The organism is Maribacter sp. Asnod2-G09, assembly GCF_045063795.1.
Lineage (GTDB): Bacteria > Bacteroidota > Bacteroidia > Flavobacteriales > Flavobacteriaceae > Maribacter.
This window is the reverse complement of sequence record NZ_JBEFOA010000003.1, coordinates 57672-115342: the sequence shown is the minus strand read 5'-3', so window position 1 is coordinate 115342 and position 57671 is coordinate 57672. Positions and strand designations below refer to the sequence as shown.

Below are 57671 nucleotides of genomic sequence, written 5' to 3'. Positions count from 1 at the left end.
AACGTGCATTTGCATGGGTCGTTACCAACGGACCAGAGGTGCAATGGGATAAAGAAGCTCGTTGGAAGGTAGACGAAAATTATTATACCTCTTCAGGTGTAAGTGCAGGTATGGATATGGCTTTAGGATTTTTAGCCGACCGACATGGTTTAGATTTTGCTAGAAATGTAGCTTGGGAAATAGAATACAACTGGATCGAAGATAAAGATAATGATACGTTTACTGCAGAATGATAAACTTCATCAAAAGCAGTTAACGTATCATTTGAACTTATAAAATCTATTTCTGCCTTTTCATTAATTCAGCTTCAATATCTTTAAGTGTAAAGCCTTTTGCCTGTAACAGCATTAAGTAGTGAAATAATAAATCTGCACTCTCGTACAAGAACAACTCATCATTATCATCCATTGCTTCAATAACAGTTTCCACAGCTTCCTCCCCTACTTTTTGGGCAATTTTATTTATTCCTTTTTTAAACAAAGAAGCTACATAAGATTTGCTATCGTCAGCAGTAGTTCTTCTTTCTTTAATAGTATCTTCTAACTCTGAAAAGAATCCGAATTGTGAATTGTTTTCTTCTTTCCAACAGGTATCTGTACCGGTATGACATGTAGGTCCTACAGGATTTACAGTAATTAAAAGTGAATCATCGTCACAGTCATTTTTAATAGAAACTAAATTCAAAAAGTTTCCGCTTTCTTCACCTTTAGTCCATAAACGCTGCTTAGAACGACTAAAAAATGTAACCTTACCACTATCAGTAGTTTTTTTCAAAGCTTCGCCATTCATGTAGCCAAGCATCAATACATTCTTCGTACGTGCGTCTTGTATAATCGCAGGTACTAGTCCGTCACTCATTTTCTCCCAATTAGGTGTATTAAACTCCATATTCTTTTTATTCAATTTCAATTCTATTAATCATATTTTTTAAAAGACGATATACTTATCGTGAACACAAACTTTCGATTGCACCTGCCACGGCAAGATAAACTCCAAATAACATCTCGTTTGACAATTTCAATTCGGTCACTGATCGTAGTCGAAGTGACATTTCGCTTATCAAATCTGCAAACTGAACAGTGATACTGTTTACTAAAAACTGTAAACTATAATCGAACAGGAATACCGTTATTCTTCAAGTCAGTCTTCAATTCTTGAATACCTATTTCCTTAAAGTGAAAAACACTAGCCGCCAAAGCTGCATCTGCTTTACCTTCAACAAAAGTATCAGTAAAATGCTGTTTGTTACCTGCACCACCTGAAGCAATTATTGGAATATTTAACTCCGTTGACAATTTTGCCAATGCTTCATTTGCGAATCCGTCTTTAGTGCCATCATTATCCATTGAGGTAAAGAGAATTTCTCCTGCACCTCGTTCTTCTACTTCTTTTGCCCATTCAAATAATTTTCTGTCGGTCGGTACTTTACCTCCAACCAAATGCACTATCCACTCTCCATCAATCTGTTTAGCATCTATAGCAACAACAATACATTGTGACCCAAATTTGGCAACCAAATCGTTAATCAACTGCGGATTCTTTACGGCAGATGAATTTATTGAAACCTTATCCGCTCCGTTATGCAGCAAAATATCTACATCTTCAACAGAAGAAATTCCGCCACCAACAGTAAACGGAATATTAACTTTTTCTGCAACGCGATACACTAAATCTGCCAATGTTTTTCTTTTCTGTTCCGTTGCCGAAATATCTAAGAACACCAATTCATCTGCCCCTTCGCGACTATAAATTTCAGCCAACTCAACAGGGTCACCCGCATCACGTAAGTCAACGAAATTGACACCTTTTACAGTTCTACCATCTTTGATATCTAAACAAGGTATTATTCTCTTAGCAAGCATATTTTTTTAGTATTAAGCACTAATTACTCATTTTTAATATTCAAATCTACTCCGTCATAAAATCCCAAATCTTTTTCTTTAATCAGTTTCACATAAAAAGCAATTTGACCGGTATGGTATGAATAATGTTCAACGGCATGCATAATTGCACCAACCCCCGAAAAAGACATTCCTTGTACAGATCTCACTTTTATCAACTTATCGGCTGTAGAATCAAATATGACACGTTTTACGGAATCTACCGTATCTTCCAACTTATGTAATAACTCTACTTTTGTTAGACCTGAATTAACAGAAAACTCGGCATCTCTATTTCTATTATCATCGATCTCGCCTATAGAAGAAATTACATATTGTGTCATATTACCACACAGATGTAAAATAAGATTAGCTATACTGTTTAAAGAAGCATTAGGTTTCTGCCAAATTTCTTCTTCCGATATTTCAGAAAGACTTTTCTTGATCATACGTGTACTTTCATCCATACGGTACATCGCATTTTCAACAATTTCTTCAACTAAGCGTTCTTCTTTATCCATTACCTAAAATATATGTTTCTAATTGCTTTAAGCTTATTCTATTTTCATAAATAGCTTTACCGATAATGGTGCCTTCACAACCCATTTCTGCTAATTTAGGTAATTCATCAAAAGTTGATATTCCGCCACTGGCAATTAATTTTATTTGTAACACAGATTGGTCTTCAACTGCGCTCAGACTGACATCTGTTTGTGCAATTATCTTCTTGTATAAATCAAAAGACGGACCTTCTAACATACCATCCTTACTAATATCAGTGCAAATTACATATTGAATTCCTTTTTGTTGATATGATTGTATAAATGGAATCAATTCTTCCTTTGACTCTTCTAGCCAACCAGAAACAGCTACCTTTTCATCCATAGCATCTGCACCTAATATTATTTTATCAGCACCATGCTTTTCTATCCAACCAAGAAAAGTTTTAGGGTCTTTTACTGCAATACTACCACCAGTAATTTGTCTAGCACCACTTTCAAAAGCAATACGTAAATCGTCATCAGTTTTTAATCCACCTCCAAAATCAATTTTTAAACCTGTTTGCGAGGCAATCTGCTCTAAAACTTTATGGTTGACGATATGTTTAGATTTTGCACCATCTAAATCCACTAAATGCAGATGCTTAATACCGTGTGCCTCAAATTCTTTAGCTACCTCTAACGGGTTCTCATTATATATTTTTTTGGTATCGTAGTCTCCCTTAGAAAGGCGGACACATTTACCATCAATGATATCTATAGCAGGAATAATTCTCATTCTTTAATCTAAAATTTGTTTATCAACAGACATCCACAATGGTGAATCTCCTATTTTATTAAATCCGAAACGCTCATATAACAAATGGGCATCTTTAGTTTTTAATGCTAATGTTTTAAGTTTTTTAATGGTAGTATCTTCTAACATCGCTTTCACTAAAATCTTACCATAACCCTTACCTTGAAATATATCTAGAATAATCACATCCATAAAATATCCGAAATAAATATAATCGGTGACTACTCTGGCAAAGCCAATTTGATCATTTTCTTTAGTGTATATTCCAAAACAGTAAGAGTTTTCAATCGTTGTTTTTACTTCTTCTAATGTTCTATTGTCACCCCAATATGAATTAGCAATAAACTGTTGAATTGCATCTACATTGACAAGGTTTTTATCAGTTGAAATAAAATAATCTTGCTTCATTACATTTTTAAAAAATTCTCTAAAATCTTCTCCCCTACGTCACTAGATTTCTCTGGGTGAAACTGAGTACCGTAAAAATTATCTTTTCTCAATGCAGCACTATAATCTAAACCATAAGTACATTCAGCAATTGTTTCAGAACACAATGGCGCATAAAAACTATGCACTAGATAAATATGCTCTTTTTCTTCAATACCATTAAATAATTCAGATTTCAAATTTGTAATCTGATTCCATCCAATCTGTGGAACCTTTACTGTATTTTCAAACTTTACGACATCAACATCAAAAATTCCTAGTCCAGTAGTATTACCTTCCTCAGACGAATGACACATTAATTGCATACCTAAACAAATACCTAAAACAGGTTGCTTCAATGTGGGAATTAATTTATCCAATCCGCTATCACGAAGTTTGTGCATAGCGCTACTCGCCTCACCTACTCCTGGGAATATTACCTTATCGGCTTTTATGATTTCCTCAACATCATTAGTCAAAACTGCATCATAGCCTAACCTTTTAATGGCGAACTTAATACTTTGAATATTTCCTGCCCCGTAATTTATTATTACTATGCCCCCCCCGCCCCCAAAAGGGGTGCTTAAAGGTGACTTCTTACTTTCTAAACTCATAATACATTATTTGAAAATTCCCCCTTTGGGGGTTAGGGGGCATTTAAAGGACTCCCTTCGTACTTGGTAACACCATCTTCTCAACATCTCTCTTCACAGACATTTTTATGCTCTTTGCAAAAGCTTTAAAAATGGCTTCAATCTTATGATGTTCGTTGGTACCTTCTGCCTTAATATTTAGGTTTGCTTTTGCTCCGTCAGTGAATGATTTAAAGAAATGATGAAACATTTCTGTAGGCATATCACCCACCATTTCACGCTTAAAGTCTGCATCCCAGACTAACCAATTTCTGCCACCAAAATCTATTGCAGATTGCGCTAAACAATCATCCATAGGTAAACAGAAACCGTATCGTTCAATACCTAATTTATTTCCTAAGGCCATATGAAATACTTCACCAAGTGCAATACCTGTATCTTCTATAGTATGGTGTTCATCAACTTCTAGATCACCATCTACCTTTATCATTAGATCCATTTGCCCATGACGAGCCAATTGATCTAGCATATGGTCAAAAAATGCCAATCCGGTTTTAATATCACTTTTACCAGTACCATCCAGGTTCAGTTTTATGGCAATATCAGTTTCATTAGTTTTTCTATGAATTTCAGCCGTTCTGTCATTCAATTTCAAGAACTCATAAATCTTCTCCCAATCATTGCTTTCAATAGCAATATGGCTATCTAGTTCATCACGTTTTACCGTAATTTCACCCGTACCCAAGTTGGTCTCATCATTTATGAAAATACCTTTAGAGCCTAAGTTCTTAGCCAATTCCATATCGGTTAATCTATCACCTATTACATAAGAATTTTCTAAATCATATTCATCAGAAAAATACTCGGTCAGTAAACCAGTACCAGGTTTTCTAGTATCAGCATTTTCATGTGGAAAAGTTCTATCTAAAAACACCTTATCAAAAACGACGCCTTCATTTTCAAAAGATTTAAGAATGAAATTGTGCACCGGCCAAAAGGTATCTTCAGGAAACACATCTGTTCCTAATCCGTCTTGATTGGTAATCATCACCAACTCATAATCAAGTTCTTTGGCAATTTTACCAAGAAAAGTGAATGACTTTGGATAGAATATCATTTTCTCAAATGCATCTATTTGCTCATCTACGGTTTCTTTGATTATGGTTCCATCACGATCTATAAATAGTACTCTTTTTTTCATTGCTTTTTCATATAATGGTAAATAACCTCGGGACAAGTCCGCGAGGCATTGAATTGAAAATAAAATTAATACTTCGACGCAAGCGTCCGAGCATTTAAATCTCGATTATCGAGTAAATACTAAGACAATTTAGAATCATCTTTAGGACCTTCAATTGCTGTTTGTTCTTTAGATCCAAAAAAGAATTTCTTTGCTCCTGCAAATAACGCTACTCCGCCTATTGCTATAAACTTCCAAAATTTAAGTATTAAAGCAAAGAATCCGGCTTTAGCCAAAATTTTACCAGCGATTAAACCTCCTATTCCGTAAGCAGCAACATCATCAAAATCAGGATCAAATTCAGAATACTTGTAACCTGTATTAAACGATACACTTCCTAAAATTGGATCTAAGTTATTCTCAACATCTTCAAGCGTGTCCATGTCACCAATAACATTTAGGTTCATGTAGCCCTTACGACCTAAAACTCTAATATTGTAATTTAAAGTACTGGTTTCCTCTTCTTCAAAAAGTAATTCTTTTGCCCAGTATAATTTCTTGTTTTCTGAATCATAATAAGGCTTTGTTGCCCAACCTATCAAATCTACAGTCGGGTATCCCATACTAGATCTTTGCGGATTTGCTTCTTTAACATCATCTTGCATTTCACTTAACAAGTCATCATAATCCATGTCTTGTGCATCGTCATCCTCAATATATCCATCTTCTGAATACGATATTTCAATAGCGTAAGTTGTTTCTACTGGAGTTTCATCTTCTTTAAGCAAAAGCCCCATAACAGACTCATCTCTTGGGTTTCCCCAAATATCAGAAAGTACACGCTGCGCTTGTTCACTATCTAAAAACTTATAGCCTTCTGGCACCATTATTTTGGCAACATCACCATTAAGCATAGACCTATCATAAATATAGGTAAAGGTATTTTCTAGGCTATCAGAATACATTTTATAACTGATCAACGCCTCTGTTTCTTCATCACTTAGATTAAGACTGTCGGCTATAAATTCTAGTCTTTCAATATCTTGAGCACGAGCTATACTAACAGTAACTAATAATGTAATAAAATAAATGAACTTGCTTTTCATTGGTTTTGGTTTAAAGGTTATATCATTTTTAACGCCTCAGCAAGTGTTTTATTCTCTACAGCACTACCTACAGTAAAACGGAGGGTATTCTCACATAATGGTTGTGTAGTACGATTTCTAACTACAACCCCTTTAGCTAATAATTGTTTATACCTAAGCGTAGCATCATCAACTTTTGCCAAAATAAAGTTTGCATCTGTAGGATAAATTTTTTCTACAAATGAAACTGTTTTTAAAGCCTCTTCTAATTTTGTCCTTTCAGCTAAAATTTCATTTACCTCGTTCTTAACAGAATTTAAATCTAACACACGAGTAGTTGCTTTCTCTTGTGTTAACTGATTCACATTATATGGAGGTTTAATTTTGTTCACCACCGCAATAATCTCCGCTGATGCAATACAAATACCTAAACGTATACCAGCCATACCATATGCCTTTGATAAGGTCTGAGTAATAATTAGATTCGGAAACTCTGCAAGTTTTGATGTCCAGCTTTCTTCGGATGAAAAATCGATATATGCCTCATCAATAACAACTAGACCATTGAAAAAATTTAAAAGCTCACTGATACTTTTTGTGGAAAAACTATTTCCCGTAGGATTGTTGGGAGAGCAAATGAACAACAGTTTCGTATGCTCATTAATTGCCTTTTTGATTTCAGAAACATTAGGCTGAAAATCATTAGTCAATAATACCTCTCTATTTTCTACTAGATTAATCCCTGAAAGCACCTTATACATTCCGTATGTAGGTGGAAGCGTTATTATATTATCTTGTTTAGGCTCACAGAAAGCCCTGAACAACAAATCTAAAACTTCATCGCTACCATTGCCTAAAAGTATATTTTCTTCCTTTATACGCTTCTGTTCAGCCAATGTAGCTTTCAAGCCTCTCTGTTGAGGATCTGGGTATCTATTAACTCCATTTTCAAACGGATTCTCATTTGCATCTAAGAAAACCATAGTCGAACCATCGGATACATATTCGTCCCGTGCAGAAGAATACGGACTCAAGCCCTTTACGTTTTCTCTTGTTATATTATCTAAATTGAAACTCATCAGTTCAATATGGTGTTGGTCATTGAGCGTAGCTGAAATGACATTATTTTAAACTATTTAATCTTAATGTTACTGCATTTTTATGTGCTTCTAAACCTTCTGCTTCTGCCATCAGTTCAATAGCATTACCAATTGTTTGAATACCATCTTTTGTAATTTTCTGAAAAGTCATACTCTTCATAAAACTATCAAGGTTTACACCACTGTATTGCTTAGCATATCCATTTGTTGGTAAAGTATGATTCGTGCCAGAAGCATAATCACCGGCACTCTCAGGAGTATAATTACCAATAAAAACAGAACCCGCATTCAGCGTATTATCGATATAGAAATCTTCATTATCTACACAAACAATGTAGTGCTCTGGTCCGTACTCATTTATTAAATCAATAGCATCTTGATCATTATCAACGTAAATCAATTTACTATTTGCAATTGCTTGTCTGGCAATTTCTTTACGCGGTAAATCTTCTAATTGAAGCGCAACCTCTTTCTCCACTGCATCAATCATTTCTTTAGAAGTAGAAACCAAAATCACTTGACTATCGACCCCATGTTCTGCCTGACTCAATAAATCGGAAGCTACAAAAACCGCATTTGCAGTATCATCGGCAACAACCAATAATTCAGAAGGACCTGCAGGCATATCTATAGCGACACCGTGCTTTGTTGCAATTTGCTTTGCTACGGTTACATATTGATTTCCTGGTCCGAAAACTTTATATACTTGCGGTATGGTTTCAGTACCAAAAGTCATACCGGCGATAGCTTGAATTCCCCCTACTTTTACAATTTTGGTTACTCCACATAAATCTGCCGTATACAAAATAGCAGGATTCAATTTCCCTTCCTTATCTGGAGGAGAACATAATACTATCTCATTACAACCTGCAATTGTAGCCGGTACCGCCAACATTAAAATAGTAGAAAACAAAGGAGCCGTTCCCCCAGGAATATACAATCCCACTTTCTGTATCGGTCTTTTTTCTTGCCAACAAGAAACTCCCGCTGTGGTTTCCACTTCAACCCTACCCGTTTTCTGAGCAGTATGAAAAACTTCGATATTCGATTTCGCTAGTTGAATAGCGGTTTTAAGGTCTTCTGAAACCAATGTTTTGGCTTCTTTAATTTCATTTTCTGAAATCAAAAGACCATCTAAATTTACCTTATCAAACTCCGTTGTATACTTTTTTAAGATACTATCACCACCAAGCTTAACTTCCTCAAAAATAGTGTTGACCAATCCTTCAATATCGGCAACAGTTTGGGTCGGACGCAAAAGAACATCTTTCCAATCTTGTCTTTTAGGATTATATATTTTGTTCATTTCTTTAACTAGCTATTAGCCTTAAGCTGTTCGCTCTTGGCAAAAAATAATTGTTTACAATAGCTAATAGCCAAAGGCTAATAGCTTAATTACAATACCATTTTCTCAATTGGGCAAACAAGAATACCTTCTGCACCTGCTTTCTTTAACTCATCGATTACTTCCCAGAATTTATCTTTATTGATTACAGTGTGTACTGAGCTCCAACCTTCATCTGCCAAAGGCAATACTGTCGGACTTCTCATTCCTGGTAAAAGTTTTAGAATGCCATCTAATTTATCATTTGGTGCATTAAGCAATACATACTTAGAACCTCTAGCTCTTAAAACAGACTGAATTCTAAATTGTAATTTTTCAAGCAATTCTTTTCGCTCCTCGGTAATTTTTGGAGAAACAGCGAGTACAGCCTCACTTGTCAACATTACTTCAACCTCTTTTAGGTTGTTTTTAAATAATGTACTACCACTAGAAACGATATCGCAAATAGCATCTGCCAGTCCAATATTAGGTGCAATTTCAACAGAACCACTAATAATGTGCAAATCAGCTTTAACACCTTTATCTTTCAAATAGTTCAATACTGTATTTGGGTAAGATGTTGCAATACGTTTACCTTCAAAATCTTTAACTGAATTGTACTTAACTGACTTTGGTACCGCCAAGGATACTTTGCATTTAGAAAAGCCTAGTTTTTCGGCAATTGAAATATCTTCGCCTTTTTCGATTAATACGTTTTCACCAATGATAGCAATATCTACCACTCCGTCTCTTAAGTATTGAGGTATATCTCCATTTCTTAAATAAAACACTTCCATTGGGAAGTTTCTTGAGGAAGCTTTAAGCTGATCTTTACCATTATCAATGGAAATTCCGCAGTCTTTTAAAATTTGAAGGGACTCCTCATTAAGTCTTCCCGATTTTTGAATAGCAATTCTAATTTTAGTCATTTTCTTTATTTAATGCTTGGCAACCAAAAGAGATTTAAATACAAAACCCGTTTGATTGCTCAAACGGGTTTTTAAAATATGTTGTTCTACTACAATACATTCCTACCTCGCCTGAGCGTGAATATGGAAATGATGATGTGTAGTTCTATTTTTCATTATACTGTAAAAGTAAAAGGTATTTTTCATTTCACAAAACAAAAGTTTAAAATGAAACAAAAATAAATAAGTCCGTGTTTTAGTTATTCCCTAAAATTAAAGGTAATCCTGAGTCTCCACCACCAACTACAATTACTTTAGAATTAGGTGATTCTGACAATTTTAATGTCGCATCGATACCTTTATCTTGAAGAATTTTATCTGTTAACGAAGCACTTAAAATTCTGTTCGCATCTGCTTTACCTTGTGCTTCAATAGTTACTTTTTCAGCTTCTTTCTTAGCGGTAACCAAACGAAACTCATATTCTAATGACTCTTGCTCTTGCTTTAATTTTCTTTCAATTGCATCTTTAATAGTCGGTGGCAAGGTAACATCTCTTACCAAAATCTCGTTCAATTGAATATATTGACCTGAAACTATTTTTTGAGTCTCATCAAATATTTCTTGCTGAATGGCATCTCTTTTACTTGAATACAATTGCTCTGGTGTATAACGACCAACTACTGAACGTGCCGCAGAACGTATGGTTGGTAAAAGAACTCTAGAAATATAGTCTTCACCTTTTTCTTGATGTAGTTTTCCTAAATCATTTCTAATTGGCTCGAACCAAGCAGATGCTTCCAATTTTATATCAAGACCATTACTAGAAAGTACATTCATTTTTTCAAGAACCTCTTGTTGACGTACTTCATAAACGGTAACCCTATTCCAAGGTGCTACTAAATGAAAACCTTCACCCATAGGTGGCTCATCAGTCACTACACCCCCACCAAAAGTTTTATACAAAACCCCTGCTTGACCAGAGTCTATTGTAACTGTTGATTTTGAAATTGCAATAATTACTACAATAAAAATAAATATTGCGGGTAACGCAATCTTTGGTAACTTATCCATTAATGTTTATTTAAATTAATCCGTTATATTTTCTGATAAACCATTCTGCTGCAAAGGCAAATACTATAATTGCCAAAAGCATTCTGAAATCAATCAAAGATACGATATTTTCAGTGCTTTTCTCGGTTGGCACATAAGCATCATTTTCTTTCAAATCTGCGAGTAGTTCTTCAATTTGAGAAGGATAAAATTGTTTTCCACCAGAGTTAATAGCCAGCTTTTCTAACTTTACATTATCGCTTGATACAAATTGATTCTCCATATCAAACTCAGAAATTACAAAATTACCAGTTTCAGTTTTTGACTCATTCGCTACAGAAACTACAAATTCATATGACCCAGCGATTAAATTAGATAGGTCTGCTTCGAAATATCCATTTTTAAAAACCATTGGGTTCGTTTGGACCTTTTTAGTATCTGTATTCGTTACTTTAATTTTCACTTTGGCATTTGGATCAAATAAAAATGCTTCATCAAAATATGTCGCCGTGATTACGGTATTACTACTACCCTCGTACACCTTTTCATAATCAACATTCAATCTCGACTTGTTCTTTGAACTAGTGAGATATCTAATTAGATTACCTATAAACTCATCGAAATTGACAAATTCATTTGTATTCCTAAAAGTCTGTACTCTCCATTTCCAAAGGTTCTCCCCCATTAATAGTGCAATTTTCTGAGAATTCTTCTCCATTACCGACAACAATGGTTGCTGAATATTCAGACCTTTTATTTGAGTGCCCAATAAAGATTCGTAGGGCAAAGTAATAAGTATTGGTCCAGCATCACTAACTAAAGGCGGAAAATCTGTTATATCAAAATTTGAAATATCATATTTTGTAAAAGCATTATTCAATAAACCGAACACCTCTTGCGGCGGATAACCATTCTCTATTTCAAAAGGTACATTGGCGTTATTCAAAAATGAGTAATCTGTTTGAGTACCGGTTATAATAAAGGTATTCGCGTTTTTACTCTTAGCGTATTCAAAAGAATTCTTGAATCTAGCTGTAGGCTGATAAAAAATAAACAAGTCTATATCTTCTAAAATACTATTTGCTACATTAGATTTTAAAATTGAAATTTCTCGTTGCTCATTACTTTCAATAGCCTTTTTAAGCGCACCCAAGTCCGGATGCAGAATATCTGAAATTAAAGCAATCTTAGTTTTCTCATCGATTACTTCGATACTCGTAGTTCTTCGATTATTCTTAATATTTCGTTCTTCTGCCAGCTGTGAAACTTCAACAACCAAATTTTTAATTCCCACTGAATTCGCCTCTACCTCAATAGAAATGGGTTTGTAATTATTCTGAGAATTTAATTTTACAATCTCTTTATGAACAACTTTTGAATTCATTTTAATAGCTACCGTAGCTGAAACAGCACTGTTACCTTGATAAGATACAAAGGTTTCTAACGGAAATTTATTCTTTAAAAAGGCGTATTTGTTGGTTTGAATAGTCCCAACCGAAATGTCTTTGTACTTAGTTGTGTCGCCTAAAACAACCGTGTAAATACTATTATTTTGATCGGATTTAAAATAGCTGTAATCTTGCCCAATAGTTTGATTTCCATCAGACAATAGAATAGTAACTGTCTGTTCACGTGCGTACACTTCTTTTAAAGCAGATAGCGATTTGTAGATATTGGTGTTTTTCTCTTGAAAAGAAAGACTATCAAAAATTTGTAGGTCAGCCCCAAAACTATAATCGGCAATTTTAAATCTATCTGCAATATCTTTTGATGACTTTATTTCAGATAATATTTCATTTAGTTGTGCTGCACTCTCAGTAATAGAGGTAGAATTATCAGCCAATATCACCAGATTAGGCTTCTCTAAAGTGTATGATTTTTGAGAGAACTGCGGATTGATGAGTAAAAGCAATAACCCGAAAATAGCTATAAAACGCAAAAAGGCTAAAAGCCAATGAATTTTGCTTTTAGCCTTCTGCTTATATATATATTGAAAAGCAACGATACCCAATGCTACAATAGCAGCAAGAATAATATACAATACCGTTATGCTTTCCATGTATAAACTAAAGTTATTCTTAAAAAGGAATCAAAAAAATAACATTCCTCCTGAGTTTGTTTTTGACTTAGGTTAACATACCTCCATCAACATTCAATACTTGACCAGTAACGTAACCAGACAAATCTGATGCAAAGAAAAGACAAGCATTTGCTATATCTTCAGTAGAACCACCACGTTTTAGAGGTATCCCATCTCTCCAACCTTGAACGGTTTTCTCATCTAACTTATCGGTCATCTCAGTTTCAATAAAACCAGGGGCGATAGCGTTACATCTAATATTTCTAGAACCTAATTCAAGAGCCACAGACTTTGTGAAGCCAATCATACCGGCTTTAGAAGCAGCATAATTTGTTTGACCAGCGTTACCTTTTACCCCAACAACACTACTCATGTTGATGATAGAACCACTACGTTGCTTTAATAAGGTTCTTTGTACTGCTTTCGTCATATTAAAAACAGATTTTAAATTGATATCGATAACTGCATCAAAATCAGCTTCTGACATACGCATAAGAAGATTATCTTTTGTGATACCAGCGTTATTGATCAATACGTCAATTCTTCCACCAAAATCTTCTAAAACCTTAGCTACTAATTCTTCAGCTTCTTTAAAACTAGCCGCATTACTTTTGTATGCCTTGGCATTAACGCCTTTTGCTTTCAATTCTTTCTCCAATTCTAAAGCCGGAGCTTCACTAGAGCTATAAGTAAATGCAACATTTGCACCGTAATCGGCAAAAACCTTGGCAATACCCATACCAATTCCTCTACTTGCTCCTGTAATGATGACGTTTTTATCTTGTAATAATTTCATAAGTCCGTTATTTAAAACCGAAGTTTACCAAATATACCTTTTGTTTAATTTATAGGCTAAAAAAAATCCCGCTATAAACGGGATTTTATATGAAAAATATGAGTTCTTAACCCATTACCTCTTTTACTTTTAAGCCAATTTCAGCAGGAGAATCCACAACGTGAATTCCACATTCTCTCATAATACGTTTTTTAGCTTGAGCAGTATCATCGCTACCACCAACAATTGCGCCAGCATGGCCCATTGTTCTACCAGCAGGTGCAGTTTCACCAGCAATAAAACCAACAACTGGTTTTTTACTTCCACTTGCTTTATACCACTGAGCAGCATCTGCTTCTAACTGACCACCAATTTCACCGATCATAACCACACATTTAGTTTCTGGGTCATTGATCAAAAGCTCAACAGCTTCTTTAGTAGTTGTTCCTATAATTGGATCACCACCAATACCGATTGCAGTTGTAATACCTAAACCTTGACGTACTACTTGATCAGCAGCTTCATAAGTTAATGTACCTGATTTAGATACGATACCAACATTACCCTCTTTGAAAACAAAACCTGGCATAATACCAACTTTAGCCTCACCCGGAGTAATAACACCAGGACAGTTAGGGCCGATTAAACGACAATCTCTATTTTTAATATAGTTGGCAACCTTAACCATATCGGCAACAGGAATACCTTCTGTAATTGTAATAATAACTTTAATACCTGCTTCTGCAGCTTCCATAATCGCATCTGCAGCAAAAGCTGGTGGAACAAATATGATAGTAGTATCTGCACCTACTTTCTCAACAGCTTCAGAAACCGTGTTGAAAACAGGTTTGCCTAAATGCTCTTGTCCTCCTTTACCGGGAGTAACACCACCTACGATATTAGTACCGTACTCAATCATCTGACCGGCGTGGAAAGTACCTTCACTACCAGTGAAACCTTGTACGATTATTTTGGAATCCTTATTTACTAATACGCTCATACTACTGTAGTTTTATTTTTGATTAGAACAAAAATATAAGTTGTTAATGACTTTTATAGCATTTACACCCTTATTTCTTATCCATTTTTTTAATTATTTCTGGAATCTTCTTGATATATGCCAATTGTTTCAACTTTTCACGTGATTCTTCGATAGGAGTACCGAAATAACTCTTACTACCTTTCACTGATTTTGTAACTCCGGTTTGACCCATTATTACCGCTTTTGCACCAATTGTTATTCCGCTATTGGTTCCCACTTGTCCCCAAATCGTAACTTCATCTTCTATAATAACACAACCAGCTATACCGGTTTGCGAAGCAATTAAACACTTCTCACCTATTACAGTATCATGACCCACATGAACTTGATTATCTAGTTTTGTACCAAAACCGATTGTTGTATCACCAGTAACACCTTTATCGATTGTACAAAGAGCACCAATATCTACATTATCTTTTAAAACGACTCTTCCACCAGATATTAGTTTATCGAATCCTTCGGGTCGTTTTTTATAATAAAATGCATCAGCACCTAAAACACTACCTGCATGTATGGTAACATTATTACCTACAATACAATTATCATAAATAGTAACGTTTGAGTGTATAAGGCAATTATCACCTATATCAACATTATTACCTATAAAGCAATTGGGTTGAATAACGGTATCTTTCCCGATTTTCGCAGTAGCAGCAATTGTTTGACTACTTGGCACAAACGGCTGAAAGAATGTAGTTAATTTATTAAAATCTCTAAATGGATCATCTGAAATTAACAATGCTTTACCTTTAGGGCATTCTACATTTTTATTGATTAAAATCACCGTAGCCTTAGACTGCAGTGCTTTATCATAGTACTTTGGATGATCTACAAAGACAATATCTCCGTTTACTACAACATGAATTTCATTCATGCCTAAAACCGGAAAATCATCATGCCCAACATATTCGCTAGATATAATATCTGCAATCTGTTTTAATGAAAAAGTAGTCGGAAATTTCAATTAATTCGCTTAATTCTAATTAATTAATATATTCTATTCTTTTACACGTTCCATATAAGAACCTGAAGAAGTATCTATCTTAACTTTATCACCTTCGTTAATGAATAACGGAACATTCACCTCTGCACCTGTCTCAACTGTAGCAGGCTTAGTAGCATTAGTAGCTGTATTTCCTTTAACACCAGGTTCAGTATATGTAATTTCTAAAACTACACTTGCAGGCATTTCTACAGATAAAGGCATACTATCTTCTGTATTGAACATAATTTTAACCACTTCACCTTCTTTTAATAGTCCCGGTGCATCAAGAGAACTCTCTTGCAATGTAATTTGGTTGTAATCATCGGTATTCATAAAGTGATATGTTTCACCTTCTGGATATAGATATTGGTAAGAACGTGTTTCTACACGTACATCTTCTATTTTATGACCAGCTGAAAAAGTATTGTCCAATACTTTACCAGACGTAACACTTTTTAATTTGGTACGAACAAAAGCAGGACCTTTACCCGGTTTTACGTGTAAAAATTCAATAATCTTATAGATATCGTTATTATATCTTATGCAAAGTCCTTTTCGTATATCTGATGTAGATGCCATTCGTAATGTGTATTAATATTGTTAACTTAAGTTTAAAGTAATTCTTTAATTATTGCTGAAATAACCTTTCATGATTCCACGTTGAGAATCACGAATAAATTGCAAAATCTCGTCACGTTCAGGTGTTGCTTCCATCTCCGCTTCAATTATTTGAACAGCTTGAGTGTTGTTATAATTCTTTTGATATAGAATTCTGTAGATATTCTGAATTTCCCTAATTTTATCAGATACAAATCCTCTTCTTCTTAATCCCACAGAATTGATTCCCACATAAGATAAAGGCTCTCTTGCTGCTTTTACATAAGGCGGAACATCTTTTCTTACCAAGGAACCTCCAGTTACAAAAGCATGTTGACCAACAGATACAAATTGATGTACTGCTACCAAACCAGCCAATATAACATTGTCACCAATAGTAACGTGACCTGCTAATGTAGAGTTATTTGAGAAAATACAGTTATCGCCAACCAAGCAATCATGTGCCACGTGGCAATATGCCATTATCAGACAATTTTTACCGATAACAGTTTTCATACGATCAGAGGTGCCTTTGTGTATGGTAGCACATTCTCTAATAGTAGTGTTATCGCCGATTTCAACGGTAGTCTCTTCACCATCGTATTTTAAATCTTGTGGAGAAGCAGATATTACGGCACCAGGAAAAATATTACAATTCTTACCAATACGAGCACCTTCCATTATGGTCACATTTGACCCGATCCAAGTGCCATCGCCAATGATAACGTTATTATGGATAGTTGTAAACGGTTCAACTACTACGTTTTTAGCAATTTTAGCTCCCGGATGTATATAGGCTAAAGGTTGATTCATTCTATGTTCTTTTAACTATTTGCGCCATTAATTCAGCTTCACTCACCAATTTGTCATTTGCGTATGCATAAGCTTGCATATGACAAATACCTCTTCTAATCGGTGTAATTAAACTACAGTGAAATATTAATGTATCGCCTGGCAATACTTGCCTTTTAAATTTCACCTTATCTATTTTCATAAATAAAGTCAAATAATTTTCTGGATCCGGCACAGTACTTAAAACTAAAATACCACCTGTTTGTGCCATCGCTTCTACTTGAAGCACACCTGGCATTACAGGAGCACCTGGAAAGTGACCAACGAAGAAAGGTTCGTTCATCGTCACATTTTTCATACCCACAACATGCTTATCTGATAGTTCGATTATACGATCTATTAATAAGAAAGGTGGTCTGTGAGGTAACATATCCATTATTTTATGGATATCCATTAAAGGAGGTAGACTTAAGTCGTACTTCGGAACTTTATTTCGTTTTTCTAATTTGATAATTTGTGAAAGCTTCTTCGCAAATTGATTGTTTACGTAATGACCAGGCTTGTTAGCAATTACCTTACCACGTATACGTGTACCAATTAATGCTAAATCACCAATAACATCTAATAATTTATGTCTTGCTGCTTCGTTAGGCTGGTGTAATGTTAGGTTATCTAAAATACCATTTGCCTTAACAGAAAGCTTCTTTTTATCAAAAGCCTTCTCTAATTTCGTCATGGTAGCTTGAGAAATTTCCTTGTCTACATAAACAATAGCATTGTTTAGATCACCACCTTTTATTAGTCCGTTTTCCAAAAGCATTTCTAACTCGTGTAGAAAACTAAAGGTACGGGCATTTGAAATTTCAGATTTAAAATCAGAAAGTTTTTCTAATGTAGCGTTTTGGGTTCCTAAAACTTTAGTTCCAAAATCAACCATTGTCATCAACTGATATTCGTCTGATGGTATAATTGTTATTTCACTACCTGTCTCTTCATCCTTAAAAGAAATTACATCTTTAACAATATATTCTTCACGTTCAGCTTCTTGCTCAACGATACCAGCATTCTCTAAAACTTCTACAAAGAATTTAGAAGAACCATCCATAATAGGTGGCTCTGCAGCGTTCAACTCAATTAGTACATTATCTATTTCAAGCCCTACCAAAGCTGCCAAAACATGCTCTGAAGTCTGAATTTTAACACCATTCTTCTCTAAGTTGGTGCCTCTTTGTGTGTTTATAACTAGGTTAGCATCAGCTGGTATAATTGGTTCTCCTTCTAAATCTACCCTTTTAAATGCATAACCGTGGTTTTCATCTGCAGGTAAAAATTTAATGGTAACATTGCTTCCAGTATGTAAACCAACTCCCGTTAGGCTTACTTCTTTACTAATTGTTCTTTGTTTGTTGTTTATTGTACTCATCGTCAATCTTTCTTTTCTAAGGTGTCGATTCTACTTATTATTCTCGGTAAATTCTTAAAATGAACATATGATTTGTTGTAATCACCATAATTTAATGCAGGTGATCCTTGCAGCACTTCATTATCCTTAACATTTCTTCCTATACCCGATTGTGCCTGTATTTTTACATTGTCACCAATAACGATATGACCTACGATACCTACTTGCCCACCGATCATACAATGCTTGCCTATTTTTGTAGAACCCGCAATACCAGTTTGTGCAGCAATAACCGTATGCTCGCCAATTTCAACGTTATGTGCAATCTGTATTTGATTGTCTAGCTTCACTCCTTTTCTTAAAATTGTAGAACCTAAAGTTGCCCTATCAATTGTAGTACCGGCACCTATATCAACATTATCTTCTAAAATAACATTACCGGTTTGTGGCACTTTTACAAACTCACCATCTTCATTTGGCGCGAAACCAAATCCGTCAGCACCTAACACAGAACCACTATTAACGACACAGTTATTACCGATAATGGTTTCTGAATAGACTTTAGCGCCTGCAAAAAGTATTACGTTATTACCAATTTTTACATTATCACCAATGTAAACATTAGGGTATACTTTCACATTATCTCCCAATGTTACGTTATTTCCTAAATATGCAAAAGCACCAATGTAAACATCGGCACCATAGGTTGCAGTATCCGACTTAAAAATCGGTTCTTCAATACCTACCTTATTGTTTTTGACCTGGTTATAGTATTCTAGTAATTTAGAAAACGATTTATACGCATCTTCAACCTTTATTAAAGTGGTAAATAAATCTTGTTCTGGAACAAAACTCTTATTGACTATCGTAACCGATGCCTTTGTCTTGTAAATGAATGAAGTATATTTCGGATTAGCTAAAAAAGTAAGGGAGCCTTCTTCGCCTTCCTCGATTTTAGCAAGTTTATGTACGGCTATTTCTGGATTTCCATGCACTTCTCCTTCTAAGATACCTGCAATCTGACCTGCTGTAAATTTCATGAGCGTAAAAGTAAGAAAAATTGTTAAACCCCTTCTTTAGGATAACACATATAATATTTGGTTACCGTTTTTGAAAGTGCATTTAAATTAAGGTGATCAGATAATTTGGCTACGTCGGTTATCTTTCCGTTTTTTCTTAAAATGTTGATAGTCTGATGTTGCCTGTCGTATGCTTTATTTTTCAGCTCGCCTCTGAAGACAAAATAAGACGTTTCTTCATCGGTAAGATTATAGTGTGTTTTTACCTTATTAAACTGAGATAAAAACTTACTTTCTGTTACCGGTTCTTTCTTGACCTTAATATGTAGCAGTTTTCTATCGATAATCATTTCACAGAGTGATGATAATACAAAATCATCTGAAAATTGCCATTCTTTTAGGGCTGCGAGAATATCAACATCATCTAGTTTTGCGAATTTTGCTAATATTTCGCTGTTAAAATTATTGATATCAATATGATTAGATAAGAAATACTTTAATGCATCACTACAATTTAAAGACTCCCCTTTTTCGATAAGAAAGCGTGCTCTTTTCAATATACTAATTAGCACACGTTCGGCTACTACAGCGGTTTTATGCAAATAAACTTGCCAATACATAAATCGACGCGCCATTAAAAATTTCTCAACAGAGTAGATGCCTTTCTCTTCAATAACCAAATTACCATCAACTACATTTAGCATAGTAATTAGTCTTTCGGCATTTGTATTACCCTCGGCAACGCCTGTATAGAAACTATCTCTTTTTAAATAGTCTAATCGGTCCATATCTAACTGACTAGACACCAACTGATTTAAGAATTTTTTTGAATGATTACCCGTAAATATGGATATTGCCTCCGTTAAACTTCCGTTAAATCGCTGATTGAGTTCTTCCATAAATTGAAGCGAAATAAACTCATGGCTTACACCTTCAACAATACTATGCTCCATAGCATGAGAAAAAGGACCATGCCCAATATCATGTAAAAGAATAGCTATTAACAGTCCGTCTTCTTCACCTTGCGTTATCTCAACCCCTTTAAAACGAAGTACTTGAATAGATTTCTGCATTAAATACATACAACCTAATGCATGATGAAACCTGGTATGGTGTGCCCCAGGATAAACTAAATACGATAACCCCATTTGAGAAATTCTACGAAGCCTTTGAAAGTAAGGATCTGCAATCAGGTCAAAAACGAGCGTACTAGGTATTCTTATAAAACCGTAAATTGGGTCATTAAAGATTTTCAGTTTGTTTGATGTCTTCAATATTGTATTGTCTTTTCTAAAATTAACATTTCAAAGTTATACAAAAGCAATAGGATAGAAATTGATTATCAGTAAAATAATAATACAATGAACAAGATAAAAATACTTTGGGTAGATGATGAAATTGATTTACTCAAGCCACATATAATCTTTTTAGAATCAAAAAACTACAGTGTTATCACCTGCCAAAGCGGACAAGAAGCATTGGAGGAATTAGCCGAGACCAGAGTAGATATCGTTTTTTTAGATGAAAATATGCCTGGTATATCTGGTTTGGAGACACTTTCAGAAATTAAAATAATAGATAATTCTTTACCGGTTGTAATGATTACAAAGAGTGAAGAAGAATCTATAATGGAAGATGCTATCGGTTCTAAAATTGCCGATTATCTTATAAAACCAGTAAATCCGAATCAGATTCTGCTTTCCTTGAAAAAGAATTTAGACCACTCAAGGTTGGTTTCTGAGAAGACCACTAGTAATTATCAGCAAGAATTTAGAAAGATTGCGATGGATTTATCTATGGTAAATTCATATCAAGAATGGGCAGATTTATATAAAAAATTGATTTATTGGGAATTACAGTTAGAAGAAATTGAGGACAGCGGAATGTTTGAAATTCTAGAATCTCAAAAAACGGAAGCAAATCAACAATTCGGCAAGTTTGTAGAGCGTAATTACGAAGATTGGTTTACTGATGCCGATGCCCCTATAATGTCTCATACTCTATTCAAGGAATGGATAGCACCTGAAATCAAAGATTCAAAAACATTATTGATAGTTGTCGATAACTTACGTTATGATCAATGGTACGCATTTGAAGATACGGTCAACTCATTTTATAAAAAGAAGAAGGAAGATTCGTATTATAGTATTCTACCAACAGCTACACAATACGCACGTAATGCAATATTCTCTGGTCTAACTCCGCTTGACATGGAGAAAAAATATCCAGAATGGTGGAAAAACGATACCGATGAAGGCGGTAAAAACTTATTTGAAGACAAATTCTTAGGTGCTCAATTAAAAAGACTCGGTTTAGATTTAAAATGGGAATACCATAAAATTAGTAGCCTAAAACAAGGAAAGCATTTAAGTCAGAATTTCAAAACTCAAAAAGATAATGACTTAACGGTAATCGTTTACAATTTTGTAGATATGCTATCCCACTCCAAAACAGAAATGGAGGTAATTAAAGAATTGGCTTCAAATGATAAATCTTATAGATCTCTAACCACCAGCTGGTTTAAAAACTCACCAATGCTAGAGATTATTCAGCAAGCACAGACATTAGGAATGAAATTGATCATAACCACTGATCATGGTACAATAAATGTAAAATCACCATCTAAAGTAGTTGGTGATCGAGATACGAGTTCAAACCTACGTTACAAAACTGGTAGAAGTCTTACCTATGAAAAGAACGATGTACTAGCCGCCAAAGACCCTAAATCTATTTACTTACCTAGTATAAATATGAGCAGCTCTTATATTTTTGCTAAAAATGACTTTTTCTTTGCCTACCCTAATAACTACAATCATTATGTTAGCTACTATAGAAATACCTACCAACATGGCGGTGTCTCATTAGAAGAAATGATAATACCTTTTGTAGTTTTGGAACCTAAATAGATTTACACCCATGGAATTCATTTATACGAAAAGTGACTTAAAAAATATAGCACAGCAAATAATAAAATCAACGAGCAGCATGACTTTGGCATTTTACGCCCCTATGGGTGCGGGCAAAACAACATTAATCAAAGCACTTGTAAAAGAGTTAGGTAGCAATGATAATGTTAGCAGCCCAACATTCGGACTCGTAAACGAATATGCGTTAGATTCTGGTGAATTACTAGGTTATCATTTTGATTTTTATCGTTTAGATGATGAGGAAGAAGCGATGGATATGGGACTAGATGATTACTTGGCTTCTGGTAGTTGGATATTTATAGAATGGCCCGAAAAAATACCAAGCCTAATACCTACTGATGTTCAGTATATAAAAATAGAAATTTTGAATGAAGAAACTAGAAAATTGACGCTTTCATAATATGCCCAAATAACTTTGATGCGACAGTTTTGAACAAAAATTAAATTCACACATCGTTTAGCGTTAATTTTTATTGCATTTTTTCGATGAAAAACCAACAATTCGACAAAACGCTCAATTAATCGGTTAAAAGGCGCAATTTTAACGATAAAGGGAATTTTATCTGTATATTTTTTCTTACGTTTGTAGGAGAACTAAATATTTAGTATAACCAAAAACCCCTTGAAAATGAAAAACAAAAAAACATTCTTAGCATCAATCGCTTTAGGCGTTTTCCTTTTAGCAATGGCTGCACCAGTTATTGATATTGACAATCAACAAGTTGGAATAGATAAAAGAAAATTAAAAGAAAAGATTTAATTTTAAATTTTTTCTTTTAAAAAAGGACGTATTCTAATACGTCCTTTTTTTATACTTTTTCTTGAATATCGTCGTTAAAAGTCTATAGATAATTGTTAATGACGCGCAAAGTAAAGAATAAGGAAGCCCAAAGGAAGATTCTTATGGAATCTATAATGGTTTTTTTTATAGCCATTTCTCCCTTTTTATATAAGCTTTATGAATATATTCCAGAAGCTACAAATAGCTCTATTACCATATTAGGTATAACTATAGATAGTCATGGATTTGCAGATGTCTCTACCTTCATTTGGTTTATGATGGGTAAGATAGTCCCTTTGTATTTATTGATATTCTGGTTTCTTACAGTTAAAAATTGGTGGTACCATATAATTCTTATACCAATTGCTATGTATGCATTTCAAATTTTCGAAGTGCTATATAACTATGATAATGACATTGATACGGAAAATCTACTTTGGCTACTTCCTATTTGTATAATAATTATTCCGTTTGTTTACTTTTTGAGAATTAAACTGTACGACAAATATGTTTTAGGCATTGACTTAGAGGCTATGGATGCTGAACTTGAAGAACTAAAAGCAAAAGGACTTAGCAGTAAAGATGACTACAGTGAAATAAATACATCCGATGAGCAAGACGCTGAAATCCCAACCATAGCTGAAGATATAAATGAAAAATTATCTACAGGAAACTTAGAGCATATTTTTAAGACTGTTCAAAATCGTATTCAAGGCTGGTTACAGTTAAAATCTTAACTATTCAATATCTTTAAAAAAGTACAAATCATTCATTTCTTTAAAAATTGTACATTTGAGTTTCAAGTCATTGATTTGAACAACTCATTATTAAGTTATGAACCAACCCACTTCACCTTTTAGTAAGCACCAATTAATTCCACAAGAGGAAACCCTAGAGGTTTTGCGTCAAAAAGGAGAATTGTACATTGGCATCCCCAAAGAGAATCAATACCAAGAAAAAAGAATTTGCCTTACTCCCGATGCCGTAAATGCAATTACTGCAAATGGTCATCGTGTTTTAATAGAATCTGGCGCTGGTGAAGGCGCTCATTACTCTGATGCTGATTATGTTACTGCTGGTGGAGAAATTACTCGAGACACCAAGAAAGTTTTCGCTTGTCCGTTAATTTTAAAAGTAGAGCCTCCTACCCTAACAGAAATAGAATATATAAATCCGCAAACTACTATTATATCTGCACTTCAGATTAAGACACAGTATAAAGAATATTTTGAAGAATTAGCAAGAAAGCGAATTACCGCTATTGCATTTGAATACATTCGTGATGAAGAAGGTAAATATCCTGCAGTTCGTTCACTTAGTGAAATTGCCGGTATTTCTTCAGTACTAATCGCGGCAGAACTAATGGCTGCCAACAATAATGGTAACGGACTAATGTTTGGTAATATTAGTGGTGTACCACCTGTAGAAGTCGTTATTATTGGCGCAGGAACAGTCGGTGAATTCGCAGCACGCTCTGCAATAGGTATTGGTGCAAATGTCAAGGTTTTTGATAATTCTATTACCAAACTTAGAAACATACAGACCAACTTAAAACAAACAGTCTATACATCTACTATTCAGCCTAAAAACCTATTAAAAGCCTTAAAACGTTGCGATGTGGCTATTGGAGCAACAAGAGGTAAAGATAGATCTCCTGTTGTGGTAACCAGCACAATGGTCGAGCACATGAAAAAAGGAGCTGTTATTATTGATGTAAGTATTGATACTGGAGGATGTTTCGAAACTAGCGAAATAACTGACCACAACAAGCCCACTAGAAAGAAATTTGACGTCATTCACTATGGCGTACCAAATATTCCGTCTAGATATCCAAAAACAGCATCCGTTAGTATAAGCAACATATTCACTCCTTATTTATTAAAAATTGGAGAAGATGGCGGATTAGAAAATTCTCTTCGTTTTGACAAAGGTTTGCGTAACGGACTTTACATGTACCACGGAATATTGACTAATAAATCTGTAGGAGAATGGTTCGATTTACAATACAGTGATATAAATTTCCTTATTTTTTAGAATACTAAGTGCATTCCTTTTCCTATCCATTTTAAAAGGCATAATTTTGCGATCCTAAAAGTATGGAAGCATGAATATGGATTTTATCAAAAGGTTAGGTTTTTTCTTGGTTGGCTTATCTATAGGCATCGTATTTCTGACCTTTTTTCTAAAAAAGAAATCTCAAGAAACGGGAGTATATTTCTGTTACCTACCAGACTGTAGAACATTAAAAGACATTAGATCTAAATCTATGTATTACAGTGACGAAGCAACACAAAAGCTAAAAGAGTTTGAATTAGATTCTATTGGTGTTACCTATATTTTAACAGAAGGAGATGTTGATTTCAGTAAAAGTGATACAAAATCCGTTCCTTGCAAAACCTACATTGTAGAGTCTGAGTACAAGGAACGAGATTATATATTTACAGTAAGAAATTGCAGAGAAAAAGCTTCTATTGATAAAGTAGAACGAAAATAATCTCAATTAAATTTTTCTGCGTTTTCTTTCTGCTTTCAACAATGAAAGCTCTCTACTTGTTTGTCCGGCAACCGATGTATTTTCATCTGCCCTTCTAATTAAATAAGGCATCACATCACGTACTGGTCCGAATGGTAAGTATTTAGCAACATTATATCCATTTGAAGCCAAATTATAGGAGATATGATCACTCATACCATATAATTGTCCGAACCAAATATGGGTATTATTTTTTTCGATACCTCTTTCCTCCATTAACTCCATTAAACGATAACAACTATCTTCATTGTGTGTACCAGAAAATATAGATAACGAATCTAGATTATCTATCATATATTCAATAGTTGCATTAAAGTTATCGTCTGTTTCTTTTTTGGTTTTACAAATAGGAGAAGTATACCCCTTTTCTTTTGCACGATCATTTTCCTTTTCCATATAAGCACCTCGAACCACTTTCATACCAACTAAGAATCCATCTTTCTTTGCTCGTTCTTGTAGTGATTTTAAATAAGGCAGGCGATCCCACCTGTAAGTCTGTAACGTATTAAATACAATCCTTTTCTTTTTGTTGTATTTACGCATCATGTCTTCAGCAAGGTTGTCTGCCGCATCTTGCATCCAGCTTTCTTCACCATCAATAAGCAATGATACTTCAAGGTCGTGTGCCTTTTTACAAACTTTATCAAACCTATTAATAACACGTTGCCATTCTGCTTCTTCATCTTTGGTAAGTTCTTTTTTCTCGCTAACCTTTTGATACAAAGCAAAACGACCAAAACCTGTTGGCTTAAAAACAGCAAAAGGTATTGCCTCTTTTTCTTTAACAAAGTCCAAAATGGTTAAGATTACTTCGGTAGCAGAGTCAAAGGGATCCTCTTCTTCTTTACCTTCTACAGAATAATCTAAAACCGAACAAACTCCCTTTTCCCACATTCGATCAACCACAGGCAAACAATCACGTTCATTTACACCACCACAAAAATGGTCAAAAACAGTAGCTCTAATTAATCCCTCGACAGGTAAATGAGCTTTAAAAGCAAAATTTGTAATAACTGAACCCATTTTCACTAAAGGTTCATTTGAAATCATCTTAAAAAGAAAATAAGCTCTTTCTAATTCTGAATCTGATTTTAAGGCAAATGCCGTTGCTGTATTTTCAAAAATTTGGTCCATTCCTTATAATTTCTATAACGATCAAATATAATCACAGAATTTATAATCCTAAGACTAAAAATTACCTTTATTTTGCGGTCATATAGTCATTAATATTAAGTCATTTTTTCGATGGATTCTATAATTTCAGATTCTTACGCAGTACATTTCAACGAAAATGCTTTTCAAGCATTGAACAATCATCTAACAGAAAAAAGATATTCTACTATTTTTATTTTAGTGGATGAAAACACGCATGAGCTTTGCTTGCCAAATTTTATGGCAGAAATTAATGGTGACTATCAGTTTGAAATTATTGAAATTGAATCAGGAGAAATAAACAAAAATATTGAAACCTGTGTTGGCGTTTGGGAAGCTTTATCTGAATTAGGTGCTGATCGTAAAAGTATCTTAATAAATTTAGGTGGTGGTGTATTAACAGATATGGGCGGCTTTATAGCATCTACATTTAAAAGAGGGATAGACTTTATTAATGTACCTACTACCCTATTATCTATGGTAGACGCCTCGGTTGGCGGAAAAACTGGTGTTGACCTAGGTTCTTTAAAAAATCAAATTGGCGTCATTAATCAGCCTGAAATGGTTCTTGTAGTTCCTGATTTTCTTGATACATTAGAAAATAGACAAGTTATAAGCGGATTTGCAGAAATGCTAAAACACGGTCTTATTCAAGACACAAGCTATTGGGAAGCACTGAAAGAAGCTGATGGCTTAGAAGATATGAAAAAGCACATTCTTACATCTATTCAAATTAAGAACAAGGTGGTGCTTCAAGACCCTACAGAACAAAACATACGTAAGATTTTAAATTACGGACACACACTTGGTCATGCCATAGAATCTTATTTCTTAGAAAGCGATTCAAAAGAAATGCTATTACATGGAGAGGCAATTGCCATTGGTATGATTCTAGAAGGATATCTCTCTAATAAACTATTAAAACTTTCAAATGAATCTTTAGCCGATATAAAAACTACTTTTTTAAATAGATATGATAAAGTAGAATTTTCAAATGAAGATATTGAGAACATTCTTAAACTAATGAAGTACGACAAGAAAAACTCTCATGGTAAAGTGAATTTTGTATTATTAAAGTCTATTGGAAGCCCTGAATATGACATTGAAATTCCTGTAGAATTATTCACTGAAGCATTCGCTTACTACAAAGTTTAAAAAGTTCACATACTTAAAACAGCACTTTCACAACTCTAAAAATTGACTTGTTGCAATTATTGCTAGTTTAGTTATAGATAAACTCAACCTTCTATAAATAAATAAGTTATGACAAGACGCCTTATTGATTACCGTAAATTAGACCACCAATTAGCAACATTTTTAATAGAAACTTATCCTCATGGATATGGTGATGAAGATATCATTTGTTTTAAAAATATTAAAGGAGATTATGTCGAAGCTGTAGAGCTAAAAACCGCCGAGACCTTATACTTAGTTAAAATAAGTAAAAGCCTTTCTAACTTCATTGCAAACTTTGAAGAGAACATAGAAAAAGAGTTAACACCTAAAACACCAGAAGAAGTTATGCAATCGGAAAATATGACCAAAGCACTTTATTTAAACTTCGAAATGGAATCTGAAGAAGAGCTAGATTAATTAAAATAGCGTTCTTGTAAAATATTTTCATGATGCTTTTGGTGACCACTGATCACTAGACCTAATGCAGCTACAGACCAAGGAATACCACTAGCGGTACCCATTCTTTTTTGATTTGCATTTAGCATAGTATCGAACAAACTAATTGAAGAATCACGAACATTAAGATATTCTTTTAATATATCTTCTTTTGTACGCTGGTTGGCATTACTTTCTGTAACGAAGGTATTATGGTCAAAACCTGGTAATGAGGTTTTGTCGTTTCTAGATATTCTAAAAGCACGATACTGAAACACACGTTCCGTATCAATTAAGTGAACCAAAACTTCAGCTACAGTCCACTTATCTTTTCCATAACTATATAAAAATTGTTCATCAGTTAAACCTTGAACTAAATCTTCAAAACTTTTTCTACCGCTTAATAACGCAGATTTTAAATCTTCTTCTTCATCAAGAGTTTTCAAATAAGTACCGTAAAAAAATTGTAATTCGTCTTCTTGTAAATCCTTAACTGTCATTCTGAAAATTTAAAAATTGAAAATCAAAAAAGCCCAATCATAAAAGATAACCGGGCTTTTTTTAAGTTAGTTGAATAAGTTAATATCTATAACTCATTAAAAATAGTATGCATCAAACGTTTTTTATCATTAAAACTTTCTTCTAATGAAATCATCGTTTCTGTTCTACTAATACCATCGATATCATCTATTTTAAAGATAATGTTTTTAGCATGCGTAGTATCCTTTGCTCTAATTTTACAGAAAATATTGAATTTACCTGTTGTAATATGTGCAATAGTAACGTTTGGTATTTGATTTAAACGCTCAAGCACAAATTTAGTTTGATGTGTTTTTTCAAGAAAAATACCTACATATGCTATAAAGGCATAACCAAGTTTCACATAATCCAAAGTAAGTGATGAACCTTTTATGATTCCCGCTTCTTCCATTTTCTTAACTCTTACGTGCACCGTACCGGCAGATATAAGAAGTTTTTTTGCAATATCAGTAAAAGGGGTTCTAGTGTTGTCAATCAACATATCTAGAATTTGGTGGTCTATTTCGTCTAATTTGACTTTGCCCATAGTTGTAAAATTTTTGCCAAAAATAAAAAATAATCACATTAAATTCATTGAAACTTGATTTTTTTTACTGAAAACGTAAACAATATTACATTTTCAAAGAAATAAGACAATAAATATCACGAAAGCAGCTGCAACAAATCCTTTTCTTTGAGCCACAAAATATCATTTTCATCATTGCAGTTCAATGTCTTATGACCAAATATAGCTTTAGGCATCTTATCAAAATGATGTAATTGAGGTTTAAAGACTATTTCACCCTCTGTCAAAGCCTCTCTATATTGTATGGGTACAATTTCAGTTTTAGTGATACTATTTTCAATATAATTAGGATTAACCACCAAGATATCTACAAATTGTTTCCCGTTTTCTGGTATTGATAAATACTGCTCTACTGTATAATCAGAAATAGTACCTTTTGATATCACTTGAATTCCTTTTAGTATTGCTTTGTAAATAAGCACCCTAGTTTTGTCTCTGTCGTAGTCACCAGGATAATGCCCTGATTCGAACAATATAGTAGGTGTTTCTCGCATTTGAAAAGCATCACCAACACAATTAGCGTTAAAACCATCATCATATCTACCAACCTGCCCAGGTATTTCTTTTTGCAGTTTATCATTCATTGCCGCAATAAGCTGCATACTTAAGATACGAGAAGGCGAATTATTTCTGTCTTGGTCGAAAGCAGGTGCCAAAAAAGAAACCGTTGCTGGTTTGCTTGTATCACCCACATTAAATATGGTTCGCTGATCGTGAAGATTAAAACAATAGTCCGGCTTAAATTCATCATAAACCGCTTTTAAAACATGACTCTCTGGTTGAGACAAATCTTGTGCATCTCTATTAAGATCAATTCCGTTAGCATTGACCCTAGTATAATCGCGAGCTCCATCAGGACTTAATATTGGAATAATTTTTAGCGTACAAGATTTAGATATTTCTAAAACTTCAGCAATGTCTTGTTTTAAATAACTTAATAAATCAACAACCGCTTTGGTAGTTGTTGATTCATTGCCATGCATTTGAGACCACATTAAAACTTTATTTGGACCACTACCAAACGTGATACTTTTTATAGATTCTTTTCTTACCGATTCTCCAACTACTTCAATTTTAAAAGAAGTCGGTAACGTTTTTAAAAACTCATTTATATGGTCATAGTTAATATACCTTCTAGAAATGGTAGGTACCATTATTTTATTATAATCCAAATCTTTCATTCTGCTAATGCTTTAATACTAGGCAAAAATACTACAGCCTTTGTTTACAATTGTAAACATAAAGTATTTCAATATTTACTTCGTTCTTTTAATGTAATTTACAATTTTAACTTTTTCTTATATTTTAATATTAATACACTATAAATCAGTACAATAAAACATTTAATATAAAGGCAGACTTTACTTTATTTTTTAGTTTTATAAGTATATCAATAACCTTTTAACAATCTAAATTAAAGAATACATTAACTTTGTAAACATGCTAGATACCACTTCTTTTCTATCAAGATTAAAGACCATTTTAGCGCACAATGAGTTATCATCTGCTGCGTTTGCAGATTTAATACAAGTGCAAAGATCTAGTATTTCTCACTTGCTAAACGGAAGAAACAAACCAAGTTTAGAGTTTATTATTAAGGTCGATCAAGCCTTTGCAGAAGTAGATTTACAATGGTTGTTATACGGAACAGGAACTTTCCCTAAAATTAAAACCAACCCCACTACAGAACTTAGTGACGCCAAAGATGCCATAAAAAAAGTTACTAACGAGAAGAAAGAAAAAAGCTTAGAACGAATAATTATGTTCTATACTGATGGTACTTTTAAAACGTATTCTGAGTTTTAAAATCTATTCATAATCACGCACTATTATTACGTTTTTCTACCAACTTCACTCCTATTTTCTTTAATTTGCAGTATGAAGAAAAATTTGATTTTGACAGCTGCTCTAAGTATAATTCTTTGCTCATGCTATCAACCTGAACGTGATTGCGAAAAGTACAAAACGGGGTCTTTTAAGTTTACCTACGAAGTTGGCGATACTATAAAAGAAGGAAAATTTATAAGAACAGCTGATTATAGTGTAGACTATTATGAAAATAAAATAGATAGCGCCACGGTACGCTGGTTCAATGATTGCGAATTCGTTTTACAAGACATTCATAGCAAAACTGCGATTCAATATAAAATTATTAGCACAACCGACTCATCATACACCTTTCAATACAAAAGTGCCGTGAAGGATCCGAATAAAAAACTAATTGTAAAAACGGGAACTGCAATAAAAACTAACTAAACATTGTTTAGATTTTGTTGAATAAAGATACCTAAATCACACTACCAACTTTAGGGTTTTCAGAAATAGATTTAAGTGCTAATATTATGATTACCAAATCTATTGTTGTTAGTGAACTAAACCCTGATAAAACAAGCTAAGTACCTAACAAGCATACACTTTTAACACCATTATCCGCGCTTCAATCCTAAAAATATCTAAGGAACCATTTTGCGTTTTCAACACTGACTGCGTGACTTGTAACATGAAGAAATTCATAAATTGAAAAGGAACAAAAAAATCTGTAACCGCAATAGAGCTTAAAGTCTTCTTACAATCTCAAAAAAAAGCTCCAATTAAGCATTTGCTTAATTGGAGCTTTTATAGTTACTACTATTAGTTTAAAAAGATATATAATTCTAATTAAGCCCTTTTAAGACTTTAATTAGGTCTATCAAAGGTAACACCAGGATTAGCCTGTTTTTGTTGTTCAGACAGTCGCTGTTGCTGCTTAACAGTCATTGTACTACCGTCATGACTCCATCCCGGAGGTCCGAATATATACATCAACTTGTGACTTAATTTTTTTGATTTCTTAGTATCTGCCCAAATATCTTTAAACTCATGTGTTAAAATTACTATGGGGTTGTTAGAGTTTGGAGCATGAATAACACCAAATTTTACATCAATATTTTCATCATATTCTTTCCACGTACCAAAAATCTTATCAAAGAAATTCAAAAATCCACCATGATTCTTATCTAAATACTCCACATTTTGAGCGTGATGTACTTGGTGCATTGTATGCGTGTTGAATATTTTCTCAATGAATCCCATTTTTGGAACATACTGAGAGTGCAATTGAAACTGCCAGAATGACTCAATTGCTAAACAAACTACCACCATTTCTACAGGGAAACCAATAATAGGCATCCAAACATAGAAAAAAGGCTTGTAAAGCAAAGTAAACCAACCATTACGAATAGCAGTACCAAGATTAAAGTTATCTGAAGAGTGATGTACTATGTGTGCCGCCCAAAGAATACGAATCTCATGATTTGCTCTATGAAACCAGTAGTACGTAAAATCATCTGCTAATTGACAAAGTAACCAAACATACCAAGCATAGCCGAAGGACTTATACCCCATAATATTTGTTCTTACACCATCAACCAATGGGTTAAATAACTCGTAAGCATACTCAAAAAGAACAACTAATAAAATTACTTTTAATAAAGGACCAATTATGGCAGATCCAATTCCCATAACACTACTAGCTGCAAAATCTTTCCAATCATAAAGATCATCATCTCCATGAGTTTTGCTGTAGGTTAATTCTAATAAAATAAAGGCAATAAAGGCTGGTGCGCCATACACCAGGGGGTTAGTGAAATCCATTAATTCAAAATTTTCGTAAAGGTAGTTATAAAAGCAATTATTCTTTCAATTTGTCTAATCTTAACATTCTATCTTACGATAAGACAACTCAATAATTAAACAGTTTAATTACTTTTTATTTTTAAGTATGGCGTTTTGCTCTTTCAATAGCTGCTCCATACTAGATAACAAGGCAATATTTTTAGGAGTTTCCACCTCTTTGTTTGTTGGATCTTCAGATTTCTCTTTAAACCTATTTATAAATTTTACCATAACAAAAATGGTCAGCGCTATGATTCCAAAATCTATTAGAGACTCTATTAGTTCACCATAACCAATAGCTACCTCCTCTACCGAATCAGAAGCTTCCCTAAGAATCCATTTTTTATTTGAAAGATTAACATCATCTGTCAACAAGGAAAGTGGAGGCATAATAATAGCGGATACAATAGTACTTACAACTTTGTTAAATGCAGTACCAATTATAATACCGACAGCCAAATCTATCATATTGCCTTTTATGGCAAAATTCTTAAACTCTTCGAAAAATTTTTTCATAATTCCGGCTAATCAAATAATGTTGGTTCATCTGCAGATGCACCATCTTCACCTTTAGAATTCTCGGCATCATCACCAGACGCTACAGATTCTTCATCTACAACTTCAATATTTTCAACTTCTTCAGGAACCTCTGGTTCATAAGGCAGAGGATCAAGAAGATTGATATTTTTAACCTTTTCAGTAATAAACTGATTACCTAAAGCTTTAATACCCTTAATCGATATAAAATCCTCGACATCAACAGATTCATTATCCTTAGCTTCTTTACCTCTAGGCTTAGGAAATTCAATTTCAACCATTGGCTTCCAGTCTGTAGAAACAAGCTCTAAATATGATTTTGGATGTTCTGAAATAAACAATTCCTCTTTGTTTTCACTTTCAATCATAAATCTTTTGATATAAAAACGCTCTTTTTCACCTTCCCAATAAATAGCAGAAATCGGTTTTTCGGGCACCCATTTCTCTAACACAATCATATCATCATCGAAATGAGATGTCAGCACAGGTAGAAAGGTTTTTGCTATTCCTTTTTGATTAATAACCAATAGTAAATCATCACCTTTAAACTCGCCCAATAATTCTCCCCTACCATCAACATTCAATCTACGTACTACATCATCGAACCAGATTTTTCTTGGCTTCAGGGTAGATACACCTTTTTCTTTTAACTCAATTCGTTTAACAGAATACTTCGTTACAATATTACCTTTCGAAGCTCTACCTTTTATAAGAACGTCAGAAAAATCAATATCCCACTTCAGTTTCTTGACACTGCCTACCTGACGAAGTAAAACTGTTATTACTTCAGCCTCACCATTAGGGTTAGCAGAGAAATACAACACCTGAGAACCAGCTTTACCAGTAGTTAAATCGTACTCCCTATCTCTAGTGATACTAGTGACATTAAAACGTTTAATATATGTAGCCCCGCCTTTACCGTCTTTATAAACAAGGTTATAGGTAGTACGTTTATCTTTTTTCTTGAATACAGCAACATGAATGATGCCTTTGCCTACGAATATTTTGGAATCAACTTTTGACACCATCATTTTACCTTCATTGGTAATCATGATAATATCGTCGATATCACTACAATCAGTAACATATTCATCTTTCTTTAAAGATGTGCCGACAAAACCTTCATCTCTATTTACATATAGTTTGGTATTTCTAATTGCAACCTTAGTAGCTTCAATATCATCAAAAACACGAATTTCGGTCAAACGCCCCCTGTCTTTACCGTAAGTTTCCTTAAGATTCTTAAAGTAGTTTATTGCAAATTCAATGAGATTAGCCAAATGATGCTTCACCTCTGCAATGCGTTCTTGCAAACTCTCTAAATGCTGCTGAGCCTTATCTAAATCGAATTTTGAAATTCTCTTTATTCTTATTTCTGTTAATCTAGTGATATCCTCCTCGGTAACCGCTCGCTTTAAGTGTTTTGTAAATGGCGCCAAACCTTTGTCGATTGCGGCTATTACACCCTCCCAAGTTTCCTCTTCTTCAATATCTCGATAGATTCGATTCTCAATAAAGATTCTTTCAAGTGAAGCAAAGTGCCATTGCTCCTCTAATTCCTTAAGCTGAATTTCGAGCTCTTGCTTCAATAAATCTACTGTAGAATCAGTAGATCTTCTAAGCATTTCCGTAACTCCGATAAACAAGGGCTTATTATCTTCAATAATACAGCCAAGCGGAGAAATAGAAGATTCACAAGCTGTAAAAGCATACAAAGCATCAATGGTTCTATCTGGAGAAATTCCAGAAGGGAGATGAATTAAAATCTCAACATCTGCGGCAGTATTATCCTCAATTTTCTTGATTTTTATCTTGCCTTTATCATTGGCTTTTAAAATAGAATCAATTAAACTACCAGTATTAGTGCCATAAGGTATCTCATTGATTACTAATGTGTTCTTATCTAACTGAGATATCTTCGCTCGAACCCTAATTTTACCACCTCTGAGTCCGTCATTATAATTCGTGACATCAATAATACCTGCAGTAGGAAAATCTGGATAAATTTTAAATCGTTGTCCCTTTAAATGTTTTATGGAAGCATCAATAAGCTCAATAAAGTTATGAGCCAGTACTTTTGTTGATAAACCAACAGCAATACCCTCTGCACCTTGAGCTAATAATAAAGGAAATTTTACAGGTAAATTTACCGGCTCTTTCTTTCTGCCATCATAAGAAGCTTGCCACTCGGTAATTTTAGGGCTAAATATAACTTCTAAAGCGAATTTAGAGAGTCTTGCTTCAATATATCTTGACGCAGCAGCCCTATCACCCGTCAGAATGTTACCCCAGTTACCTTGAGTGTCGATCAAAAGGTCTTTCTGACCAATTTGCACCATGGCATCTGCAATACTAGCATCACCATGAGGGTGATACTGCATGGTATGACCAACTACGTTAGCCACTTTGTTATAACGACCATCATCAAGCTCTTTTAAAGAATGCATGATACGACGTTGCACAGGTTTGAATCCGTCTTCAATAGCAGGTACCGCTCGTTCTAAAATTACGTAAGATGCGTAATCTAAGAACCAATCTTTATACATGCCAGATACCCTGGTTAATGCATCAGATGAATCTGTATTCTCATTATTCTCTTCGGAAAGGTTTTCGTTTATTTCCTCGTTCAAATCGTCATTTTCCTCCATTCAGAAGCAATCGTATTAATCTAGTTTATACTACTTTATCTTTAATTAAATCAACTTCTACTTTAAGGTTGTTGATAATAAATTTTTGCCTATCGGGAGTGTTTTTTCCCATGTAAAAACTCAACAGTTCTTCAATAGACATAGCCTTATCAAGCATAATAGGTTCTAGCCTAATATCATCACCAATGAAGTGTCTAAACTCATCTGGCGAAATTTCCCCTAGACCTTTAAATCGAGTTATTTCTGGTTTCCCAGTTAATTTATTTAATGCATGCTGACGCTCTTCATCACTATAACAATAAATCGTTTCCTTTTTATTACGAACCCTAAACAAAGGAGTTTGCAAAATATAAAGGTGATTTTCTTTTATCAACTCAGGAAAAAACTGCAAAAAGAATGTGATTAATAATAAGCGAATATGCATACCATCGACATCGGCATCGGTAGCGATTATAATATTATTGTAACGTAGATCTTCAATGGATTCTTCGATATTCAAAGCAGCCTGTAAAAGATTAAACTCTTCGTTTTCGTAGACAATCTTTTTAGACATGCCGTACGAATTCAGAGGCTTACCTTTTAAACTAAATACGGCTTGTGTATTTACATCTCTAGACTTTGTAATAGAACCCGATGCAGAATCTCCCTCAGTAATAAATAAAGAAGTCTCTAATCTACGATCATGCTTTATGTCACCTAAATGCACCCTACAGTCGCGAAGTTTTTTATTATGTAGACTAGCTTTCTTAGCTCGATCACGGGCCAACTTTCGTATACCCGAAAGCTCTTTACGCTCTTTCTCTGCCATCATAATCTTACGCTGAAGCTTTTCGGCAGTATCGGCATTTTTATGAAGATAGTTATCTAAATATTTACCAACGAAATCATTGATATAGGTTCGTACCGTCGGAAAATTACCTCCCATATCGGTAGACCCTAATTTGGTTTTGGTCTGACTTTCAAAAACCGGCTCCATCACTTTAATGGAAATTGCAGAGATTATAGATTTTCTAATATCTGATGCATCATACGTTTTGCCATAAAAATCACGTATTGTTTTTACGATAGCTTCCCTAAAAGCAGCTTGATGCGTACCACCGTGCGTTGTATGCTGACCGTTAACGAAAGAATGATACTCTTCGCTATACTGTGTTCTACTATGGGTAATAGCAACTTCTATATCTTCTCCTTTTAAATGAATAACAGGATAAAGCATATCATCCACATTATTATTATCCTCAAGAAGATCTTTAAGTCCGTTTTCAGAATGAAACTTTTCACCGTTAAAAACAATCGTCAATCCCGGATTTAGATATACATAATTCTTAAGCATGCGTTCTACATACTCATTTCTGTATTTGTAATTTTTGAAAATAATCTCATCAGGTATGAAAGTAACTTTCGTACCCTTTCTTTTGGTTGTTTCTTCTGGTCCGACTTCATTTTCGAGATTACCAGAACTAAACTGCGCCGTTTTTAATTGATTTTCTCGAGACGACTGAACTTCAAAAAAGCTAGACAATGCATTTACCGCCTTGGTACCTACACCATTTAAACCTACAGATTTTTTAAAGGCACGACTATCGTACTTACCACCAGTGTTCATCTTAGAAACTACATCGACAACCTTACCTAATGGTATACCGCGACCGTAATCTCGAACTTTAACCACTTTATCTTTAATAGATATCTCTATAGTTTTACCTGCACCCATTACAAATTCATCGATACAGTTATCGATAACCTCTTTCAGCAGAATATAAATTCCGTCATCTGCAGAAGAACCATCTCCCAATTTACCGATATACATACCAGGTCGTAATCGGATGTGTTCTTTCCAATCGAGCGAGCGTATATTATCTTCAGTATATTGAGTAGTGTCTTGGGACATTTAAAAAAGTTTAAGAAAGTTGCGTTAAAGATAGCACCACTCGGCAAAAGATAAAACACCTATCTGTTAAAGTAATTAACAATAAATAGGGCTTCTTTGTTGATAGCTATAGTGAGTACCGCAATTTTTACAGAAAAGAATACGGTAAAAAATCAGCAAAAAGTTTATTTAAAGAATGATTTACGTCATAGGAATAATTTATTCCTTTTTATATCTTTAATGTAGATTCTGAATACTTATGGATTTTATCGATTATTACAAAATTCTTGAAATTGACAAGAAAGCTACGCAAGCTCAAATTAAAAAGGCATACCGTAAATTGGCGCGAAAACTTCATCCAGATTTAAATCCGAATGATAAAACCGCACAAGAGAAATTTCAACGTGTAAACGAGGCAAATGAAGTTTTAAGCAATCCTGAAAAAAGAAAGAAATACGACCAATATGGTAAAGATTGGCAACATGCCGATGCTTTTGAAGAAGCAAAGAAAAATCAACGTAGCTCATCAACAGGTAATAGAAGAAGTTATTCTAGCGCTGGTGGATCAAATGAGGATTTTTCAGATTTCTTTGAATCTATGTTCGGTGGAGCTGGCGGAGGTTTTAGTGGTGGCGGGCGACAAAGGTCGACACAATATAAAGGTCAAGATTTAAATGCAACATTAAAGTTAAATTTACTTGACGTTCTTGAAGACCAAAAACAAACACTCGACCTTGGTGCTAAAAAAATTAGAATAACCATACCTGCAGGTGTTGAAGATGGGCAAACCATAAAAATATCTGGCTATGGCGGCGAAGGCGCTAATGGCCGACCAAAAGGAGACCTCTACCTTACATTCGAAATTAATAACAATACAAACTTTCAAAGAGTAAAGAACGATTTATATAAAAATGAATCTATCTCTTTATATGATGCCATTTTGGGCAGCTCAATCGAAGTAGAGACTTTAACAGGAAAAGTAAAACTAAAGGTAAAACCAGAAACCCAAAATGACACTAAGGTGAAGCTAAAAGGAAAAGGTATGCCAGTTTACAAGAAAAAAGGTGTTCATGGAGATTTATATATTACCTATAAAGTAACCATGCCTACCAAGCTTTCAGAAAAAGAAAAAGAATTATTCAAACAACTTTCAGAATTACGATAATATGAATTCAGAAAACTACATACAAATAGAAGTATACTGCCAACAAACTCAAACTCCGATAGAATTCATAGATGATCTTTTAGAGTTCGAAATGATCGAAGTACAGCAAATAGAAAATAAAACTTATGTTGAACCGCAATACATCGTTGAAATAGAACGTATATATAGGTTACGAGAAGATCTTGGTATAAATATGGAAGGTATAGACACCTTAAACCATATGATAAAAAAAGTCAACCGATTAGAGCAAGAATTAAAACTGCTACGTGATCGGTTGACTATATATGAACATTAAACATTGAAACGGAAATGCATTACATCACCATCTTTAACAATGTACTCCTTACCTTCTACCCTCATTTTACCGGCTTCTTTCACTTTTGATTCACTACCAAAAGCAACGTAGTCATCATAAGCAATAACTTCTGCCCTAATAAAACCTTTTTCAAAATCGGTATGTATTACACCTGCAGCTTGTGGTGCAGTTGCACCAACAGGAATTGTCCAAGCACGAACTTCTTTAACACCTGCTGTAAAGTAAGTCTCTAAATCTAATAATTTGTAAGCTCCACGAATCAGTTTAGCAGAACCAGGCTCCTCTAAACCTAAATCTTCTAAAAACATTTGACGCTCTTCGTATGTCTCCAACTCCGTAATATCAGCTTCGGTACCTACCGCCAAGAAAATAACTTCTGCATTTTCAGCAGCTACCATTTCTTTTACTTTTTCTACATAGGCATTACCAGAAACAGCGGCATCTTCATCAACATTACAAACATACATAACAGGTTTATCTGTAATAAACTGAAGCGGCTTAACAAACTCTAATCTCGATTCATCATCGATTTTAATTGCCCTGACAGAGGCACCTGATTCTAAGCCAGTTTTTACAGCAAGCAAAACAGCTTCTTCTTTCTGTGCATCTTTATTACCAGTTCTAGAAGCTCTCTTTACTTTTTCTAATTTCTTATCTACAGTCTCCAAATCTTTTAATTGAAGCTCCATATCAATAGTCTCTTTATCTCTAATAGGATCTACGCTACCATCGACATGCACGATATTGTCATTATCAAAACAACGCAATACATGTAAAATAGCATCAGTTTCACGAATATTACCCAAAAACTGATTCCCTAATCCTTCACCTTTACTAGCTCCTTTTACCAAACCAGCAATATCAACGATTTCTACAGTAGCAGGCAAAACCCTTTCTGGAACTACCAACTCTTCAAGTTTTTCTAATCGTGCATCTGGCACATTTACAACACCAATATTAGGTTCAATTGTACAAAAAGGAAAATTTGCACTTTGCGCTTTAGCGTTAGACAAACAATTAAAAAGTGTTGATTTACCTACGTTTGGCAATCCTACTATACCTGCTTTCATAATTTAGAATATTTCAAGGGTGCAAATATAGTTTTTAGTTACAGATTTTACGTTCAAATTATCATCAATAACTATAATGTAATTTTTATACAATTTATTTAAATTAAAATCAAACTTTTTAGCTTGATGACAGTTAAAATATTCATTTTTAACATATTTTAAGAAATAATTCTTAAATTGGCTGTAGAACATGTAAGAATTTATGGAACTTCATTCAGATGAAACTATATGGTATTTTTTTAAAAAGGGCGAATCCCATGGGTTCAGCCTGCTTTTTAAAAAGTATTATCCACAATTACATGTGTATGGATTAAAGTTGAGCAATAGTCAAGAAATCACAGAAGATTGCCTACAAAACTTTTTTATTCAATTATTTGAAAGCAAAGAAAAATTAGGACACATTAATAGTCTGAAAGCTTACCTTTTTGTTTCTTTTAAAAGAAGGTTAATAAAACAACTTCAAAAGAATCAAAATAATATTCCTATTTCAGAGGCTCAGCTATTTAAAACCAATTTTACTTTTTCGACTGAAGAGATATCCATTAATCAAGAGATAGAATTTCTTTGCACCGCTACCCTAGCAAGCCTTATCAATCAGCTATCGCCAAGACAAAAAGAAGTTATCTATTTAAAATATTATAGCGGAATGAATAGTTCAGATATCGCTGAAGTAATGGATATGAACTACCAAAGTGTTTTAAATACTCTACAAAAAGCCTTAACAAAACTCCGTATAGCATCTGAAAATCAACAGATTAAATCTATTTTGAAAAAAAATTGAAAAAAGTAGGGTATATTTTTAAGAACTAAGCCTCTTACTAATGGAACACCTTACTATATGAACAACAATAATAAATTCGACTTAGATTACTTTCTATCGGATGCATCATTTGAAAATTGGGCAAAAGGCTTAAATAAAAATGATATCGCCTATTGGAATAATTGGATTCAGAACAACCCTGAACATATTGAGGCTGTAGAGAATGCCAAGTCTATTATTATAGGAATCAATTTTGATCAACAATACCCTAGCAGTGAAAGAGTAAACGATGCTTTGGCAAATGTTTTAGCAAAAATAAAGCTAGAACCTACTCCCAAAAAAATCATCAAAAAGACGCGTACAGTTAACAGTTCTATACTAACTGCTGCAGCCGCAGTATTACTAATTCTTATAAGCTGGACAAGTTACTCTCTTCTAAATACTGAAACCACAACCATACATAAAACCAATTTTGGTGAAATAATCGATTTAAAATTACCAGATGGCACCTCTGTTGTGCTTAATGGCAATTCTGAAATATGGTACGAAAATGAAAATCCTCGTCTTATTAATTTAAAAGGAGAAGCATATTTCAAAGTAAAATCTATACCAAGTACAAATGCAAAGTTTTGGGTAATTACAGAAGATTTAAAAGTCGAAGTACTTGGTACACAATTTCATGTAAACACTAGAAAACAGAAAACAAATGTAGTACTTGATGAAGGTTCTATTCATTTAGAATTAAAAAACGGAGAAGTTACCAAAATGATACCGGGTGAAATGGTTTCCTTTTCAAATGAAAGCAAAGAACTAACCCACCAAAAAGTGGACATAGAAACCCCGTATGCGCTATGGCGTGGTGGCACCTATGCTTTTAATGAAATACCGCTAAAAGAAGTAATGTTCAACCTAGAAATCACCTATGGTCTCGAAGTTGAGTACGAATCGGAGCATTTAAAAGAGTTACCAATTTCTGGTGGTATACCTAACCAGAATTTACAAATATGCATCGCCGCAATAGAAAAAGCTACAGGAACTAGAATCATTAACAAAGACAATATATTACGCGTACAAGAGAACCCTATTTATTAACTAAACTATTTATTTATGAGAACGAACAAACTAATGAAATTGCTGCTTGCAGTAATGCTTTTTTCAAGCATTACCAGTGCAAAGGCAGCGAATGAACTCAAAGAAAACGTAACCCTAAGCGATTTTCTTAATGAGATCAGTGCAAAACACGAAGTGTTTTTTACTTACAACCCTACACTGGTATCAAGCACCAGTTTAAATCCTGAGGAGTACAAATTCCCAGTATTAGATAAAATCATCAACAAACTAGAGCGCAAGACTAGTTTCGATTTTGAATATTTAGGTAACAAGTATTATGTTGTTTACCACAAAAAACCAGAGAGAGCAAAGATTCTAAAAATCAATTCAGCTACAAACGGCATTACTGCTTTGACTTTGAATGAAAAAATTCAAAATAGCATTACCGGTAAAGTAACAGACGATTCTGGAATGCCATTAGCAGGAGTTAACATTGTTGAAAAAGGTACAACTAACGGTACAACTTCAGATTTTGATGGAAACTATACTATAAATGTAACTGATGATACAAAATTAGTATTTAGCTATATCGGATTTGCAACTCAAGAAGTCTCTACTGCAGGTAAAAACACCATTAACGTTCAGCTATCGGAAGGTATGCAACTAGACGAATTTATAGTTGTAGGTTCTCGTACTGCACCTAGAAGTAATGCTGACACGCCGTTACCAGTAGATGTAATTGGAGCTAAAGATTTAAGTTCTACAGGTCAAGCTACTTTTGATAAAGCATTACAATATAAAATACCATCTTTTAACACGGTACAAACTCCTGTAAATGATGCAACATCTTTATTGGATCCTTATGAAATTAGAAACATGGGGCCATCTAGAACATTAATATTGATTAATGGTAAGCGTAAAAACTTAAGTGCCTTATTATATACGCAAACATCTCCAGGTCGTGGTGAAACGGGTGCTGACATTTCAGCCATACCAACGGATGCGATTAAAAGAGTTGAAATCTTACGTGATGGTGCTTCTGCACAATATGGTTCTGATGCAATTGCTGGTGTAATGAATATTATATTAAAAGATTCTCCTAACGAAGGTTCTGCTACTATTAGAACAGGAATCACTTCTGAAGGCGATGGTGAAATGTTCGGTGTTTCTTTAAACAATGGTTCTGCTATTGGCGAAGACAAAGGTTTTATAAACTATACTATTGACTTATCTAAAGTAAATCAAGCAAACAGACCAGGTACTGTTGATGCTGCTGGTGAAGCTGGTGATTTTGGTGCAGACATTGCAGATGTTCAAGAATTTCTTTCTAGAACACCAGACGCTGGAAATATCAATGGATCTCCAGAAACTGCCGCTGCTAAATTCTCACTTAACTTAGGTTATGAATTAAGTGAAAACACATCAATGTATGGTAATGCTGCATATGTTTACAAGGCTGTAAATAGTTTCGCAAACTACAGAACTCCTTATTGGAGAACTGTTGAGGATTTTCCATACTTGGCAGATTTCTTCCCAGGAAACAATCCAAACAACGCTGGTGGTTATGATGGTTATGTTCCAACATTTGAAGGAGAACTTAGTGATTACAACGCAACAGTTGGATTTAAATCAGTTATAAACGATTGGAATCTTGATGCAAGTTTTACAACTGGTGGAAACACTCAAACGTACAAAGTGAACAATACTCACAACAGAAATGTTGTTTATTCTCCGTCAGTATTTATAGATGCAAATGGCAACGGTTCTGTTGACGATGGTGAAATTACAGAAGGTTCTGAGCTTTATAGAGAAAATAGTCAGCAATCATTTGATCCAGGAGGAACAAGATTCTCTCACAACGTTGGTAACATTGATATTTCAAGATTATTATCTGATAAAGTAAGTATTGGTGTCGGTGCTGAGTTTAGAACTGAGACTTTTGAAATTATAGAAGGTGAATTAGCTTCTTATGATGGTGGTGGTGCAGATTCATTTGCAGGTGCCTCTCCTCAAAACTCTGGTAAATTCAACCGATACAATATTGGTGGATATTTAAGTTTAGATTATGATGTTACCGATGCTTTTTTATTAAGCGGTACTGTTAGAACTGAAAACTATTCAGATTTCGGAAACACTTTCATTTATAAATTTAGTTCTCGCTATAAGTTTAGTGATGCATTTACATTAAGAGGTTCTATATCTTCTGGATTTAGAGCACCTACCCTACACCAAATCTATACTCAAAAAGCGCAGTATAGTTTTGTGCCAGGGCAAGGTATTCAAGTTGGTGGTTTAATCAACAATGTATCTACTCAAGCTAAATTATTAGGTATACCTCAATTAGATGCTGAAACATCTACTAACTTTACTATTGGTTTTGGCGGTAAAATAGCTAACAAATTCAGCTATACTTTAGATTATTACAACATTAAAGTAAAAGATAGAATTGTATTAGGTAATGAAATCGGAGGTAGTGGTGACCCAACAAATCCTTTAGATGTTCTTTTAGCAAACAACAACTTAAGTGATGTTAGTTTCTTTTCAAATGCAATAGACACGAAGACTTCTGGTATTGATGTTGTTCTTGCCTATAAAGGAATTGAAATTGGTGAAGGAAGTTTAGATTTAAACTTATCTGGTAACTATACTATTCAAAATGAACTTGACGGACCTGTAAATAATATTGACTTAGTTGCCAATTCAGGTCAATCTGTAGTAAACCAAACTCAAGAAGCTTTATTCTTTACTTCAAGACCTAAGACTAAATGGATTTTAGGAGCTAATTACGAGATAAATAAATTCGGTTTTTCTCTGAACAACACCTTATTTGGTAAAACAAGCTTCTTCCAACAAGGTTTAAGTACTGATGCAAATGGTAATTTCAACCTTGGTACTGAATTTGACCCTAAAGTAGTTACTGATTTAGGAGTTAATTTTAGCGCAACTGATAAATTGACTATTGCACTTAACATCAACAACTTGTTAAATGTATTACCTGAATGGAATTTTGTTTCTCAAAATGCTGCAGGAGATGCTATTCTAGCTGATCCAGCTCAGACTCAAAACCAATCTAACTTGATTACTTTCAACCAACGTTATTCTCAAATGACATATGATGGGTATCACTTTAGCCAGTTAGGCACAATGTTCAACCTATCGTTGAATTATAAATTTTAGTTTTGATTTAGTTTTAATAAAAAAGCTACCTATTAATTTAGGTAGCTTTTTTTATTTAATATAAGTATGTTAAGTGATTTCTAAGTTTTGCTAATAATTCAATTAATAGTATGTTACTTTCTACTCACATTTTAATCTCAAGAATTCTAAATCCTCAAGAAAATAAATATAATTTTTACTCTGGGTGCATGAAACGTTGCTTCGCTAAAAGCACTTCTTCAGTTTCTACATGGTCATCATCAGGTACACAACAATCAACAGGGCAAACTGCTGCACATTGTGGTTCTTCGTGAAAGCCCATACATTCTGTACATTTATCAGGTGAGATGTAATAAACTTCATCACTTATAGGTTCTTGAACTTCATCAGCATCAACTTGCTTACCGTCAGGCAATACAACACCACCCTTTAAAGAGGTACCATCACTATAACGCCATTCATCTGCACCTTCATATATTGCAGTGTTCGGACATTCTGGTTCACAAGCTCCACAATTTATACATTCCTCTGTTATTATTATTGCCATAATTTCTTCTACATTAAAATGCCCAAAAAAGAACGGGCATGCTTATTTTTGCACAAAGGTAATTCCTACCGAATTAGTATACAAATATAATGACCCATAGCAACCTTAGTATAGAAGCTTTTGTTAAACTTGGAAATTTTCTAAGTACATTTTGTGGATTAATCACATCAAACACCATTTCTGATCACTTAAATGACAAATGGATCGAGCGTTTTAAAACTGAAGCCGAAAGGGCGCAACATTATAACGGGTGGTTTTCAGAAGAAAATGTTGTTCATGCTTTTAAAGAATGGTCAAATACATTAACCCGCAGCAATCTAGAAAATTGGTTAAATGCATATGATATTGACACCAATGAAGAAAAAACGGTAGCACTGATAATGGCTGGTAATATTCCTCTAGTAGGGTTTCATGACCTACTATGCGTATTGGTTACAGGAAATAAAGCATTGGTAAAGCTATCTAGTAATGACCAGAAACTTATCCCACTGCTTATTGATTATCTTATAGAAATTGAACCTTTTTTTAAAGACAGGGTAACCTTTACAAAAGAAAAGCTTGAAAACTATGATGCCGTAATAGCAACCGGCAGTAATAATACCGCCAGATACTTTGAATTTTATTTCGGTAAAAAACCTAATATAATTCGTAAAAACAGAAATTCTGTAGCCGTATTAACAGGCAAGGAGACTACTGAAGAATTAACCGCACTTGGTGAAGATATTTTCAGGTATTTTGGATTAGGATGCAGAAGCGTTTCAAAAATCTATATTCCGAAAGAATATAATATTGATACATTTTTCAAAGCTATGTTTCCCTACAGTGATATTATAAATCACAATAAATACGCCAACAATTATGATTATAACAAGGCCGTTTATTTGATGAGTGAATTCAAAATCTTAGATAACGGATTCTTGATTTTAAAAGAAGAAAAAAGCTTTGGATCCCCTATTGCTTCTTTGTTTTACGAATATTATGAAGACATTCCTACTTTAAAAAAATATCTAAATAACGAGGAAGATAAAATTCAGTGCATAGTCTCATCTGGCGTCATGGAAGGTGAGATATCATTCGGGCAAACACAAAAACCTTCGTTAAACGATTATGCAGATGGTATCGATACGGTTGATTTCTTGTTGAGAACATCTTTGAATTAAATGGTCATCCTGACTGAAAATTCTTAAAAAATCCTGACATTTGCATCCTTAAATTACAAACAAAATGAAAAAACATAATTTTAGCGCTGGTCCTTGTATACTGCCAAAAGAAGTATTGTTAAAAGCTTCTGAAGCGGTTATGGACTTCAACGGTTCGGGGCTTTCTCTTATTGAGATTTCGCACAGAAGTAAAGATTTTGTTGCCGTAATGGAAAACGCAAGATCATTGGCTTTAGAACTACTTGACTTAAAAGATAAAGGCTATACTGCCCTTTTTCTTCAAGGTGGCGCGAGCTTAGAGTTTTTAATGGTTGCATATAATTTGTTGGAAACAAAAGCTGGTTATTTAAATACCGGTACTTGGAGCGACAAAGCAATTAAAGAAGCTAAATTATTTGGAGAGGTTGTTGAAGTTGGGTCATCTAAAGATGAAAATTTCAAATACATCCCTAAAGGCTATTCTGTGCCATCTGGATTAGATTACTTACATATAACTTCAAACAATACCATATTCGGAACACAGTTTAAGAAATTTCCAAAAACTGATTGTCCTTTAGTTTGTGATATGAGTTCTGATATTTTTTCTAGAACTATGGATTTTTCTCAGTTCGATTTAATATACGCCGGAGCACAAAAAAACATGGGTCCTGCAGGTACTACTTTAGTAATAGTAAAAGATGATATATTAGGGAAAGTTTCTAGAAAAGTCCCTTCTATGCTTAACTATCAAACGCATATTGCAAAAGATAGTATGTTCAATACTCCGCCAGTATTTGCGGTATACACTTCTATGCTAACTTTAGAATGGTTGAAAAATCTGGGAGGTATAGCAGCTATTGAAGAAGAAAATGAGAAAAAAGCAAGATTGTTATATTCTGAAATAGATTTAAACCCTGTCTTTGAAGGTTATGCAAATATTGAAGATAGATCGTTAATGAATGCAACCTTTAACATTACAGATGAAGTTTTAAAAACGACATTTGATAACATGCTAAAAGAAGCTGGTATTAATGGTTTAAACGGTCACCGTTCTGTTGGCGGCTACAGAGCTAGCATGTACAACGCACTTTCTCTTGAAAGTGTTGGTGTATTGGTTGATGTAATGAGTGAAATGGAACGTAAAGGATAATCAATTCAAACGATTATCATTATTGATTTACATTTCAATCAGTATTTAACTTTCAATAAAATAATTCGAGATAAACTCACGGAGTATTTCTAAGTGAGCCTACGTGATTTTTTGATATCTACCCGAACAGAGTGGACAAGAAAACATCGGAGCATTAAAATCTCGGTAATCGAGTAAAACATATGAAGATATTAGCAAATGATGGTATTTCTCAAAATGGCATTGACGCTTTAGAGAAATCAGGATTTGAAGTTTTAACGACAACTGTTGCACAAGAACAGTTAGCAAATTATATAAACGAACATAAAATCGATGCCTTACTAGTACGAAGTGCCACTAAGGTTAGAAAAGATTTAATAGATGCCTGCCCTACCCTAAAATTAATAGGCAGAGGTGGTGTTGGCATGGATAATATTGATGTTGATTACGCAAAGTCTAAAGACATTCATATTATCAACACGCCTGCGGCATCGTCAGAATCTGTGGCAGAATTAGTATTTGCCCATCTTTTTGGTGGCGCACGTTTTTTATATGATGCCAATAGAAATATGCCTTTAGAGGGTGATAGCAACTTTAAAGGTCTTAAAAAATCGTATTCAAAAGGTACAGAACTTAGAGGCAAAACTTTAGGTTTATTCGGCTTCGGTAATATTGGTCAAGCAACGGCAAAACTTGCTATTGGCGCGGGTATGAACGTTGTGTATTGTGACCCAGAAATAGAACAAACCGATATTGAACTTTCTTTTTTCGACGGTCAGAAAGTGACATTCAATTTAAAGAATACAGCGAAAGAAGACTTGTTGAAACAAGCGGATTATATATCGTTGCATATACCCGGTCAAGACAACTATGTGCTAGGTAAAACAGAATTCTCTCAAATGAAAAAGGGAGTAGGTATCGTAAATGCAGCCAGAGGCGGAGTATTGGATGAAGTAGCTCTAATTGAAGCATTAGAAAATGGCTCTGTTGCCTTTGCTGGGTTAGATGTTTATGAATCTGAACCAACACCAGAAATTAAATTATTGATGCATTCTAGTATATCGTTAACACCTCATATTGGTGCTGCAACTCTAGAAGCTCAAGAAAGAATCGGACTAGAATTGGCCGACCAAATTATATCGCTATTAAAATAGAGGCTTAAAAGGCAATATTCTGGTCTCTTTTTCGTATTTTACAATGTAAACATTAAATTAACTATTACAATGGCAGGATTATTAGATTTATTAAATAGCCCAATGGGGCAACAATTAATTAGTGGAGTTGCAGGTCAAACAAACCAACCAGCAGATAAAACCGCAAATGTACTAAGTATGGCTATGCCACTTATTCTTGGTGCAATGAAAAAAAATGTATCTACTCCAGAAGGTGCTCAAGGGTTAATGAGCGCATTATCTAGTAATCATAATGGTGGTATCTTAGATAACTTAGGCGGTCTTTTTGGCGGCGGTGTTGATGATAGTGTAATGGCAGACGGTGCTGGTATTTTGGGTCATGTATTTGGAGACAAACAACCTCAAGTGGAAAGTGCCCTTAGTGCTAAATCTGGTATAGATGCAGGTTCAGTAGCTTCTATTTTGAAAATGGCCGCTCCTATAGTTATGGGAATGATCGGAAAGCAAACTGCACAAAGTAACGTAAGTGATGGTACAGGTATGAATGCACTTTTAGGTAGCATGCTAGGTGGGCAACCACAAGAAAACCAAAGCTTAATTACTACTTTGTTAGATGCAGATGGCGATGGTAGCATACTAGACGACGTTGCCGGCATGGTAATGGGTGGTAATAAAAGTAGTGGTGGAATCGGAGGTCTTTTAGGAGGTCTTTTCGGTAAATAAAAATTTAAAGATTCTATTTATATAACCCGCTTGCAACTGCAAGCGGGTTTTTTTGTATCTTATATATTATGAAAACGAAATACACCTCTTTTTTTATCATCCTCATTTTAAGCACAATTTCTTTACTTCTACTTAATTGTGGCGCATCAAAAGAACCTTTATCTATTTCGAATAATGAAGAACAGGCTTTTAATCAAGTACAAGGTGACACCATTACTATCTCAAGTGACAAAACTGAATATGAAATCATTATTATAGAACCAGGCTTTAATGTTTGGCTAAGTTCCGTTGCTAAACCAGAAGGATATTATTCTCAAAATTTTCTTGAAAATAGAAATTACATCATGGTTGTAGAATGGAATAACAGAGTTATGCAGCCATCTAGATTTGACCCCAATTTATATGAATTACGCATAGATTACTCAAATCAAATAGATTATGGGTATGAGGTTAATTACAAACTTTATAATTACTTCATCTATTTTCAAAGAAAATATAATCAACGTTTAGGTCCTTTTGTACCCCGTATTTAAAAAGTATATTTGCGGCATTCAACACATGTCATGCAAAAATTAAAAGAGCGTTGGGGCGTTACCAGCAATTTTCAATTAACAATTATTTTTATTGTTTTTTCCATTACCGGGTCATCTTCTGTCTTTGTGGCAAAACCTTTTTTAAATTTAATTGGCTTACAACAAGCTAATTTTCCAGATGCGTGGTGGGGAACAACAATGTATTGGATTTTACGAATTCTATTAATTTTCCCCTTTTATCAGATACTATTGGTAATATATGGCTGGTTATTTGGGCAATTCAAATTCTTTTGGGCTTTTGAGAAAAAGATGCTCAAAAGATTAGGACTTGGATTTCTGATCGGTTAATTTAATACTTCATTAACAGTTCTAGAGTACTCTTATTACTTAGATTTGTAGATATGCTTTTTCTAAAGGAAAGAATACTATATCCGGTTATTGCCATTTTTCTTTTGGCAGGATTATTAGGTCCTTATATTGTAAAAATTTCACATGCATTATATGAACATGAAGATTTACAATGTGTCTCTAAAGAATTACATATTCATGCAGTTGAGTTCGATTGCGAGTTCGAACATTATCAGTTAGCTTCATTATTTTACCCAGATTTTGTTTACCCAGATTTTATGGCAATGGTTTCTATCACCGAAGCTATTATAAATAATTACCACTTTTTAAGCAAATATCAGCAACTTCATTTTGTATTAAGAGGACCACCTACCTGTTAAGATTTCATTTCAAACACGGTAAAGTCTAAAAATCTTAATACAATTTTATATGAAAAATATTTATATAACGATGCTGTTCGCATTGTTTGCACAATTTGCATTCGCACAAAACACATTACAGGGTACTATTAATAGTAAAGATGACCAAACACCTTTAGAACAGGTCTCAATTTATTTTCCTCAATTAGAAAAAGGAACGGTTACAAATGCTGATGGTTATTATGAAATCAATAATTTGCCTTTAGGTAAATTTAAAATAGTAATTTCTTTTATAGGCTTTCAAACCTATTCACAAACTGTTGAAATTAATAGTACTAATACCCAACTATCTCTAGATTTAGCGCCAAGTGCTATAGAGATGGAAGAGGTAATTGTATCTACACCGTTTCACAAACTACAACGTGAAAACGTAATGAAGGTTGAAAGGACCAGCATTAAAGATTTAAAATCTACTGGCGCTATCAATCTCTCTGAAGGTATTACAACTATACCAGGTGTTGAAAGTGTATCTACAGGCGTTGGAATTGGCAAACCTGTTATACGTGGTCTAAGCTCTAATAGAGTACTTACGTATACCCAAGGTATTCGTTTAGAGAATCAACAATTTGGTGATGAACATGGCTTAGGTATAAGTGATGCAGGTATAGAAAGTGTAGAGGTTATAAAAGGGCCCGCATCTTTATTATACGGCTCAGATGCACTTGGCGGGGTATTATATTTGAATCCTGAAAAATTTGCAAATTCTAATGATATAGAAGGTGACCTTAATTTAAATTACTTTAGCAATACACAAGGTTATAATGGAAATGCTGGATTTAAGGCTTCTTCAGAAAAGGTAAAATTTCTACTTAGAGCTGGCGGTAGTTCTCATGTTGATTATAAAACTGGCAACGATGAAAGAGTAACTAACTCTAGATTCAATGAAAAAGATTTAAAAACAGGTTTAGCGTATCAATTATCGCATTTTAAAACAGAATTACGATACAATTACAATAATTCTGAATTAGGTATACCAGAAGAAATTGGCGAACAAACAACCAGCCGAACTGCTGTTGAACCGTTTCAAGACATTACCAGCCATATCATAAGTTCTAAATCTAATTTCTACTTTAACAATTCTAGTCTTCAAGCTATTATTGGATATACACGAAATGATAGAAAAGAATTCGAAGACCATCATCACGAAGAAGAAGAAGAAGAAGAAGAACATGAAGAAGAAGGCGCCGCATTAGATATGAAACTTGAAACCCTTAGTTATAATCTACAATATAATATGCCTAAAATAGGTGCAGTAGAGACTATAATAGGTTTACAGGGCATGAATCAAAAAAATAGCAATTACGGTGAAGAGATATTAATACCAGATGCTACGACAAATGATATCGGTCTATTAGCTACTTCTCACATTCATTTAAACAAAAGCGATTTTCAAATTGGCGTTCGCTATGATAGAAGAAGTATTGATGCTGAAGCATCAGGCACAGCAGGTGAAGAAGGCTTTATAGAAACTGTAGATAGAAGTTTCAATAGTTTTAATATTGCCGCAGGATATAAATTAGATGTTTCAAAAAATTTTATTGCCCGTTTAAATGTAGCCTCTGGCTTTAGAGCCCCTAACCTAGCTGAATTAACTTCTAACGGTTCACATGAAGGAACGAATAGATTTGAAGTAGGAAATGCCAATTTAAATAATGAAAGAAATATACAGACCGATTTGGCTTTTGAATTTTCAAATGAGCATTTTGAATTCTATGTCAACGGATTTTACAATTCCATTTCAGAATATATTTATTTAGAACCGAATGGAACGACCTTAGATGGTGATGCTGTTTTTTTATATCAACAACAAGATGCAAATCTTTATGGTGGTGAAGCAGGTATACATTATCACCCACACCCATTAGATTGGTTACATATGGAAAGTAATTTCTCTACCGTGACCGGAAAATTAAATAGTAATGGTAATCTTCCATTAATACCTGCTAATAATTGGGCAAATACCTTGCGATTCGAGTTTAATAAAATCAGTGAAAGCTTTAATAATGGATATGGGTTTCTAACCCTAAAATCTTATTTCGCACAGAATAAAGTAAGCGATTTTGAAACTTCATCTAAAGGCTATTCCCTTTTAAACTTAGGGTTAGGAGCCACAATAACTATTTCAAATCAACCTATCGATTTAAAGTTAAGTGCAAATAACATCTTAGATAAAGAATATATATCGCATCTATCGAGACTTAAAACTGATGGAATATCTAATATTGGAAGAAACATTAATTTAGGTATTAGTATACCTCTATAAACTTTTTTTCAACCTATAAAAGAGCTTGATACTGCATGCAGTTGATCAAGCTCTTTTTTTTATTATTCTTCTAATTGATACCAATCAACATCTGTTAAAACCGCTCTCCTACCCACTTTTTTTGGCGGATAATTGGTTACTAGATAATTAATGATAATAGTTTCGTTCTCACCTAAATCCCAAAGGTTTTGAGTTTCTTGCATCCACTTAATGGTAGATTTCCAGCGTTCCGCATTCATTCTATTTTGAATGACCAATTTAGAAGAATGGCAATTAGTACAGTTCTGAATAGTCTCTGTCATACCTGGTGCCTCTATAAATCCAGTACTTACATGAATTCCATTTTCTATTTTATCAAAGTCATCTTCAACTGATATTTCAACAATTTCCGTTTCTGGTTCGTTTCCTTTGAAAGCAGGTAGACTAGGATTTAAAATAAAGTATATCAAAGCAATACCTCCAATAGCCACAATAACACTTGCTAATATTATCTTTCTATACAGTCTTTGAAAATTTCGTTTCTGATTGTCATTATTTTGCTTTTTCATCTATGCGATTTTTACAGCTATTCTATGACAAGCATTATTTAAATATCCTTTGGGGTTCCATCCTGGTAATAACATTGGCTGGCCAGCACCATTAGTATCTGTAGCTTTTGCCCAAACCTCGTAATACCCTTCTTTAGGAAATGAAATTTCTGCAGAGAAATGTTGCCAAGCTAAACGGTTCGCAGGTTTTTCAATGGTACAGTTGTTCCATGTGGCACCAAAATCTATAGAATATTCCATTTTAGCAACTTCCAATTCACCAGCCCATGCATGCCCTCTAATATTCAATTTCTTTCCTTTTGATAGTGTAGCTCCAGACTTAGGATATGTAATTAAAGACTTAACCGGCATAGATTCTATGATACACATATCTTCATCTGCCACTTTCTCACCAGGAGCAACGGGTTTACATGGAACTCTATAAGCCGTACCCGTCATTTTAGTTCCATCATGAACTATATTTCTAATACTAATTCGCTTTAACCATTTTCCAGAAACCGAAGCTGGCCAACCACCAGCAATTACCCGTAACGGATAACCGTGGGCTAAAGGAATATCCTCTCCGTTCATTTTAAAGGCTAATATAGTTTCGTCTTGCAATGCCTTTGACATTGGTGCACCTCTAGAAATTGGTTCTTTTGTTGGGTCTCTACTTAAATGTACATCTGCAGCATGATAACCAAAGTAAACGGCATCGTCCTTAATACCTACATCTTCTAAAACATCTCGTAATCTAATACCTGTCCAGCTTGCACAATAAACGGCACCAATGGTCCATTGATTACCCTTCGCCGGTGGGTCAAATTCACTTCTACCATTACCACCACATTCAAGGGTTAATTGATAGGTGTGATGTTTAAATTTGGATTTGAGTTCTGCAAGGGAGTACTTTTTTTCTTGTTGGACAGATTCGCCATCTATGGTGAGCGTCCAGTTTTCAACATCAATTTCTTCAGGAATGAGTCCGTTATTTCTAATAAATATAGATTTGTTGGGTGTTACTTTATCATCTAAGAGATGTGCTTGAGCTTCTATATTCCAAGGTTTATCGTTTAAAACGACCATCCCTTTGTCCTTATTGAATAATTTGAATGGATCTGAATCTTGTAGGGCTACAGGAGTGTAACCAGCTGGCATTACATTTTTATAAACTATATCTACACCTAATAAGGCAGCTAGACCGCCTAAACTAGATTTTGCGACAAAATTTCTTCTCTTCAAAACTCAAGTTATTTGAGTTAAAGTTAAGGTATTTAATAAAATTAAAAGTAAGATTTAGACTTCTATTGTTTGTCCTTTTTTAGCAGCCTTAAAAACGTAAGTATATAACCACATAAGTGTAAATGATGGTATAATATCAAACCCTGGTATAATCTCTTCTAAGAAAGTAAATGCACCTGCAGCTTGCCCTACCTTACCTTTATACATTCTGGTCATGAGCCAACCAGCAAGGGGCGCCCAAACTATATCTGAAAATTCACCTACAAATGGTATAACAAAAGACAGCATACCTATACCGTCAAAAAGCAAGCCCATAAAAAGTTGCTTGTATTTTTTATCTTTTAAAATTGACATATTGAAAAATTAGTTATTCTAACTTAAGAATGCAACAAAGATGCCAAATTTTAAAAAATAAAAAGAGGATTTAAAACCTTCTAAGAAAGTTTTGCACTAATTAATTTCAAGAATTCATTTCTGGTTTCAATCTTTTCAAACTGACCTCTAAATCCTGATGTGGTAGTTACCGAATTTTGTTTCTGAACACCACGCATCATCATACACATGTGCGATGCTTCAATTACAACCGCAACACCTTTTGGTTTCAAGGTATTATTGATGCACTCTAATATATCGTGAGTTAGCCTTTCTTGCACCTGTAATCTTCTTGCAAAAACATCTACTACACGAGGTATTTTACTTAAGCCAACAATTTGACCATTAGGTATATATGCAATATGTGCTTTACCAAAAAATGGTAACATATGGTGTTCGCATAAAGAATACAATTCAATATCCTTTATAATAACCATATCATCATAATCTTCTTTGAACATTGCCCCTTCTAAAATCTCTACAGGATCTTGTTGATACCCTTGAGTTAAAAATAACATAGCTTTAGCTGCACGTTCTGGGGTTTTAACCAAACCTTCCCTTTCTACATCTTCGCCAATTTCTTCAATAATCGATGAATACCTGCTTTTAACTTCATCGGTAATTTCAAGATTGTACTCTTCTAAATTTCTATATGGGGACATAAATTATATTTGTGTTTAACCTAATTAAATTTAAGTTGAACAAATTTAGCATTTTCTTTTATCATCCAACATAAATATTTCATAAATAAATCTTGATCCATTTAATGCTGCATATTAGTAGTAAACGCAACTTAAAGAGAAATACTATTTTTAGCGTGCTCCTTTTTCATTAATTTTGAATTTCAGCATAATAATACACTAAACACAAACTTTCATATGATAAAAGCTTCTAACATTCATAAATATTACGGAGAATTAGAAGTTCTTAAAGGTGTTGATCTTCATATTAAAAAGGGCGAAATCGTTTCTATTGTTGGTGCCTCTGGTGCAGGAAAGACCACATTATTACAAATTCTTGGAACTTTAGATGTTCAATCGAACCGTAAGGATAGTACGCTACTTATCAATAATATAGAAACTACCAATCTTAATGATAAAGATTTAGCAAAATTTAGAAATGAACATATTGGTTTCATCTTTCAATTTCATCAATTGCTTCCAGAATTTACAGCCATTGAAAATGTATGCTTACCTGCATTCATAAAAAAGACGCCTAAAGCAGAAGCAGAAGCTAGAGCAAAAGAGTTATTAGAGTTCTTAGGTCTGTCGCATCGCTATAATCATAAGCCGTCTGAGTTATCTGGCGGAGAACAGCAACGCGTAGCAGTTGCCAGAGCCTTGATCAACAACCCATCGATAATCTTTGCTGATGAACCTAGTGGAAATTTAGATTCTGAAAGTGCCGATAATCTTCACAAGTTGTT

60 protein-coding genes (2 of these 60 cut by a window edge) are annotated in these 57671 nt (G+C 34.1%); 25 read left to right on the top strand and 35 right to left on the bottom strand.

The genetic code is table 11. The features are described from left to right. Positions 1 to 233, top strand: the 3' end of a protein-coding gene (locus ACJJVT_RS04370; protein ID WP_405396826.1) for a DJ-1/PfpI family protein. The gene continues 379 nt to the left of window position 1, outside the view; 233 of the gene's 612 nt are visible here — the last part of the coding sequence; the start codon falls outside the window, past its left edge; it ends in the stop codon at positions 231 to 233. A gap of 46 nt (positions 234 to 279) precedes the next feature. Here the strand turns inward: ACJJVT_RS04370 and hisIE are convergent, their stop codons facing one another. The 21 genes from hisIE to ACJJVT_RS04265 all read right to left on the bottom strand — a co-directional run bounded on the left by hisIE (position 280) and on the right by ACJJVT_RS04265 (position 20809). Beyond that, positions 280 to 888 (bottom strand): bifunctional phosphoribosyl-AMP cyclohydrolase/phosphoribosyl-ATP diphosphatase HisIE, encoded by a 609-nt coding sequence (gene hisIE, locus ACJJVT_RS04365; RefSeq protein WP_405397530.1) that lies wholly within the window; start codon positions 886 to 888, stop codon positions 280 to 282. Positions 889 to 1106: 218 nt separating this feature from the next. Further along, the gene (gene hisF / locus ACJJVT_RS04360) at positions 1107 to 1862 is read right to left on the bottom strand and encodes an imidazole glycerol phosphate synthase subunit HisF (protein ID WP_405396824.1); all 756 of its coding nucleotides are present in this window, start codon (positions 1860 to 1862) and stop codon (positions 1107 to 1109) included. Positions 1863 to 1885: 23 nt separating this feature from the next. After that, the gene (locus tag ACJJVT_RS04355; protein WP_405396823.1) at positions 1886 to 2401 is read right to left on the bottom strand and encodes a DinB family protein; all 516 of its coding nucleotides are present in this window, start codon (positions 2399 to 2401) and stop codon (positions 1886 to 1888) included. Continuing rightward, positions 2394 to 3158 carry a 1-(5-phosphoribosyl)-5-[(5-phosphoribosylamino)methylideneamino]imidazole-4-carboxamide isomerase gene (gene hisA / locus ACJJVT_RS04350; RefSeq protein ID WP_405396822.1) on the bottom strand — a complete coding sequence of 255 codons (765 nt, stop codon included), beginning with the start codon at positions 3156 to 3158 and terminating at the stop codon, positions 2394 to 2396. Before hisA ends, ACJJVT_RS04355 begins: the two co-directional genes overlap by 8 nt. A gap of 3 nt (positions 3159 to 3161) precedes the next feature. Beyond that, the gene (locus ACJJVT_RS04345; protein ID WP_405396821.1) at positions 3162 to 3584 is read right to left on the bottom strand and encodes a GNAT family N-acetyltransferase; all 423 of its coding nucleotides are present in this window, start codon (positions 3582 to 3584) and stop codon (positions 3162 to 3164) included. Then, positions 3584 to 4216 carry an imidazole glycerol phosphate synthase subunit HisH gene (gene hisH / locus ACJJVT_RS04340; protein WP_405396820.1) on the bottom strand — a complete coding sequence of 211 codons (633 nt, stop codon included), beginning with the start codon at positions 4214 to 4216 and terminating at the stop codon, positions 3584 to 3586. Before hisH ends, ACJJVT_RS04345 begins: the two co-directional genes overlap by 1 nt. 43 nt (positions 4217 to 4259) lie before the next feature. Beyond that, on the bottom strand, positions 4260 to 5396 hold the full coding sequence (hisB, locus tag ACJJVT_RS04335) for a bifunctional histidinol-phosphatase/imidazoleglycerol-phosphate dehydratase HisB (protein WP_405396818.1): 1137 nt from the start codon (positions 5394 to 5396) through the stop codon (positions 4260 to 4262). A gap of 119 nt (positions 5397 to 5515) precedes the next feature. Next, the gene (locus ACJJVT_RS04330) at positions 5516 to 6481 is read right to left on the bottom strand and encodes a DUF2167 domain-containing protein (protein ID WP_299317033.1); all 966 of its coding nucleotides are present in this window, start codon (positions 6479 to 6481) and stop codon (positions 5516 to 5518) included. A gap of 17 nt (positions 6482 to 6498) precedes the next feature. Then, a complete protein-coding gene (hisC, locus tag ACJJVT_RS04325) occupies positions 6499 to 7539 on the bottom strand; it encodes a histidinol-phosphate transaminase (protein WP_405396817.1) in 1041 nt (346 codons plus the stop codon). 43 nt (positions 7540 to 7582) lie between these two features. After that, the gene (gene hisD, locus ACJJVT_RS04320) at positions 7583 to 8866 is read right to left on the bottom strand and encodes a histidinol dehydrogenase (protein ID WP_405396816.1); all 1284 of its coding nucleotides are present in this window, start codon (positions 8864 to 8866) and stop codon (positions 7583 to 7585) included. A gap of 89 nt (positions 8867 to 8955) precedes the next feature. Next, a complete protein-coding gene (gene hisG / locus ACJJVT_RS04315; protein WP_299799489.1) occupies positions 8956 to 9813 on the bottom strand; it encodes an ATP phosphoribosyltransferase in 858 nt (285 codons plus the stop codon). Between the two features lie 235 nt (positions 9814 to 10048). Continuing rightward, complete coding sequence (locus tag ACJJVT_RS04310; protein ID WP_133671014.1) at positions 10049 to 10864, bottom strand: prohibitin family protein; 816 nt, start codon at positions 10862 to 10864, stop codon at positions 10049 to 10051. Positions 10865 to 10874: 10 nt separating this feature from the next. Next, positions 10875 to 12902, bottom strand: a complete 2028-nt coding sequence (locus ACJJVT_RS04305) for a VWA domain-containing protein (RefSeq protein WP_405396815.1) — start codon at positions 12900 to 12902, stop codon at positions 10875 to 10877. A gap of 67 nt (positions 12903 to 12969) precedes the next feature. Next, a complete protein-coding gene (gene fabG, locus ACJJVT_RS04300; protein WP_405396814.1) occupies positions 12970 to 13719 on the bottom strand; it encodes a 3-oxoacyl-[acyl-carrier-protein] reductase in 750 nt (249 codons plus the stop codon). Positions 13720 to 13825: 106 nt separating this feature from the next. Beyond that, positions 13826 to 14698: a succinate--CoA ligase subunit alpha gene (gene sucD / locus ACJJVT_RS04295; protein ID WP_133671017.1), complete on the bottom strand. Its 873-nt coding sequence runs from the start codon at positions 14696 to 14698 to the stop codon at positions 13826 to 13828. A gap of 70 nt (positions 14699 to 14768) precedes the next feature. Continuing rightward, the gene (locus ACJJVT_RS04290; protein ID WP_405396813.1) at positions 14769 to 15704 is read right to left on the bottom strand and encodes a UDP-3-O-(3-hydroxymyristoyl)glucosamine N-acyltransferase; all 936 of its coding nucleotides are present in this window, start codon (positions 15702 to 15704) and stop codon (positions 14769 to 14771) included. A 33-nt stretch (positions 15705 to 15737) separates the two neighbouring features. Next, positions 15738 to 16304, bottom strand: coding sequence for an elongation factor P (gene efp / locus ACJJVT_RS04285; protein WP_299799485.1), 567 nt, complete (start codon positions 16302 to 16304; stop codon positions 15738 to 15740). Between the two features lie 45 nt (positions 16305 to 16349). Beyond that, complete coding sequence (gene lpxA / locus ACJJVT_RS04280) at positions 16350 to 17135, bottom strand: acyl-ACP--UDP-N-acetylglucosamine O-acyltransferase (protein ID WP_133687493.1); 786 nt, start codon at positions 17133 to 17135, stop codon at positions 16350 to 16352. Position 17136: 1 nt separating this feature from the next. After that, positions 17137 to 18537: a bifunctional UDP-3-O-[3-hydroxymyristoyl] N-acetylglucosamine deacetylase/3-hydroxyacyl-ACP dehydratase gene (locus ACJJVT_RS04275; RefSeq protein WP_405396812.1), complete on the bottom strand. Its 1401-nt coding sequence runs from the start codon at positions 18535 to 18537 to the stop codon at positions 17137 to 17139. A 2-nt stretch (positions 18538 to 18539) separates the two neighbouring features. After that, positions 18540 to 19556: a UDP-3-O-(3-hydroxymyristoyl)glucosamine N-acyltransferase gene (lpxD, locus tag ACJJVT_RS04270; RefSeq protein ID WP_405396811.1), complete on the bottom strand. Its 1017-nt coding sequence runs from the start codon at positions 19554 to 19556 to the stop codon at positions 18540 to 18542. Between the two features lie 23 nt (positions 19557 to 19579). Beyond that, the gene (locus tag ACJJVT_RS04265; protein ID WP_324027561.1) at positions 19580 to 20809 is read right to left on the bottom strand and encodes an HD domain-containing protein; all 1230 of its coding nucleotides are present in this window, start codon (positions 20807 to 20809) and stop codon (positions 19580 to 19582) included. Between the two features lie 87 nt (positions 20810 to 20896). Between ACJJVT_RS04265 and ACJJVT_RS04260 the strand changes: the two genes are divergently transcribed. The 6 genes from ACJJVT_RS04260 to ACJJVT_RS04235 all read left to right on the top strand — a co-directional run bounded on the left by ACJJVT_RS04260 (position 20897) and on the right by ACJJVT_RS04235 (position 25737). Then, positions 20897 to 22441, top strand: coding sequence for a PglZ domain-containing protein (locus ACJJVT_RS04260; protein ID WP_405396810.1), 1545 nt, complete (start codon positions 20897 to 20899; stop codon positions 22439 to 22441). Between the two features lie 10 nt (positions 22442 to 22451). Next, positions 22452 to 22862 (top strand): tRNA (adenosine(37)-N6)-threonylcarbamoyltransferase complex ATPase subunit type 1 TsaE, encoded by a 411-nt coding sequence (gene tsaE, locus ACJJVT_RS04255; protein ID WP_405396808.1) that lies wholly within the window; start codon positions 22452 to 22454, stop codon positions 22860 to 22862. A gap of 228 nt (positions 22863 to 23090) precedes the next feature. Continuing rightward, positions 23091 to 23222 carry a hypothetical protein gene (locus ACJJVT_RS04250; protein WP_405396807.1) on the top strand — a complete coding sequence of 44 codons (132 nt, stop codon included), beginning with the start codon at positions 23091 to 23093 and terminating at the stop codon, positions 23220 to 23222. Positions 23223 to 23365: 143 nt separating this feature from the next. Next, a complete protein-coding gene (locus ACJJVT_RS04245; protein WP_405396806.1) occupies positions 23366 to 23980 on the top strand; it encodes a hypothetical protein in 615 nt (204 codons plus the stop codon). Positions 23981 to 24077: 97 nt separating this feature from the next. After that, positions 24078 to 25277, top strand: a complete 1200-nt coding sequence (locus tag ACJJVT_RS04240) for an alanine dehydrogenase (protein WP_405396804.1) — start codon at positions 24078 to 24080, stop codon at positions 25275 to 25277. Between the two features lie 70 nt (positions 25278 to 25347). Next, on the top strand, positions 25348 to 25737 hold the full coding sequence (locus ACJJVT_RS04235) for a DUF4258 domain-containing protein (RefSeq protein WP_405396803.1): 390 nt from the start codon (positions 25348 to 25350) through the stop codon (positions 25735 to 25737). A 6-nt stretch (positions 25738 to 25743) separates the two neighbouring features. Here ACJJVT_RS04235 and ACJJVT_RS04230 read toward each other — a convergent pair whose 3' ends face one another. Continuing rightward, a complete protein-coding gene (locus tag ACJJVT_RS04230) occupies positions 25744 to 26910 on the bottom strand; it encodes a proline dehydrogenase family protein (protein ID WP_405396802.1) in 1167 nt (388 codons plus the stop codon). Positions 26911 to 27021: 111 nt separating this feature from the next. Between ACJJVT_RS04230 and aroB the strand changes: the two genes are divergently transcribed. Together aroB and ACJJVT_RS04220 are read left to right on the top strand one after the other, a co-directional pair. Further along, the gene (gene aroB, locus ACJJVT_RS04225) at positions 27022 to 28083 is read left to right on the top strand and encodes a 3-dehydroquinate synthase (protein ID WP_405396800.1); all 1062 of its coding nucleotides are present in this window, start codon (positions 27022 to 27024) and stop codon (positions 28081 to 28083) included. 108 nt (positions 28084 to 28191) lie between these two features. Then, positions 28192 to 28521, top strand: coding sequence for a hypothetical protein (locus tag ACJJVT_RS04220; RefSeq protein WP_405396798.1), 330 nt, complete (start codon positions 28192 to 28194; stop codon positions 28519 to 28521). Here ACJJVT_RS04220 and ACJJVT_RS04215 read toward each other — a convergent pair. From ACJJVT_RS04215 to ACJJVT_RS04205, 3 genes are all read right to left on the bottom strand, one after another. Further along, the gene (locus ACJJVT_RS04215; protein WP_405396796.1) at positions 28518 to 29039 is read right to left on the bottom strand and encodes a DinB family protein; all 522 of its coding nucleotides are present in this window, start codon (positions 29037 to 29039) and stop codon (positions 28518 to 28520) included. The two genes, ACJJVT_RS04220 and ACJJVT_RS04215, sit on opposite strands and share 4 nt — an antisense overlap. Positions 29040 to 29125: 86 nt before the next feature. Further along, positions 29126 to 29605 carry an Lrp/AsnC family transcriptional regulator gene (locus ACJJVT_RS04210; RefSeq protein ID WP_027066901.1) on the bottom strand — a complete coding sequence of 160 codons (480 nt, stop codon included), beginning with the start codon at positions 29603 to 29605 and terminating at the stop codon, positions 29126 to 29128. Between the two features lie 116 nt (positions 29606 to 29721). Next, a complete protein-coding gene (locus ACJJVT_RS04205) occupies positions 29722 to 30825 on the bottom strand; it encodes a M14 metallopeptidase family protein (protein WP_405396793.1) in 1104 nt (367 codons plus the stop codon). Positions 30826 to 31084: 259 nt separating this feature from the next. Between ACJJVT_RS04205 and ACJJVT_RS04200 the strand changes: the two genes are divergently transcribed. Further along, a complete protein-coding gene (locus tag ACJJVT_RS04200; protein ID WP_405396791.1) occupies positions 31085 to 31450 on the top strand; it encodes a helix-turn-helix transcriptional regulator in 366 nt (121 codons plus the stop codon). Positions 31451 to 31522: 72 nt separating this feature from the next. Next, entirely contained in the window at positions 31523 to 31900 is a 378-nt protein-coding gene (locus tag ACJJVT_RS04195) for a hypothetical protein (RefSeq protein ID WP_405396790.1), read from the top strand. A gap of 420 nt (positions 31901 to 32320) precedes the next feature. Here the strand turns inward: ACJJVT_RS04195 and ACJJVT_RS04190 are convergent, their stop codons facing one another. The 4 genes from ACJJVT_RS04190 to ACJJVT_RS04175 form a co-directional block, all read right to left on the bottom strand. Beyond that, entirely contained in the window at positions 32321 to 33277 is a 957-nt protein-coding gene (locus ACJJVT_RS04190) for a sterol desaturase family protein (protein ID WP_405396788.1), read from the bottom strand. A gap of 108 nt (positions 33278 to 33385) precedes the next feature. Further along, the gene (gene mscL / locus ACJJVT_RS04185) at positions 33386 to 33814 is read right to left on the bottom strand and encodes a large-conductance mechanosensitive channel protein MscL (RefSeq protein ID WP_405396786.1); all 429 of its coding nucleotides are present in this window, start codon (positions 33812 to 33814) and stop codon (positions 33386 to 33388) included. 8 nt (positions 33815 to 33822) lie between these two features. Further along, the gene (locus tag ACJJVT_RS04180) at positions 33823 to 36483 is read right to left on the bottom strand and encodes a DNA gyrase/topoisomerase IV subunit A (RefSeq protein WP_405396784.1); all 2661 of its coding nucleotides are present in this window, start codon (positions 36481 to 36483) and stop codon (positions 33823 to 33825) included. Between the two features lie 25 nt (positions 36484 to 36508). Beyond that, positions 36509 to 38374 carry a DNA topoisomerase IV subunit B gene (locus ACJJVT_RS04175; protein ID WP_405396783.1) on the bottom strand — a complete coding sequence of 622 codons (1866 nt, stop codon included), beginning with the start codon at positions 38372 to 38374 and terminating at the stop codon, positions 36509 to 36511. Positions 38375 to 38612: 238 nt separating this feature from the next. On the opposite strand from ACJJVT_RS04175, the gene ACJJVT_RS04170 reads away from it, so the two are divergent. Together ACJJVT_RS04170 and ACJJVT_RS04165 are read left to right on the top strand one after the other, a co-directional pair. Next, positions 38613 to 39518 carry a DnaJ C-terminal domain-containing protein gene (locus ACJJVT_RS04170; RefSeq protein WP_405396782.1) on the top strand — a complete coding sequence of 302 codons (906 nt, stop codon included), beginning with the start codon at positions 38613 to 38615 and terminating at the stop codon, positions 39516 to 39518. A gap of 1 nt (position 39519) precedes the next feature. Further along, on the top strand, positions 39520 to 39813 hold the full coding sequence (locus tag ACJJVT_RS04165) for a chaperone modulator CbpM (protein WP_405396781.1): 294 nt from the start codon (positions 39520 to 39522) through the stop codon (positions 39811 to 39813). On the opposite strand, the gene ychF is transcribed toward ACJJVT_RS04165, so the two are convergent. After that, positions 39810 to 40904: a redox-regulated ATPase YchF gene (gene ychF / locus ACJJVT_RS04160; RefSeq protein ID WP_405396779.1), complete on the bottom strand. Its 1095-nt coding sequence runs from the start codon at positions 40902 to 40904 to the stop codon at positions 39810 to 39812. The genes ACJJVT_RS04165 and ychF overlap by 4 nt on opposite strands. Before the next feature lie 202 nt (positions 40905 to 41106). Here ychF and ACJJVT_RS04155 point away from each other — a divergent pair, with 202 nt between their 5' ends. The 3 genes from ACJJVT_RS04155 to ACJJVT_RS04145 are packed head-to-tail and all read left to right on the top strand — an operon-like array spanning position 41107 to position 45891. Then, entirely contained in the window at positions 41107 to 41685 is a 579-nt protein-coding gene (locus ACJJVT_RS04155) for an RNA polymerase sigma factor (protein ID WP_405396778.1), read from the top strand. A 57-nt stretch (positions 41686 to 41742) separates the two neighbouring features. Then, positions 41743 to 42756 carry a FecR family protein gene (locus ACJJVT_RS04150; protein WP_405396776.1) on the top strand — a complete coding sequence of 338 codons (1014 nt, stop codon included), beginning with the start codon at positions 41743 to 41745 and terminating at the stop codon, positions 42754 to 42756. A gap of 15 nt (positions 42757 to 42771) precedes the next feature. Further along, positions 42772 to 45891 carry a TonB-dependent receptor gene (locus ACJJVT_RS04145; RefSeq protein WP_405396775.1) on the top strand — a complete coding sequence of 1040 codons (3120 nt, stop codon included), beginning with the start codon at positions 42772 to 42774 and terminating at the stop codon, positions 45889 to 45891. Positions 45892 to 46066: 175 nt separating this feature from the next. Here ACJJVT_RS04145 and ACJJVT_RS04140 read toward each other — a convergent pair whose 3' ends face one another. Continuing rightward, a complete protein-coding gene (locus tag ACJJVT_RS04140) occupies positions 46067 to 46417 on the bottom strand; it encodes a 4Fe-4S dicluster domain-containing protein (protein ID WP_405396773.1) in 351 nt (116 codons plus the stop codon). Between the two features lie 89 nt (positions 46418 to 46506). Between ACJJVT_RS04140 and ACJJVT_RS04135 the strand changes: the two genes are divergently transcribed. The 8 genes from ACJJVT_RS04135 to ACJJVT_RS04100 all read left to right on the top strand — a co-directional run bounded on the left by ACJJVT_RS04135 (position 46507) and on the right by ACJJVT_RS04100 (position 54104). Next, complete coding sequence (locus ACJJVT_RS04135; protein WP_405396772.1) at positions 46507 to 47577, top strand: acyl-CoA reductase; 1071 nt, start codon at positions 46507 to 46509, stop codon at positions 47575 to 47577. 64 nt (positions 47578 to 47641) lie between these two features. Beyond that, positions 47642 to 48706 (top strand): 3-phosphoserine/phosphohydroxythreonine transaminase, encoded by a 1065-nt coding sequence (gene serC, locus ACJJVT_RS04130; RefSeq protein ID WP_405396770.1) that lies wholly within the window; start codon positions 47642 to 47644, stop codon positions 48704 to 48706. 182 nt (positions 48707 to 48888) lie between these two features. Beyond that, entirely contained in the window at positions 48889 to 49839 is a 951-nt protein-coding gene (locus ACJJVT_RS04125; RefSeq protein ID WP_405396768.1) for a D-2-hydroxyacid dehydrogenase, read from the top strand. 69 nt (positions 49840 to 49908) lie between these two features. Next, on the top strand, positions 49909 to 50541 hold the full coding sequence (locus ACJJVT_RS04120) for a DUF937 domain-containing protein (RefSeq protein WP_405396767.1): 633 nt from the start codon (positions 49909 to 49911) through the stop codon (positions 50539 to 50541). 68 nt (positions 50542 to 50609) lie between these two features. After that, positions 50610 to 51074 (top strand): DUF6146 family protein, encoded by a 465-nt coding sequence (locus tag ACJJVT_RS04115; protein ID WP_405396766.1) that lies wholly within the window; start codon positions 50610 to 50612, stop codon positions 51072 to 51074. A 30-nt stretch (positions 51075 to 51104) separates the two neighbouring features. Then, a complete protein-coding gene (locus tag ACJJVT_RS04110; RefSeq protein WP_405396764.1) occupies positions 51105 to 51422 on the top strand; it encodes a DUF6787 family protein in 318 nt (105 codons plus the stop codon). 53 nt (positions 51423 to 51475) lie between these two features. Then, a complete protein-coding gene (locus ACJJVT_RS04105) occupies positions 51476 to 51802 on the top strand; it encodes a hypothetical protein (RefSeq protein ID WP_405396763.1) in 327 nt (108 codons plus the stop codon). A 49-nt stretch (positions 51803 to 51851) separates the two neighbouring features. After that, positions 51852 to 54104, top strand: a complete 2253-nt coding sequence (locus ACJJVT_RS04100) for a TonB-dependent receptor (protein ID WP_405396760.1) — start codon at positions 51852 to 51854, stop codon at positions 54102 to 54104. Between the two features lie 62 nt (positions 54105 to 54166). Here the strand turns inward: ACJJVT_RS04100 and ACJJVT_RS04095 are convergent, their stop codons facing one another. The 4 genes from ACJJVT_RS04095 to folE form a co-directional block, all read right to left on the bottom strand. Further along, positions 54167 to 54652, bottom strand: coding sequence for a monoheme cytochrome C (locus tag ACJJVT_RS04095; protein ID WP_405396758.1), 486 nt, complete (start codon positions 54650 to 54652; stop codon positions 54167 to 54169). Further along, positions 54653 to 55873, bottom strand: a complete 1221-nt coding sequence (locus tag ACJJVT_RS04090; protein WP_405396756.1) for a sulfite oxidase — start codon at positions 55871 to 55873, stop codon at positions 54653 to 54655. A 54-nt stretch (positions 55874 to 55927) separates the two neighbouring features. After that, the gene (locus tag ACJJVT_RS04085; RefSeq protein WP_405396753.1) at positions 55928 to 56227 is read right to left on the bottom strand and encodes a hypothetical protein; all 300 of its coding nucleotides are present in this window, start codon (positions 56225 to 56227) and stop codon (positions 55928 to 55930) included. A gap of 80 nt (positions 56228 to 56307) precedes the next feature. Further along, a complete protein-coding gene (gene folE, locus ACJJVT_RS04080) occupies positions 56308 to 56907 on the bottom strand; it encodes a GTP cyclohydrolase I FolE (RefSeq protein WP_324027597.1) in 600 nt (199 codons plus the stop codon). A 216-nt stretch (positions 56908 to 57123) separates the two neighbouring features. Between folE and ACJJVT_RS04075 the strand changes: the two genes are divergently transcribed. Further along, a protein-coding gene (locus tag ACJJVT_RS04075) for an ABC transporter ATP-binding protein (RefSeq protein WP_133687456.1) crosses the window boundary here: on the top strand, positions 57124 to 57671 show its 5' portion. It continues 133 nt past the right edge of the window; 548 of the gene's 681 nt are visible here — the first part of the coding sequence; the start codon lies at positions 57124 to 57126; its stop codon lies off the right edge, out of view.

Excerpts from the sequence above, each read along its gene's own strand:
- ACJJVT_RS04205 (WP_405396793.1), bottom strand. The coding sequence starts at position 30,825 with ATGAAAGATTTGGATTATAATAAAATAATGGTACCTACCATTTCTAGA.
- ACJJVT_RS04105 (WP_405396763.1), top strand. The coding sequence starts at position 51,476 with ATGCTTTTTCTAAAGGAAAGAATACTATATCCGGTTATTGCCATTTTT.
- ACJJVT_RS04190 (WP_405396788.1), bottom strand. The coding sequence starts at position 33,277 with ATGGATTTCACTAACCCCCTGGTGTATGGCGCACCAGCCTTTATTGCC.
- tsaE (WP_405396808.1), top strand. The coding sequence starts at position 22,452 with ATGGAATTCATTTATACGAAAAGTGACTTAAAAAATATAGCACAGCAA.
- ACJJVT_RS04115 (WP_405396766.1), top strand. The coding sequence starts at position 50,610 with ATGAAAACGAAATACACCTCTTTTTTTATCATCCTCATTTTAAGCACA.
- ACJJVT_RS04135 (WP_405396772.1), top strand. The coding sequence starts at position 46,507 with ATGACCCATAGCAACCTTAGTATAGAAGCTTTTGTTAAACTTGGAAAT.
- mscL (WP_405396786.1), bottom strand. The coding sequence starts at position 33,814 with ATGAAAAAATTTTTCGAAGAGTTTAAGAATTTTGCCATAAAAGGCAAT.
- ACJJVT_RS04240 (WP_405396804.1), top strand. The coding sequence starts at position 24,078 with ATGAACCAACCCACTTCACCTTTTAGTAAGCACCAATTAATTCCACAA.
- ACJJVT_RS04100 (WP_405396760.1), top strand. The coding sequence starts at position 51,852 with ATGAAAAATATTTATATAACGATGCTGTTCGCATTGTTTGCACAATTT.
- ACJJVT_RS04120 (WP_405396767.1), top strand. The coding sequence starts at position 49,909 with ATGGCAGGATTATTAGATTTATTAAATAGCCCAATGGGGCAACAATTA.
- serC (WP_405396770.1), top strand. The coding sequence starts at position 47,642 with ATGAAAAAACATAATTTTAGCGCTGGTCCTTGTATACTGCCAAAAGAA.
- ACJJVT_RS04260 (WP_405396810.1), top strand. The coding sequence starts at position 20,897 with ATGAACAAGATAAAAATACTTTGGGTAGATGATGAAATTGATTTACTC.
- sucD (WP_133671017.1), bottom strand. The coding sequence starts at position 14,698 with ATGAGCGTATTAGTAAATAAGGATTCCAAAATAATCGTACAAGGTTTC.
- ACJJVT_RS04230 (WP_405396802.1), bottom strand. The coding sequence starts at position 26,910 with ATGGACCAAATTTTTGAAAATACAGCAACGGCATTTGCCTTAAAATCA.
- ACJJVT_RS04085 (WP_405396753.1), bottom strand. The coding sequence starts at position 56,227 with ATGTCAATTTTAAAAGATAAAAAATACAAGCAACTTTTTATGGGCTTG.
- ACJJVT_RS04210 (WP_027066901.1), bottom strand. The coding sequence starts at position 29,605 with ATGGGCAAAGTCAAATTAGACGAAATAGACCACCAAATTCTAGATATG.
- hisG (WP_299799489.1), bottom strand. The coding sequence starts at position 9,813 with ATGACTAAAATTAGAATTGCTATTCAAAAATCGGGAAGACTTAATGAG.
- lpxD (WP_405396811.1), bottom strand. The coding sequence starts at position 19,556 with ATGAAATTTACAGCAGGTCAGATTGCAGGTATCTTAGAAGGAGAAGTG.
- ACJJVT_RS04110 (WP_405396764.1), top strand. The coding sequence starts at position 51,105 with ATGCAAAAATTAAAAGAGCGTTGGGGCGTTACCAGCAATTTTCAATTA.
- ACJJVT_RS04215 (WP_405396796.1), bottom strand. The coding sequence starts at position 29,039 with ATGACAGTTAAGGATTTACAAGAAGACGAATTACAATTTTTTTACGGT.
- ychF (WP_405396779.1), bottom strand. The coding sequence starts at position 40,904 with ATGAAAGCAGGTATAGTAGGATTGCCAAACGTAGGTAAATCAACACTT.
- ACJJVT_RS04200 (WP_405396791.1), top strand. The coding sequence starts at position 31,085 with ATGCTAGATACCACTTCTTTTCTATCAAGATTAAAGACCATTTTAGCG.
- fabG (WP_405396814.1), bottom strand. The coding sequence starts at position 13,719 with ATGAAATTATTACAAGATAAAAACGTCATCATTACAGGAGCAAGTAGA.
- ACJJVT_RS04330 (WP_299317033.1), bottom strand. The coding sequence starts at position 6,481 with ATGAAAAGCAAGTTCATTTATTTTATTACATTATTAGTTACTGTTAGT.
- ACJJVT_RS04095 (WP_405396758.1), bottom strand. The coding sequence starts at position 54,652 with ATGAAAAAGCAAAATAATGACAATCAGAAACGAAATTTTCAAAGACTG.
- folE (WP_324027597.1), bottom strand. The coding sequence starts at position 56,907 with ATGTCCCCATATAGAAATTTAGAAGAGTACAATCTTGAAATTACCGAT.
- ACJJVT_RS04170 (WP_405396782.1), top strand. The coding sequence starts at position 38,613 with ATGGATTTTATCGATTATTACAAAATTCTTGAAATTGACAAGAAAGCT.
- hisC (WP_405396817.1), bottom strand. The coding sequence starts at position 7,539 with ATGAGTTTCAATTTAGATAATATAACAAGAGAAAACGTAAAGGGCTTG.
- ACJJVT_RS04235 (WP_405396803.1), top strand. The coding sequence starts at position 25,348 with ATGAATATGGATTTTATCAAAAGGTTAGGTTTTTTCTTGGTTGGCTTA.
- ACJJVT_RS04165 (WP_405396781.1), top strand. The coding sequence starts at position 39,520 with ATGAATTCAGAAAACTACATACAAATAGAAGTATACTGCCAACAAACT.
- ACJJVT_RS04275 (WP_405396812.1), bottom strand. The coding sequence starts at position 18,537 with ATGAGTACAATAAACAACAAACAAAGAACAATTAGTAAAGAAGTAAGC.
- hisB (WP_405396818.1), bottom strand. The coding sequence starts at position 5,396 with ATGAAAAAAAGAGTACTATTTATAGATCGTGATGGAACCATAATCAAA.
- ACJJVT_RS04125 (WP_405396768.1), top strand. The coding sequence starts at position 48,889 with ATGAAGATATTAGCAAATGATGGTATTTCTCAAAATGGCATTGACGCT.
- ACJJVT_RS04355 (WP_405396823.1), bottom strand. The coding sequence starts at position 2,401 with ATGGATAAAGAAGAACGCTTAGTTGAAGAAATTGTTGAAAATGCGATG.
- ACJJVT_RS04140 (WP_405396773.1), bottom strand. The coding sequence starts at position 46,417 with ATGGCAATAATAATAACAGAGGAATGTATAAATTGTGGAGCTTGTGAA.
- ACJJVT_RS04195 (WP_405396790.1), top strand. The coding sequence starts at position 31,523 with ATGAAGAAAAATTTGATTTTGACAGCTGCTCTAAGTATAATTCTTTGC.
- ACJJVT_RS04305 (WP_405396815.1), bottom strand. The coding sequence starts at position 12,902 with ATGGAAAGCATAACGGTATTGTATATTATTCTTGCTGCTATTGTAGCA.
- aroB (WP_405396800.1), top strand. The coding sequence starts at position 27,022 with ATGGATTCTATAATTTCAGATTCTTACGCAGTACATTTCAACGAAAAT.
- ACJJVT_RS04145 (WP_405396775.1), top strand. The coding sequence starts at position 42,772 with ATGAGAACGAACAAACTAATGAAATTGCTGCTTGCAGTAATGCTTTTT.
- ACJJVT_RS04310 (WP_133671014.1), bottom strand. The coding sequence starts at position 10,864 with ATGGATAAGTTACCAAAGATTGCGTTACCCGCAATATTTATTTTTATT.
- ACJJVT_RS04175 (WP_405396783.1), bottom strand. The coding sequence starts at position 38,374 with ATGTCCCAAGACACTACTCAATATACTGAAGATAATATACGCTCGCTC.
- hisF (WP_405396824.1), bottom strand. The coding sequence starts at position 1,862 with ATGCTTGCTAAGAGAATAATACCTTGTTTAGATATCAAAGATGGTAGA.
- hisD (WP_405396816.1), bottom strand. The coding sequence starts at position 8,866 with ATGAACAAAATATATAATCCTAAAAGACAAGATTGGAAAGATGTTCTT.
- hisIE (WP_405397530.1), bottom strand. The coding sequence starts at position 888 with ATGGAGTTTAATACACCTAATTGGGAGAAAATGAGTGACGGACTAGTA.
- lpxA (WP_133687493.1), bottom strand. The coding sequence starts at position 17,135 with ATGAATCAACCTTTAGCCTATATACATCCGGGAGCTAAAATTGCTAAA.
- ACJJVT_RS04345 (WP_405396821.1), bottom strand. The coding sequence starts at position 3,584 with ATGAAGCAAGATTATTTTATTTCAACTGATAAAAACCTTGTCAATGTA.
- ACJJVT_RS04180 (WP_405396784.1), bottom strand. The coding sequence starts at position 36,483 with ATGGAGGAAAATGACGATTTGAACGAGGAAATAAACGAAAACCTTTCC.
- hisA (WP_405396822.1), bottom strand. The coding sequence starts at position 3,158 with ATGAGAATTATTCCTGCTATAGATATCATTGATGGTAAATGTGTCCGC.
- efp (WP_299799485.1), bottom strand. The coding sequence starts at position 16,304 with ATGGCATCTACATCAGATATACGAAAAGGACTTTGCATAAGATATAAT.
- ACJJVT_RS04155 (WP_405396778.1), top strand. The coding sequence starts at position 41,107 with ATGGAACTTCATTCAGATGAAACTATATGGTATTTTTTTAAAAAGGGC.
- hisH (WP_405396820.1), bottom strand. The coding sequence starts at position 4,216 with ATGAGTTTAGAAAGTAAGAAGTCACCTTTAAGCACCCCTTTTGGGGGC.
- ACJJVT_RS04250 (WP_405396807.1), top strand. The coding sequence starts at position 23,091 with ATGAAAAACAAAAAAACATTCTTAGCATCAATCGCTTTAGGCGTTTTC.
- ACJJVT_RS04220 (WP_405396798.1), top strand. The coding sequence starts at position 28,192 with ATGACAAGACGCCTTATTGATTACCGTAAATTAGACCACCAATTAGCA.
- ACJJVT_RS04245 (WP_405396806.1), top strand. The coding sequence starts at position 23,366 with ATGGAATCTATAATGGTTTTTTTTATAGCCATTTCTCCCTTTTTATAT.
- ACJJVT_RS04150 (WP_405396776.1), top strand. The coding sequence starts at position 41,743 with ATGAACAACAATAATAAATTCGACTTAGATTACTTTCTATCGGATGCA.